Source organism: Paenibacillus lentus, from assembly GCF_042714055.1.
GTDB classification, from domain to species: Bacteria; Bacillota; Bacilli; order Paenibacillales; family Paenibacillaceae; genus Fontibacillus; species Fontibacillus lentus_A.
This window is the reverse complement of sequence record NZ_JBHGVC010000013.1, coordinates 1-57,671: the sequence shown is the minus strand read 5'-3', so window position 1 is coordinate 57,671 and position 57,671 is coordinate 1. Positions and strand designations below refer to the sequence as shown.

51 protein-coding genes, 1 rRNA gene, 2 pseudogenes and 1 riboswitch (1 of these 55 running past the window's edge) are annotated in these 57,671 nt (G+C 46.8%); of the genes and pseudogenes, 40 read left to right on the top strand and 14 right to left on the bottom strand.

The features are described 5' to 3' along the window. The 4 genes from queG to folE form a co-directional block, all read left to right on the top strand. Positions 1-1,153: the 3' portion of a tRNA epoxyqueuosine(34) reductase QueG gene (gene queG / locus ACE3MQ_RS22535; protein ID WP_379396950.1), read on the top strand. The gene continues 683 nt to the left of window position 1, outside the view; the window shows 1,153 of its 1,836 coding nt (coding positions 684-1,836); its start codon lies beyond the left edge, outside the window; it ends in the stop codon at positions 1,151-1,153. Positions 1,154-1,183: 30 nt separating this feature from the next. After that, the gene (locus ACE3MQ_RS22530; protein ID WP_379396948.1) at positions 1,184-2,221 is read left to right on the top strand and encodes an HD-GYP domain-containing protein; all 1,038 of its coding nucleotides are present in this window, start codon (positions 1,184-1,186) and stop codon (positions 2,219-2,221) included. Positions 2,222-2,338: 117 nt separating this feature from the next. Further along, entirely contained in the window at positions 2,339-2,572 is a 234-nt protein-coding gene (locus ACE3MQ_RS22525; protein ID WP_379396946.1) for a YneF family protein, read from the top strand. A 70-nt stretch (positions 2,573-2,642) separates the two neighbouring features. Then, the gene (gene folE / locus ACE3MQ_RS22520; protein ID WP_213595010.1) at positions 2,643-3,236 is read left to right on the top strand and encodes a GTP cyclohydrolase I FolE; all 594 of its coding nucleotides are present in this window, start codon (positions 2,643-2,645) and stop codon (positions 3,234-3,236) included. A 94-nt stretch (positions 3,237-3,330) separates the two neighbouring features. On the opposite strand, the gene ACE3MQ_RS22515 is transcribed toward folE, so the two are convergent. Both ACE3MQ_RS22515 and ACE3MQ_RS22510 read right to left on the bottom strand, forming a co-directional pair. Beyond that, positions 3,331-3,477: a hypothetical protein gene (locus tag ACE3MQ_RS22515; RefSeq protein ID WP_379397110.1), complete on the bottom strand. Its 147-nt coding sequence runs from the start codon at positions 3,475-3,477 to the stop codon at positions 3,331-3,333. 138 nt (positions 3,478-3,615) lie between these two features. Next, positions 3,616-3,930 carry an IS3 family transposase gene (locus ACE3MQ_RS22510; protein WP_379396943.1) on the bottom strand — a complete coding sequence of 105 codons (315 nt, stop codon included), beginning with the start codon at positions 3,928-3,930 and terminating at the stop codon, positions 3,616-3,618. An 820-nt stretch (positions 3,931-4,750) separates the two neighbouring features. Here ACE3MQ_RS22510 and ACE3MQ_RS22505 point away from each other — a divergent pair. Genes ACE3MQ_RS22505 through ACE3MQ_RS22490 form a run of 4 tightly spaced genes read left to right on the top strand, consistent with a single transcriptional unit; the run spans position 4,751 to position 7,451 of the window. Further along, positions 4,751-4,999 carry a hypothetical protein gene (locus ACE3MQ_RS22505; RefSeq protein ID WP_379396941.1) on the top strand — a complete coding sequence of 83 codons (249 nt, stop codon included), beginning with the start codon at positions 4,751-4,753 and terminating at the stop codon, positions 4,997-4,999. After that, the gene (locus tag ACE3MQ_RS22500; protein WP_379396939.1) at positions 4,986-5,543 is read left to right on the top strand and encodes a hypothetical protein; all 558 of its coding nucleotides are present in this window, start codon (positions 4,986-4,988) and stop codon (positions 5,541-5,543) included. The genes ACE3MQ_RS22505 and ACE3MQ_RS22500 overlap by 14 nt, the downstream gene beginning before the upstream one ends. After that, positions 5,533-5,772 (top strand): ABC-three component system middle component 6, encoded by a 240-nt coding sequence (locus ACE3MQ_RS22495; RefSeq protein WP_379396937.1) that lies wholly within the window; start codon positions 5,533-5,535, stop codon positions 5,770-5,772. The genes ACE3MQ_RS22500 and ACE3MQ_RS22495 overlap by 11 nt, the downstream gene beginning before the upstream one ends. After that, positions 5,763-7,451: a hypothetical protein gene (locus ACE3MQ_RS22490; RefSeq protein ID WP_379396935.1), complete on the top strand. Its 1,689-nt coding sequence runs from the start codon at positions 5,763-5,765 to the stop codon at positions 7,449-7,451. Before ACE3MQ_RS22495 ends, ACE3MQ_RS22490 begins: the two co-directional genes overlap by 10 nt. A 285-nt stretch (positions 7,452-7,736) precedes the next feature. Here ACE3MQ_RS22490 and ACE3MQ_RS22485 read toward each other — a convergent pair whose 3' ends face one another. From ACE3MQ_RS22485 to ACE3MQ_RS22475, 3 genes are all read right to left on the bottom strand, one after another. Further along, a complete protein-coding gene (locus ACE3MQ_RS22485) occupies positions 7,737-9,194 on the bottom strand; it encodes a sensor histidine kinase (RefSeq protein WP_379396933.1) in 1,458 nt (485 codons plus the stop codon). Then, positions 9,191-9,886 (bottom strand): response regulator transcription factor, encoded by a 696-nt coding sequence (locus ACE3MQ_RS22480; protein ID WP_379396931.1) that lies wholly within the window; start codon positions 9,884-9,886, stop codon positions 9,191-9,193. Before ACE3MQ_RS22480 ends, ACE3MQ_RS22485 begins: the two co-directional genes overlap by 4 nt. 539 nt (positions 9,887-10,425) lie before the next feature. Continuing rightward, the gene (locus tag ACE3MQ_RS22475) at positions 10,426-10,698 is read right to left on the bottom strand and encodes a hypothetical protein (protein ID WP_379396929.1); all 273 of its coding nucleotides are present in this window, start codon (positions 10,696-10,698) and stop codon (positions 10,426-10,428) included. Between the two features lie 241 nt (positions 10,699-10,939). Here ACE3MQ_RS22475 and ACE3MQ_RS22470 point away from each other — a divergent pair, with 241 nt between their 5' ends. Together ACE3MQ_RS22470 and ACE3MQ_RS22465 are read left to right on the top strand one after the other, a co-directional pair. Next, a complete protein-coding gene (locus tag ACE3MQ_RS22470) occupies positions 10,940-11,254 on the top strand; it encodes a DUF418 domain-containing protein (protein WP_379396927.1) in 315 nt (104 codons plus the stop codon). Between the two features lie 411 nt (positions 11,255-11,665). Further along, positions 11,666-12,736, top strand: coding sequence for a bifunctional 3-deoxy-7-phosphoheptulonate synthase/chorismate mutase (locus ACE3MQ_RS22465; RefSeq protein WP_379396925.1), 1,071 nt, complete (start codon positions 11,666-11,668; stop codon positions 12,734-12,736). 97 nt (positions 12,737-12,833) lie between these two features. On the opposite strand, the gene ACE3MQ_RS22460 is transcribed toward ACE3MQ_RS22465, so the two are convergent. Next, complete coding sequence (locus ACE3MQ_RS22460) at positions 12,834-14,084, bottom strand: Fe-Mn family superoxide dismutase (RefSeq protein WP_379396923.1); 1,251 nt, start codon at positions 14,082-14,084, stop codon at positions 12,834-12,836. A gap of 94 nt (positions 14,085-14,178) precedes the next feature. Then, on the bottom strand, positions 14,179-15,180 hold the full coding sequence (locus ACE3MQ_RS22455; protein WP_379396921.1) for an alpha/beta hydrolase: 1,002 nt from the start codon (positions 15,178-15,180) through the stop codon (positions 14,179-14,181). A 248-nt stretch (positions 15,181-15,428) separates the two neighbouring features. On the opposite strand from ACE3MQ_RS22455, the gene ACE3MQ_RS22450 reads away from it, so the two are divergent. Beyond that, positions 15,429-16,175: an IclR family transcriptional regulator gene (locus tag ACE3MQ_RS22450; protein ID WP_379396919.1), complete on the top strand. Its 747-nt coding sequence runs from the start codon at positions 15,429-15,431 to the stop codon at positions 16,173-16,175. 68 nt (positions 16,176-16,243) lie between these two features. On the opposite strand, the gene ACE3MQ_RS22445 is transcribed toward ACE3MQ_RS22450, so the two are convergent. The 3 genes from ACE3MQ_RS22445 to acnA form a co-directional block, all read right to left on the bottom strand. Then, on the bottom strand, positions 16,244-17,341 hold the full coding sequence (locus tag ACE3MQ_RS22445; RefSeq protein WP_379396917.1) for a DUF1648 domain-containing protein: 1,098 nt from the start codon (positions 17,339-17,341) through the stop codon (positions 16,244-16,246). Next, positions 17,341-17,745 carry a GntR family transcriptional regulator gene (locus tag ACE3MQ_RS22440; RefSeq protein WP_379396915.1) on the bottom strand — a complete coding sequence of 135 codons (405 nt, stop codon included), beginning with the start codon at positions 17,743-17,745 and terminating at the stop codon, positions 17,341-17,343. Before ACE3MQ_RS22440 ends, ACE3MQ_RS22445 begins: the two co-directional genes overlap by 1 nt. Positions 17,746-17,917: 172 nt before the next feature. After that, entirely contained in the window at positions 17,918-20,635 is a 2,718-nt protein-coding gene (gene acnA / locus ACE3MQ_RS22435) for an aconitate hydratase AcnA (RefSeq protein ID WP_379396913.1), read from the bottom strand. 209 nt (positions 20,636-20,844) lie between these two features. On the opposite strand from acnA, the gene ACE3MQ_RS22430 reads away from it, so the two are divergent. From ACE3MQ_RS22430 to ACE3MQ_RS22395, 8 genes are all read left to right on the top strand, one after another. After that, on the top strand, positions 20,845-21,855 hold the full coding sequence (locus tag ACE3MQ_RS22430; protein WP_379396911.1) for an amidase domain-containing protein: 1,011 nt from the start codon (positions 20,845-20,847) through the stop codon (positions 21,853-21,855). 170 nt (positions 21,856-22,025) lie between these two features. Next, positions 22,026-23,123 carry a D-alanine--D-alanine ligase gene (locus ACE3MQ_RS22425; RefSeq protein ID WP_379396909.1) on the top strand — a complete coding sequence of 366 codons (1,098 nt, stop codon included), beginning with the start codon at positions 22,026-22,028 and terminating at the stop codon, positions 23,121-23,123. A 77-nt stretch (positions 23,124-23,200) separates the two neighbouring features. Then, on the top strand, positions 23,201-23,524 hold the full coding sequence (locus ACE3MQ_RS22420) for a hypothetical protein (protein ID WP_379396907.1): 324 nt from the start codon (positions 23,201-23,203) through the stop codon (positions 23,522-23,524). After that, positions 23,521-24,522 (top strand): UV DNA damage repair endonuclease UvsE, encoded by a 1,002-nt coding sequence (gene uvsE, locus ACE3MQ_RS22415; RefSeq protein ID WP_379396905.1) that lies wholly within the window; start codon positions 23,521-23,523, stop codon positions 24,520-24,522. Before ACE3MQ_RS22420 ends, uvsE begins: the two co-directional genes overlap by 4 nt. 121 nt (positions 24,523-24,643) lie before the next feature. Further along, positions 24,644-25,414: an enoyl-ACP reductase FabI gene (gene fabI, locus ACE3MQ_RS22410; protein WP_379396903.1), complete on the top strand. Its 771-nt coding sequence runs from the start codon at positions 24,644-24,646 to the stop codon at positions 25,412-25,414. A gap of 211 nt (positions 25,415-25,625) precedes the next feature. Continuing rightward, positions 25,626-26,480 carry an inositol monophosphatase family protein gene (locus ACE3MQ_RS22405; protein ID WP_379396901.1) on the top strand — a complete coding sequence of 285 codons (855 nt, stop codon included), beginning with the start codon at positions 25,626-25,628 and terminating at the stop codon, positions 26,478-26,480. Between the two features lie 58 nt (positions 26,481-26,538). Beyond that, positions 26,539-26,790 (top strand): hypothetical protein, encoded by a 252-nt coding sequence (locus ACE3MQ_RS22400; RefSeq protein WP_379396899.1) that lies wholly within the window; start codon positions 26,539-26,541, stop codon positions 26,788-26,790. 89 nt (positions 26,791-26,879) lie between these two features. Next, a complete protein-coding gene (locus tag ACE3MQ_RS22395) occupies positions 26,880-28,181 on the top strand; it encodes a stalk domain-containing protein (protein WP_379396897.1) in 1,302 nt (433 codons plus the stop codon). A 101-nt stretch (positions 28,182-28,282) separates the two neighbouring features. On the opposite strand, the gene ACE3MQ_RS22390 is transcribed toward ACE3MQ_RS22395, so the two are convergent. Both ACE3MQ_RS22390 and ACE3MQ_RS22385 read right to left on the bottom strand, forming a co-directional pair. Beyond that, positions 28,283-29,596: a glutamate-1-semialdehyde 2,1-aminomutase gene (locus ACE3MQ_RS22390; RefSeq protein ID WP_379396895.1), complete on the bottom strand. Its 1,314-nt coding sequence runs from the start codon at positions 29,594-29,596 to the stop codon at positions 28,283-28,285. Positions 29,597-29,635: 39 nt separating this feature from the next. Then, positions 29,636-30,751 carry an LCP family protein gene (locus tag ACE3MQ_RS22385; protein WP_379396893.1) on the bottom strand — a complete coding sequence of 372 codons (1,116 nt, stop codon included), beginning with the start codon at positions 30,749-30,751 and terminating at the stop codon, positions 29,636-29,638. Positions 30,752-30,883: 132 nt separating this feature from the next. Here ACE3MQ_RS22385 and bcp point away from each other — a divergent pair, with 132 nt between their 5' ends. The 14 genes and pseudogenes from bcp to ACE3MQ_RS22315 form a co-directional block, all read left to right on the top strand. Beyond that, entirely contained in the window at positions 30,884-31,369 is a 486-nt protein-coding gene (bcp, locus tag ACE3MQ_RS22380) for a thioredoxin-dependent thiol peroxidase (protein ID WP_379396891.1), read from the top strand. Between the two features lie 92 nt (positions 31,370-31,461). Continuing rightward, on the top strand, positions 31,462-32,811 hold the full coding sequence (locus ACE3MQ_RS22375; protein WP_379396889.1) for a polysaccharide deacetylase: 1,350 nt from the start codon (positions 31,462-31,464) through the stop codon (positions 32,809-32,811). A gap of 131 nt (positions 32,812-32,942) precedes the next feature. Further along, entirely contained in the window at positions 32,943-33,911 is a 969-nt protein-coding gene (locus ACE3MQ_RS22370) for an AAA family ATPase (protein ID WP_379396887.1), read from the top strand. After that, positions 33,908-35,224, top strand: coding sequence for a DUF58 domain-containing protein (locus tag ACE3MQ_RS22365; protein WP_379396885.1), 1,317 nt, complete (start codon positions 33,908-33,910; stop codon positions 35,222-35,224). Before ACE3MQ_RS22370 ends, ACE3MQ_RS22365 begins: the two co-directional genes overlap by 4 nt. Further along, entirely contained in the window at positions 35,211-37,538 is a 2,328-nt protein-coding gene (locus ACE3MQ_RS22360; protein ID WP_379396882.1) for a transglutaminase-like domain-containing protein, read from the top strand. Before ACE3MQ_RS22365 ends, ACE3MQ_RS22360 begins: the two co-directional genes overlap by 14 nt. Positions 37,539-37,615: 77 nt before the next feature. Continuing rightward, complete coding sequence (gene guaA / locus ACE3MQ_RS22355) at positions 37,616-39,154, top strand: glutamine-hydrolyzing GMP synthase (protein WP_379396880.1); 1,539 nt, start codon at positions 37,616-37,618, stop codon at positions 39,152-39,154. Between the two features lie 316 nt (positions 39,155-39,470). After that, positions 39,471-39,749, top strand: a pseudogene (locus ACE3MQ_RS22350) (tyrosine-type recombinase/integrase); the annotation flags it as partial. Between the two features lie 284 nt (positions 39,750-40,033). Continuing rightward, the gene (locus ACE3MQ_RS22345) at positions 40,034-40,375 is read left to right on the top strand and encodes a Fic family protein (protein ID WP_379397108.1); all 342 of its coding nucleotides are present in this window, start codon (positions 40,034-40,036) and stop codon (positions 40,373-40,375) included. A 219-nt stretch (positions 40,376-40,594) separates the two neighbouring features. Next, entirely contained in the window at positions 40,595-41,203 is a 609-nt protein-coding gene (locus tag ACE3MQ_RS22340) for a hypothetical protein (protein ID WP_379396878.1), read from the top strand. A gap of 414 nt (positions 41,204-41,617) precedes the next feature. Then, positions 41,618-42,709 carry a DUF4062 domain-containing protein gene (locus ACE3MQ_RS22335; protein ID WP_379396876.1) on the top strand — a complete coding sequence of 364 codons (1,092 nt, stop codon included), beginning with the start codon at positions 41,618-41,620 and terminating at the stop codon, positions 42,707-42,709. Between the two features lie 202 nt (positions 42,710-42,911). Then, positions 42,912-43,109 carry a recombinase family protein gene (locus tag ACE3MQ_RS22330; RefSeq protein WP_379396874.1) on the top strand — a complete coding sequence of 66 codons (198 nt, stop codon included), beginning with the start codon at positions 42,912-42,914 and terminating at the stop codon, positions 43,107-43,109. Next, a complete protein-coding gene (locus ACE3MQ_RS22325; protein ID WP_379396871.1) occupies positions 43,054-43,374 on the top strand; it encodes a recombinase family protein in 321 nt (106 codons plus the stop codon). The genes ACE3MQ_RS22330 and ACE3MQ_RS22325 overlap by 56 nt, the downstream gene beginning before the upstream one ends. A gap of 204 nt (positions 43,375-43,578) precedes the next feature. Continuing rightward, positions 43,579-44,661, top strand: coding sequence for a phospholipase D-like domain-containing protein (locus ACE3MQ_RS22320; protein WP_379396869.1), 1,083 nt, complete (start codon positions 43,579-43,581; stop codon positions 44,659-44,661). Positions 44,662-45,635: 974 nt separating this feature from the next. Further along, positions 45,636-45,743: pseudogene (locus tag ACE3MQ_RS22315) on the top strand (GMP synthase (glutamine-hydrolyzing)); the annotation flags it as partial. A 126-nt stretch (positions 45,744-45,869) separates the two neighbouring features. Here the strand turns inward: ACE3MQ_RS22315 and ACE3MQ_RS22310 are convergent. Next, positions 45,870-47,108 (bottom strand): hypothetical protein, encoded by a 1,239-nt coding sequence (locus tag ACE3MQ_RS22310; RefSeq protein ID WP_379396867.1) that lies wholly within the window; start codon positions 47,106-47,108, stop codon positions 45,870-45,872. 266 nt (positions 47,109-47,374) lie between these two features. After that, positions 47,375-47,474, top strand: a riboswitch (purine riboswitch). Positions 47,475-47,673: 199 nt separating this feature from the next. On the opposite strand from ACE3MQ_RS22310, the gene ACE3MQ_RS22305 reads away from it, so the two are divergent. The 4 genes from ACE3MQ_RS22305 to ACE3MQ_RS22290 all read left to right on the top strand — a co-directional run bounded on the left by ACE3MQ_RS22305 (position 47,674) and on the right by ACE3MQ_RS22290 (position 54,770). Continuing rightward, complete coding sequence (locus tag ACE3MQ_RS22305) at positions 47,674-49,047, top strand: NCS2 family permease (RefSeq protein WP_379396865.1); 1,374 nt, start codon at positions 47,674-47,676, stop codon at positions 49,045-49,047. A 333-nt stretch (positions 49,048-49,380) separates the two neighbouring features. Next, complete coding sequence (locus ACE3MQ_RS22300; protein ID WP_379396863.1) at positions 49,381-53,271, top strand: phospholipid carrier-dependent glycosyltransferase; 3,891 nt, start codon at positions 49,381-49,383, stop codon at positions 53,269-53,271. Between the two features lie 52 nt (positions 53,272-53,323). Next, positions 53,324-54,334 (top strand): glycosyltransferase family 2 protein, encoded by a 1,011-nt coding sequence (locus ACE3MQ_RS22295; protein WP_379396861.1) that lies wholly within the window; start codon positions 53,324-53,326, stop codon positions 54,332-54,334. Beyond that, a complete protein-coding gene (locus tag ACE3MQ_RS22290) occupies positions 54,324-54,770 on the top strand; it encodes a GtrA family protein (protein WP_379396859.1) in 447 nt (148 codons plus the stop codon). Before ACE3MQ_RS22295 ends, ACE3MQ_RS22290 begins: the two co-directional genes overlap by 11 nt. A gap of 111 nt (positions 54,771-54,881) precedes the next feature. Here the strand turns inward: ACE3MQ_RS22290 and ACE3MQ_RS22285 are convergent, their stop codons facing one another. Continuing rightward, complete coding sequence (locus ACE3MQ_RS22285; protein ID WP_379396857.1) at positions 54,882-56,153, bottom strand: hypothetical protein; 1,272 nt, start codon at positions 56,151-56,153, stop codon at positions 54,882-54,884. On the opposite strand from ACE3MQ_RS22285, the gene ACE3MQ_RS22280 reads away from it, so the two are divergent. The 3 genes from ACE3MQ_RS22280 to ACE3MQ_RS22270 all read left to right on the top strand — a co-directional run. Beyond that, positions 56,128-56,364 (top strand): LPXTG cell wall anchor domain-containing protein, encoded by a 237-nt coding sequence (locus ACE3MQ_RS22280; protein ID WP_379396855.1) that lies wholly within the window; start codon positions 56,128-56,130, stop codon positions 56,362-56,364. The genes ACE3MQ_RS22285 and ACE3MQ_RS22280 overlap by 26 nt on opposite strands. Positions 56,365-56,449: 85 nt before the next feature. Continuing rightward, positions 56,450-57,151 (top strand): class D sortase, encoded by a 702-nt coding sequence (locus ACE3MQ_RS22275; RefSeq protein WP_379396853.1) that lies wholly within the window; start codon positions 56,450-56,452, stop codon positions 57,149-57,151. Between the two features lie 303 nt (positions 57,152-57,454). Continuing rightward, positions 57,455-57,671: ribosomal RNA gene (locus ACE3MQ_RS22270) — 16S ribosomal RNA — on the top strand; the annotation flags it as partial.

Below are 57,671 nucleotides of genomic sequence, written 5' to 3'. Positions count from 1 at the left end.
GTGCGTTTCTTTTCTCACTCAAACCAAGGGCTTCCTGGAGGACGAGCTCATGAGAAAGATCGGCAACCGTCTGTACGGCTGCGATACTTGCCAAATTGTGTGTCCGAAGAACAAAGGCAAGTCATGGAGTCATCGTCCCGAATTACAGCCTGATCCAGAGACGGTAAAACCGCTTCTTCTTCCGCTTCTTGAACTGAGCAACCGGGAATTCAAGGAGCGTTTCGGTTCGAGTGCGGCTGCCTGGAGAGGCAAGAAGCCTATCCAAAGAAATGCAGTTATTGCGTTGGGGAACTTCAAAGATAAGGCCGCTGTGCCGAAATTAATAGATATCATGCGAAATGATTCCAGACCGGTCTTAAGAGGGACGGCCGCTTGGGGTTTGAGCCGTATCGGCGGGGAGGAGGCGCTTCAGGCTGTAACAGAGGCTATCTCTGCCGAGAAGGACGAAGAGGTGCTTGAACGGTTGCATACCGCAAGGGGCAAGCTGCAGGGGGAAGAAGTGAAACTGGAGGCTAAGGCGGCGATTGAGATGAAAACGAATGCTGGTGTTAAGGCAGATACAAATTCCAAGACAGAGGCGAAGGCAAAACCTGGCGCAAAGGAAGCTGCATCAATCTCTGCAGAACCGGGTTGCCTGTATTACACGGAGATGGATTCGCCAATTGGTGTCCTCACGCTTTGCGCAAGCGACCGGGGGCTGTGCCATATTGAATTCGGCCCATTTGCGGATCGGGCTGCTTTTCTAGAAAAATGGGCTAAGCGTTATTATCCTGGAGCCCGGTATGTTCGTGCTGAGAAGCCGTTAGCTCCTGCCGTTTCGCAGCTTAGAGCTTATTTTGCCGGGGAGCGTCACAGCTTTGATCTGGCTTTGGATTTGCAGGGAACGGAGTTTCAGCGAAGAGTATGGGCCGCCTTGCTTGATATTCCCTATGGCGCAGCAGTTTCCTATAAGTCGATCGCCGAGAATATCGGTCAACCTAAGGCGGTTCGGGCTGTTGGCGGTGCCAACAACAAAAATCCGCTGCCGATTATCGTCCCTTGCCATCGCGTGATAGGCTCCGGCGGAGCGCTTGTCGGATATGGAGGAGGCTTGTCCATCAAAGAGAGCTTGCTTTCGTTGGAGGGATACAATCAGGGTAGGATATTGATATAAGGCGACATGATCGCCAAGGGGGATTAATTCATGAGATTCATGAGTGTTGAGGATATCGAACCGGGGCAGTACCTTGGCAAAACGGTGTATTCTTCTAATGGAACGGTGCTACTGTCGGCTGGAGTCCAGCTTACGGTCTACATGATTAATACGTTGAAGCGCATCGGTGTAACTATGCTCTACATCAAAGATCCTGACTTCGAGGACATTGAGATTGAAGAGGTGCTTAGTGATTCTACGAAAGACATGATCTTTAAAGACATGAGCCAGACGCTGGAAGCAGTAAGATCCGGCAAAGATTGGAGTACAAAAAAAGTAAGCGTAAGCATAGAGGCAATGCTGGAGGATGTGTTGAGCCACCGGGGCGTGCTGCTTCAGCTGACGGATATCCGTACGACCGACAATGACGATTATCTTCACGCGGTCAATGTATGTCTGCTCTCCTCGATGATCGGACTGAATATGGGGCTTAATTATTCCCAGCTCAAGGATTTGGCTATCGGCGCTTTGCTGCATGATATCGGCAAGGCGAATCCATTGCCGGAAGGGGCATCGGAGGACGAGCCGGATCATCATCACACCTGGAGAGGGTTCGAGGTGCTGAAGAATAAACGGGAATTTAATCTGCTGATCGCTCATACTGCTCTCCAGCATCATGAACGCTTGAACGGCAGCGGGCTGCCACGCGGGTTGGACAGCGAAAGCATTCATCTATTCCCTAAAATAGTAGCCGTTGCAAACAAATATGATAATCTGGTTGGCGGTGGCGGCGGCAATACCGGACGTCCGCTGCTTCCGCATGAAGCATGCGAACAACTGATGGCATCATCCGAGCATGAGCTCGATCATCAAGTGCTGATCGAGTTTACCCGAATCATTTCGGTATATCCGAACGGCACAGCCGTTCGCCTTTCGACAAAGGAGACAGGCGTCGTTGTTCGGCAGCACCGAGGCCTGCCTGGGCGTCCGGTGATTCGCATCATTCGCGGATCAGGAGATGAGCTGGATGTTAAGGAAGTTGATCTTGCCGTGGAAACGACGACTTTTATCGAAGCGGTATTGGCTTAAATTTTTAACAATTTAATTTGCTAGGAATGTTGCGGAAGTGATATTATAGCTTGAGGTGCTTATAGCACACCACAACAAGAATGAAACATTTGATTACTATACAGGGGTGGCTGAATTATGAACTATGTAATTCCTATTATTACACTGATCGTCGGCTTGGTCGGCGGTTTCTTCATTGGCGTATTTTACTTGCGCAAACAATTGATGAAGATGCAAAATGATCCGCAAATGCTTCAGAAGATGGCCAAGCAAATGGGCTACAATTTGAACGGGCAGCAAATGCAGCGCGCCCAGCAGATGATGAAGAAGCAGGGTGTGTCCCAGCCGCAAGGCCGGCGTAAGAAGAAATAATAGGCTTCATATTTAGCAAAACAACACACTCTGCTCCCTGAACAGGGAGAACAGGAAGGAGGAGGCGCGAGTGGCAGGCGTCAAAGATTATGTAAATACCCAGGTTGGAGCCAACCGGGAGAAGATTGAACACCATGTTCGCGAAATATTGAAGCTGATTGGTGAAGATGTCGAACGGGAAGGCCTTATTGATACACCGGCTCGGGTAGCCCGGATGTATGAAGAAATATACGGCGGCTACGAAGTAGATCCCCGCGACGTGCTCGGAGTTACGTTCGAAGAGAACCATGAAGAGCTTGTTATTGTGAAGGATATCGTGTACTACAGTCAATGCGAGCACCACACGGCCCCTTTCTTCGGCAAAGTGCACATCGGTTATATTCCGAGCGGCAGAATCGCCGGACTTAGCAAACTGGCCCGGTTGGTGGAAGCGGTCACCCGCCGATTGCAGGTACAGGAGCGCATTACGTCGCAAATCGCCGACATTATGGACGAGGTGCTTAAGCCGCAGGGCGTGATGGTGGTCGTGGAAGGCGAGCATCTATGCATGTGCGCCCGAGGCATCAAGAAGCCGGGAAGCAAGACGGTAACCTCGGCTGTACGGGGAACGTTCCGTTCCGATGCGGCTTCCAGAGCAGAGTTCCTGTCGCTGATTAAAGAATAGTGACTGAAGGAATGTTCTCTCTACGCTCAAAACGTTAATCAATTCCTTATTGCACCAAATTTTACAAAGGTTTTTTGGTTCAAGTTGGTTCAAATCAACTTGAACCTAATAAAGCACTTATCAGCTTTAAGGCATCGGCATCTTGCTGGTGCTTTTTTTCTGGCATTAATTCCAGATAATAATTCTGTGTGGTTTGAATATTTATATGTCCTAATCGTTTGGAAACATAAGCGATGTCTATATCTTGAGCAAATAAAAATGATGCATGCGTATCTCTTAGACCGTGAAAGTCGTTTTTTTAATGCCTAATTCCGTTAATAACTCGGCTAATTGTTCGGATTGTTTAAAGCCGCCAAAGCCGAAGATATAACCATTCTCTTTAACAGGAAATTTTAGGAATAAGCTTGTTATACTTGAGGTACGTAATGTCCGTTAACAGCACTTTTTCCGGTTCCCCTTGGTCAAACTGGCGCTGAAGCAGATTCGTGGATGTTTTATGTTCCTGGGTGGCCTGCGCCATTTTCCGATAAGGTTTAGCCTGACGCACCTTGGCGACGAGATTGTATTTGCGCTTAAGGCGGCGAATCTTTTTATGGTTCATCACCACGTTGTCCAAACGTTCGAGATTCATCATGATAACAAGAGCACCGTCCTTTTCATTTAGCCGATCAAAATGTACTTTTATGAGCGCCAAATCGTTTTCGTCTACTGCTTCCTTACATTGACGAATGTCTTCGGCCGAGAGCCATCTGTAATAGCCGCTGACACTTACTACAGCAAGTTTGCACAGGTGTCGAGTTAAACGCTTTATACCGTGTTGTCGAATGGTACGGTTAATCAATTCAAAGCGCGATGATGTACTTAACGTTTGTCCTGCTTCGCCTGCCTCTCTAGTACCTTCAACTTTTTCAGGAATTCGTTCTCAACCACTAGGAGTTTAATCTTAGCTTCAGCTCTTCTTAATTTCTCCTCTATGGAGAACTCTTTACTGGAGGGTCTTCCGGAGCTACCTTTACCTCGTCTCTCTTCGAGAAGACCTGCTTCACCGTGAGTGGCATAGGTAGCCCGCCAACGTTTCACTCTCTTTTGGCTTATGTGAACTGAACATATTTACGTCAAATCCCGCCTCAAGGAAGATCTCCATTGGTGTTTTTCCGGCATGATAAGCTTTAACTGCAGCAATCTTAAAAGACGGGTGAACGATATGTTCGTCTCTGAAACGCGTTGTACATTAGGATTTGCTTCTAACTGTTTGATTTGCGTTTCGGTATACCGCATGGCTCATTGCCCCCGTTTTCTATAGATAATTTTGATTATAAACGCAAAGAACCCGAGAGAGGGCACTTTTTTCAAAGTGTCCATCTCTCGGGTCACAGTTCAGTCTTCTTCTTTCGTACTGTCGTCCTCTTATCCATCCATAAAATCAATCTTCGTTTTATTTGTATTGTTCTCTAGGAAATAAGTACCTCTATTGTGATAGAATAATAGGTAAATTATGATGTTAGAGGTGGCTAATGGAAACTGTAAATATCGTATTAGGAATTATCGCTTCAATACTATCTATAGCTGGAATAATTTTTTCAAAAAAAGTATCTGATAAAAATAAAAAAATTGAACAATATCTGAAACAGGAATTAAATATTACATTAGATTCATCGAAAAAAGAGGTGTTAACTAGTAAAAAGGCGAAATCGGGTGACAATGGAACTAGTATAATAGGAAATAACAATAAAATTAGTGGAGGAAAAAATGGCGTTAAGTAATAGTGCTAGTAGTGGGAATAACGGAACTTCAATTGTCGGTGATAAGAATAATCTTACAACCATTAATTTAGGTAGCCGGACTCCAAAAATATTAAAGCGAAGTGCTATCTTTGAAGTTTGTAAAATAATTGCAGAGCTTGATATTGATTATGACGATGAATATTCTATCCAAAAAAATTCTGATTGGATGGAAAAGTTTGAGTACAATAAAGTTGACCTTTACATAGAAATTTTTGATAATTATTCAGACGGTTATGATGAAGTTTCTAAGGTTTTACACGGCTATTTAAAAAAGACATTAATGGTCAAAAAAATTCGGACGGTTTATTTAGAAGTTGAAAAAGTAAGAGAAAAAGAAGAGCTTGACGGCGATTATGTAATTAAACAAGTGTTCGATCGTCTCAAAGAAGAAGTTTGTTATAATGCGTTAATCAGTGAATCTGACTTATTAGATGAAGAAGTAGATGAAGCCATTTATCTAATAATGTTCTATGCATTTACTAAATGCAAACTTTTAAAGCCATTGCCTAAGGATGTTGAATAAGATGATAATTGACAGAGACTCAAATCCTAAAGATACCATATACTACACCTCTGCATGTATATTAGAAATTGTTTCCCTAGACAAGCATAACGTTGAGGGCTTATACGAAACTTTAAAGAAGCGATACAATGACTCACTTGATTATACTATCTATTTACTTTCATTGGATTTTCTTTTTCTTATCGATAAAATTTCAATTAGTAAGGAGGGATTTCTAAAGTGTTCCTAAAGCGCTTGACAATTAAAGAAACAATACATGCACAAGAAATCATCAGACAAATCCCTTTTACTATGGGGATGAATTTTATTGTTGATGCTGGGAAAGATCAGGAAAAGGGAAATAGTGTTGGGAAAACGACTATTTTAAAGTTGATAGATATATGTTTGGGAGCAAAAGACAGGAAGTTTATATATTATGATGATGAAACAAAGCAAACAAATGAGAGGTTAAAAAACTATATTATTGACAACAAAGTTAATGTTGATCTTATGGTTGTTGAGTCTTTCAACGAGGAAGATTCAAATGAACAACATATTCTTTCTGTGGATCTTTATCCTAGAGGTAAAAGATATATCAATGGTATAGAAGTGAATCAAAATGAATACTGGAAACAACTTAATGAGATTTTCTTTTCTAATTTCGCTAATTATCCTACTTTTAGACAGTTAATCAATATGTTTGTTAGAATAGATCAACGGGCAGACAATAATAAGTTCCTTAAATTTTTAGAAAGAACTAATGATGCAACCTATGAGAATATTTATTCGTATCTTTTTGAGATGCAAGATCAGGTAGTGAGTAACCATATTTTGGAATTGAGAAGAGAAATTGCAGAAAAAAATAAAGAAATAAAAAACTTTATGTCTATAAACAATTTTAAATCTATAGATAGTGTCAATCAAAAGGTAATTCTACTGGAGTCAACTATTGATGATTTAAATAATCAAATGAACATATTAGTGAATTCAAGGAAATTCAAAGAAAATGAAGAAAAGATATCTGAAATAAAAATTAAGTACGCTGATTATAATGATCGGATAGATGAACTTTTATTTAAAAGAAAGAGAATCACAGATATTCTTACGGATGCTAAGCAGGAAATAAAAAATACCATTGATAAAGAGGTTCTAAGAAATTTATATAATGAAACTTTAGAAGCAATGGGTGAATTACATAAGGAATTTGAAGACTTAGTAAAGTTTAATGATGAACTTATGAATAATAAAATAAGATATTTTAATTCCCAGTTAGAAAAGATAGAAGAAAAAATTGTTAGTCTTGAAGAAAATAAGAATCGATTATTTGAAAAGCATAAAAATGTAATTATGTTAATAGAAGAAAATAAAATTGATGAGTACACTTCGTTGCAAAATAAACTTGCAGAATATAACGAAGAACTGGGGAGTAATAAGAATATTAGATCAATTTATTATCATTTAGAGAGTCGGGTGGCGGAGCTTGATGAAGAATTAGAAAAGATTGAAGATGGAGCTGCCGTTAAGGAAGATTCGTTGTCTATCTTTAATAAATATTTTTCCCAATATAGCGAAAAGACTAATGGAGAACCTTTTATGCTCTATAATACAGAAAAAGGATTTCCTTTTGGTATCGATCACGTAAAAAGGGGATTAAGTACAGGTACGAGGAAATCCATTATTGCTGCATTTGATTTAGCCTATCAACAATTAGCTAAGGACTTGGGGAAAAAAGTTCCCAATTTTATAGTTCATGATGTAATAGAAACTATTGATCAGGTAGCTCTAAAGGCGATTATCAATATCGTGAACTCTATAGAATGTCAGTACATTGTAGCAGTTCTAAAAGAAAAAATTCAAGATAATGATTTAATACAAGAATCAAATATCGTAGTTACTCTCTCTGAAAATGATAGACCTTTTAGAAATTAAACGGTGAAACAAAACTTTTAGGAAACATATATTCAACTTTGGTTTAAATTGGCCCAAGCATTATCAAATTCAATACTTTTTCATCCATTTTTATCCGAATATGGTTTTGTAGATTATTGATATAAATGGATTTGGTATACCTAATATTTATATATTTCTCAAACCTTAAAAACAAAACACGCCTTCATGGCGTGTTTTGTTTTTACTCTTAAGTTTGTAATCAACCCATTAACGCTTGTCCAAGAATCTAATAGGTTGCTAGTAAGATCATTTAGTTTGGATAGCTTATGTGTCCTGAAGCGGGATGGTAAAGCTTACCGTCGCCCCGCAAGCTGGATTGTTCTCGGCGCAAATCTGTCCTCCATGATGCTGAATCAGTAGCTTGGCGATATATAACCCAAGCCCCGAGTGTCCTTTTTGCCTGGAGGATGAATGACTACCCTGATAAAACTGCTTGAATGCCTGTTGCAGATCCTGCGGCTGTGCAAACCCTGCTCCATTATCCGTGATAGACATCATCACCTGCTGCCCGGTAATTTCGATGCGCCATTGAATCCGTCCGGCTTCAGGTGTATACCGGATGCTGTTCGACACGAGGTTATCGAGAACCTGGATGATGCGATACGGATCGAAGATGATAGGATTTTTGACCGTTCGGTTATCGTTAAGCTCAGTATGGAAAGTTATATTCTTATCCTTGCATAAGGCAGCATATTCCACGGTTTTATTATCCGCAAATTCTTCAATATCCACGGGAAGCGGCTGGAGCCGAAATGACATCTTCTCAAGCTCCGCAATGGTGTTCATATCCTGCAGGAGTTTCGAAGCGCGGATGGTGTTGCGCCGGATGACTTGCAGATATTGTACCCTTTTGTCTGTATAAGCTTCTCCATCCATCTGTTCCATACCCTCGACATGCCCTTGAATAATCGTAAGCGGCGTACGCAGATCGTGGGCGAGCGCTGCAAACATGGTGCTTCTTTCTTTCTCCATTCTCCATTCCCGCTCAATGGAATGTTCCAGCTCCTGTCGCATGTCTTCAAAAGCATTCGTCAGACGGTTTACTTCCGTTATGGATGATGCCCCGGTAATGGAAAAGCGTAAATTTTTCGCTTTAATCATTTCAGCCCCTTGCAGAAGCCGCTGTAATGGAGCGTTGATCATCCGGCTGAACTTCCTTCCGAATATGAAGGTGAACAAGATGATATATAGAAATGGCGTTAGGAAAAAGGTCAGGAATCCGAAGGTTACCATGGGGTTAAGCGCTGGATTGGCTGCCGTCACTTTTAGGTGATATCCCAGCAGAAGTGCACCTATGAATTCTCCGTTCCGGGACATAACCGGTATATATTTAACGAACTGGTTGAGGCTGCTGTGCGTCTGGTTCAAGCGTGCCAGAAGCTTCTGCCGGGTAAGTGATTCTGTAATTTGAAGATCCCCATATAAGATTTCACCCGCAGGCGACACAACTAGGTAGTTTATGCCCTGTGAGGGGATCACTTTTTCCAGCTCGGCTTGTCCCTGCGTGCTCATGATAGAATCGCCTCGGGTTTCCGCGTACTCTAAAATGACGGGGATTTGCGCCTCGTAATGATTCGCCGGGAACAAATTGTCATGGTTGAAAAAGTAGCCGAGCAGCAGCACGAGAAATCCCCAGGTTATAAGTGTAGCCAGCAAGCTACAGGCTAGAATAGAGACGAAGTGTCGGGCGAACGTATTTTTTATGGAGCGTTGTTTGGTCATTTGGAATCCCACTTGTAGCCGATGCCCCAGACGGTTTGAATATAAGTACGGTCTTGTGCGTGGGCAGCCAGCTTGGCCCGAATTTTCTTGATATGTTCCGTGATCGTGGAATCGTCACCCTCTGCGTCAAATCCCCATAACTTCTCATAGATTTGTTCTCTAGAAAAAACCTGCCCCTGATGCATGGCTAACAATTCTACGATCCGATACTCTTTATTCGTGAGGGCAATGTTGTGTCCATTGCAGTTCACGGTATGTCCTTTGCAATCGATCGTCAGGGATGGAAATCGAAGGACGCTTTGTTCTTTTTGCATATGGATTCTCTGCTCTCTCCGCAGATGGGCATGGATTCTGGCTTTTAATTCAGCGAGGCTGAAGGGTTTGAGCAGATAATCATCCCCGCCCGCGGCCAGCCCCCTAATACGGTCCACTTCACTCTGACAGGCACTCAGAAACACAATGGGACATTGTGTCGTTTCCCTAAGCTGCTCGCATACTTCAATGCCGTTCATCTCAGGCATCATCACATCAAGTATGATCAGCGAGGGCTGCTGTTGGCTCTGGATTAAGGCATCCCGCCCGTTACCGGCAGTAAGTACGCGATAGCCTTCAAGCTCCAGCGCATCTTGTATAAAAGCAATGATTTCTTCTTCATCATCCACCAATAGGATCGTTTCGTTTGCCATATCCATTACATCCTCCAGAAAACCTAGTCATATTCATTTTGATAGTTTACCTGAAAATTATAAAGAAAGGGTAAAGAGTATCCATTTTAGAACTGTTTATCCTTTCTTTATAATTGTACCTTAACCTGAAGGCATAATGATAAGGAGGCACGAGGATGGCAATGAAATCACAATCAAGAATAGAACTGATAGACAGCTTAAGAGGATTTGCACTATTAGGAATAATTTTGGTCAACATCACCTTCTTCACAACGTCGCTTCGGACGATTTCATATGGGGTTGATTTATGGTCTGGCTGGTATAATGAGCTGGCAATGCTACTGCGCGGGATTGTCATTGACGGCAAATTTGTACTCATATTTTCTTTCTTGTTTGGTTTTGGCATGGTATTGCTGCAGGAGAGTAGTCAGGCCAAAGGAATAAGTTTCAACCGCATTTATATCCGAAGATTAACGGCTTTATTCTTGTTCGGTTTAATCCATGGAATCTTTATCTGGTATGGAGACATTCTGACCCATTATGCGCTTCTCGGCTTTCTCCTCATGCTATTTCAGCGCTGCAAGCCGAGAACGATGCTGATTTGGTCTCTGATCCTGCTGTTGATCGTTCCCGTCCTGGTGACGGGGGCTAGTCTGTTGAACGACTCTGCAAGCCAGGCCTTTCAGCCGATAAGCCAAGCGGATGCCCGTCAGATAGGGGTATATTATCAAGAGCGGGATACCGCCATTTACGGCGAGGGAACCGTTGCCCAGATTACCATTCAGCGGGTGAATGATTATATTAGCTCCATCTTTAATATGCTGCTCTTTTACCCGCAAATATTAGGCATGTTCTTGATGGGGGCCTACTTCTGCAAACGCCGAATATTGCAAAAGGTTCAGGAGAACCGGAAGAGAATCCTTCGGCTGGTCATCCTTGGCGGAAGCGCCGGTCTTGTGCTTCAGCTCATTCTAACGCTGGCGAAAGGGCTTCCGTTCTGGGGCGAGGGGGCAACTTTGTTCGTAGGGGCGCCGCTCTTAGCTCTGGCCTTTATCGGAATGTTTGCACTTTTATACCAAAATGATCTGGAAGAAGGTACTCCATTGGTTTTCCTACCCTGGAAAAATGGCCTTCACGAACTATCTGCTTCAATCGGTTCTTTGCGGATTGATCTTTTACAGCTACGGTCTGGGATGGTATGGAATGATCGGGCCGGCCTGGCAAATGTTGATTGCTGTCATCATTTTTGCGCTGCAAGCGGTATTTAGCCGGGTCTGGTTAAATTGGCTTCCGATCGGACCCCTCGAATATGTTTGGCGTCTGTTCACCTATTGGGGAAATCCGCTGAATCGAGGCGAGAGAGGGAATGTTGCTCCTGTTCATGAAGCACAATGATTTAAATCTTCACTGCATCAATGCACCTAAGCTTTAAATAAAAGCCTTGCAATTTTGATCCGGGGTGTAATACAATGCTTCTAAATTAACCAACACGATATGTTCAAAAAAGCGATGATGGAAAGAGTAAGCGAAAGAACGTTCCTGACAGGAAAGGGCTGCCACCGACTGAGAGCGCCCGGGCGAAGGTTTTCCGCTGAAGTTCATTCCGGAGCTGGTAGGCTGATAATCTGCATGCTTCGTGCAGATGGTAGGTTTACCCGTAACCCTTGCGTTAAGAGGTTCAAGTGAGATATGCTTGCTTTTTTCGGCATATCTAATAAGGGTGGTACCACGACTCCTCGTCCCTTTCCGGGCGGGGGTCTTTTTGTTTTTATAAACCAGAAAAAAAATGTGAGGGAGAGATTTCAGATGAGTCAAGGACGTTTGGAACAATTAAGATCGGAGCTCGATTCCGTTAATCTTCAGCTGTTGGAGCTGTTGTCGGAGCGGGCACGAATCGCCCAGGAGATCGGTCAGGAGAAGCAAAAGCAGGGAGTTCCTGATTTTGATCCGGTACGCGAGAAAAAAATGCTGGATGCTCTGGTGGAGCATAACCAGGGTCCTTTCGATAATGAAACAGTGCGTCACTTATTCAAACAGATTTTCCAGGCATCGTTGAAGCTGCAGCAGGTCGATCATAAGAAGCATTTGCTGGTCAGCCGGAAGAAGAAGCAGGAAGATACGCTGGTTCAAGTGGGCAGCACGGTGATCGGTGGCGGCACACCGGTGATGATTGCAGGGCCATGCTCGGTTGAAAGCTATGAACAAGTACGCCAGGTTGCAGCTGCCCTGAAGGAAGCGGGCATGACGGTAATGCGCGGCGGTGCGTTTAAACCGAGAACATCGCCTTATGATTTTCAGGGCTTGGGTATTGATGGCCTGAAAATTCTGAAGGAAGTGGCATCCGAGTTCGGGCTGAAGACGATTAGTGAAATCGTGGACCCAGCGCATATTGAGCTTGCGTGCGAATACATTGACGTCATTCAGATCGGCGCACGGAACATGCAAAACTTTGAGTTGTTAAAAGCGGCCGGCAACGTTAAGACGCCGGTGCTGTTGAAGCGTGGTCTCGCGGCTACGATCGATGAGTTCGTGCACGCTGCGGAATACATCGTTTCTCGCGGCAATACGCAGGTGATGCTGATTGAACGCGGCATACGGACGTACGAGAAGGCTACGAGAAACACCTTGGACATCTCGGCAGTGCCGATTCTGAAACAAGAAACGCATCTTCCGGTGCTGGTGGATGTGACGCATTCTACAGGGCGCAAAGACATCCTGGCCCCTTGTGCCAGAGCGGCTCTAGCTGCAGGCGCAGACGGTGTCATGGTTGAGGTGCATCCCGATCCGGCAACAGCACTCTCCGATGCGGCGCAGCAGCTTAATATTCCGGAATTCCATGATTTCCTGGCAAGCGTGAAGAAGTCGGGATTGCTTTAAAAATTGTAGTTTTCAAATGGTAAGATATAAAGGAATGAGGAAGGCTGCTTTTCGGAGAGGTTCCGAGAGGCAGCCCTTTTTGTTTGTGGATATTAATTTAAAACGGCTGCCATTTCAGCTTCCTCGCCTTTTCGAATCTTTCGGCTACCTCCGGCCAGTAGACGAGATGCCACCAGTCTGCGATGTATTTGGCACGTTCGCTCTGGTGCTTGAGATAATAGGAATGCTCCCAAACATCCAGCGCGAGCAGGGGAACAACGTCCCATTGCGATAAATTTTGATGCTTTTCTGCCGTCAAAATCTCCAAACGGTGAGCACGCGGGCTCCAGACGAGTATCGCCCAGCCTCCGCCCTCCACTTTATCGGCGGCATTGGTAAATTGATTCTTGAAAGCATCGTAGCTGCCGAAGTCTTTGCGGATTTGTTCGGCTAGTTCGCCTTGGGGTTTGCCTCCGCCTTTAGGATTCATCGTATCCCAATAAATGGTGTGGAGATAATGGCCCGCGCCATTAAAGGCCAACTCGCGCTCCCAATGCTTCACGAGGTCAAAGTTGCCGGATTTACGTGCTTCCTGAAGCTTCTTCTCGGCTTTATTCAAGTTATCGACGTAGCTCTTATGGTGGATGTCGTGGTGAATTCGTACTGTTTTCTCATCGATATGCGGCTCCAAAGCGTTGTAGGGATAGGGCAGAGGAGGCAGCGTGTGTCCGCCGATCGGTACGGGATCGTCTGATTTCCGGGAATCGTCACTAAGGTGTAGGGGGGCAGCATCTTCGAGGGAAGCCGATTCCCAATTGGCTTCCGTTGCAGTTACCGGTTCTGAAGAGACTTGCGGATCCATGCTAAACGGCTGATAAGGAGAAGCAGCAATTTGCTGCAAGTCAGCAACCTCAGGAAGCTCCTCGGTATTTCGTTTAATGGCTCCGGGGGAGTTCAGCGTTTCCAGCACGCCTAGGAAATACTCGGACTCGCGAATAATGTGGAGCAGCACGGTTTTCGCCAGCGGAACAGTTTTCACGGCTTCGCTGCAATCTAGGATGTAATAGAGCTGTCTTATGAATTCCTGAGACTGACGGAACGCCGTATCCAATAAACGCTCAGTCTGCTGGATCAATTGCGGTTCGCAAGCAGCTTCCTGAGAGGACATTGCATATTGCAGCAATTGATTGGCGACTTTTGTCGTCTCATCAAATACTTTTTTCCAATCATCCAGTAACTGGACGTAATAGGGTTCAAGTCCGGGAACGATCGCTTTGATTACATCGGTATGCTCGCTCTCCTGCTGCTTCCAGAAGCGGATTTCTTCCAGGATGCGGACAGGCAAATATGGCCCGTAAACTAATAGCATCGGGTTAGCCTCCTTCACGTTTAATCGCCATTAACAGCTTATGCGAATGAAGGCTTGGCTTATGCTATCCTTAATACGGGCCTGTCAAATCATATTATTTGCCGGTTTCGATCCGGCTTAGGAATTTGGACACCTTGCGCAAATATTCTTTCGGATGCTCCCGGAATATCATCTCATGATGGGAGCCTTCCACGATCCATACTTCGGAAGCATCGTTTGTTTGATTCTCGGCCAGTTTTTCGGCAATCGGATAAGGAGCCTTCTCGTCTTCCGTCCCATGAATAAACAAAGTCGGGAACGGGTAGTCCTTTGATTTGACCTCTGCATACGGAATTTGGCGCATGCTCGTACCGTTCAATACAGGCAGCAGCAGGCCTATGATTTCCAGAGAGGGCCGCCGAGGCAGGTCGATATGCTGGCGAATATTATGGTACATCGTATCCGGCTCCAACAGGAAGGTGCTGTCCAAGATCATGCCGTCGATATCCTCGCTCGTCAATGCGGCTTGCAGAGCCGTTCCTGCTCCCATAGAGAATCCCCATACGACGATTTTCTCCGCGCCCCGCTGCTTAGCTAGATTGATCGCTCCCTGCAGCTGCTCGGCTTCTTTATTCCCGCCTGTAGCTACCTCTTTGCTCTTCTGCGATGCAAATCCGTAGTCGAACATCAGGACATTATAGTTAAGCCGGTTGGCATAGTGAGCCAGATCGTACATAGGCACCCAGGGCTCCTCCCGGTTTGCGCCGTATCCATGGCTGAACACTATAGTCTTGCGGGAATCCTCGGCGGGAATGTACCATCCTTGCATCATGCGGCTGCCGTCCGCTGCCGGAAAGAGGACATCGTCATACGCGAGGTTCTTGGAAAGCTTTGGATTAGAATATAAAGGAGCCACGTTCGGATTGGATAATACCCAGGCAATATAGCCATGAAGAACAATGAAACAAAATAGCAGGAAAAATAGAGCGGACAACAGCAGGGCGACTAAAATATGCTTGAGGCTGACATGCCGTGCAGTCAACACATCGATCGATGGTGATGGAGTGTCTTTCAGTCCTGAATTCAAGGGAAGATCACTCCGGGTTGTTGGACTCATGTTCTTCCCCTCCTCATCGTATTAATACAATATATGCTCGGTAATACCCCAAGATCAGAGACTAGGCTGGAATAATAGTTTATGTCGAATCGGGGCGAATCTTATAGAAATATCGTAAGGCAATAGGTTTAGTAAAGTCAATGATAGTGTGATAAAGCACATACAGTGCATTGACGATTCATAAAGGATTACATATAATTTATGTAACCACGTTTCACGTAGTGAAACTTATGGAGAGGTGAGGTCGGATGGAAGACCGTAAATTAACCGTGCGCGCGGTCGAAAGAGCGCTTGATATATTAATGTGTTTTACGAAGGGAAATGAGCTGGGATTAACGGAGATAGCCAGCAGTATCGGACTGCATAAAAGCACAGTACATCGGCTGATGACGACGCTTGAGGAGAAGGGCTTCGTAATCCGTGATTCGGCAACGGAGAAATATCGACTCGGCCTAAAAATATGGGAGTTATCCGCGCATTTATCGCAAAGCGATGATCCCGCTGTATTGCTGCTTCCGCAAATGGAGCAGCTTCGCGATCGGCTTGGAGAGACGGTCAGCCTGTATTTGCGGGACGGCACAGACCGCTTGAGAATTCAAGCGGTTCAAAGCAACCAGGCTATCCGCAGGGTCGCAGCAGTCGGTGCGCGGCTGCCGCTGTATGTGGGCGCCTCTAGCAAGGTGCTGGTAGCCTATGCCGATAAATCGGTATTGCAAGCCGTGCTGGATAGTCCTGACTGGCCGACATCGGTAGATAAAGCACAATACGTCGCGCAGCTCCAAGATATCCGGAAGCTGGGATTTGCAACGAGCTATGAGGAGCGGGAGCCTGGTGCAGCTGCGGTATCGGCGCCGATTTTTGACCGAAACGGGAAGGTGGCCGCTGCTTTGTCCGTCTCCGGGCCGGTCAGCCGGCTGTCGCCGGACACATTGATTGAATTCGGCCCCGTGCTGGTTGAAGCGGCGCGGGATATGGGCATGATGATCCATGCCTAGCATTGTTAAGGGTATGTCAAAAGGAGAGGCCTTGAAGAAGGGCCTCTCCTTTTTTGCAGGTTGTAGATTTACCCGCCGAGGAAAATAGCAAGGGCAATGATGATGACAATAGCTAACAGAATAAACCAGACTGCAGGATGGGCGAAATTGATCGTCCAGCCGATGCCGAATCTCTTTTCCACGGAAAATGAAGGGTCGTTCGGATTATAGTAAATACTGCCCAGCTTCCAATAAGCGTCGTCGTTTGCCGGCTGTACTTGCGATCCAGTCTCGGGTCGCTGCACGCGGCTGCCTCCTTGGCCGGTCGTAAAGGAGAGAACGACAGCGAAGAGTACGACGAATATCGGAATCAGCAAGCTGACGAGCATTATGGTGCTGCTTTCGATCGGGTATATCATGTTTAGCTGAATAAACGAGAACAGGCTTACCATAGCCAGACCCGACAAGAAGGTGAACATCGACCAGCGGCGGCGGAAAATCGCATTTTGCTGGATGGAACGCTCCGGGTTTCCAGCGCTGATTTGCTGCTTGCTCCGCTGGATGCTGTAGTTCACAAAAATAAATATGGCAATTATAAGCAATTGCATTATATTGGGAAATAATACGGTTGCGTACGACTTTGCTGCACTGTTGATCACGTTGCCCTGCATATCAAATTTCAAGGTAATCTGCTCAGGAATTCTATCGTAGTATATGAGTGCCGCCGCAGTACTAATGAGTGTCAAACTAATGTGGATAATGTACCATTTGTTCGATAGAATAAGCTTTTGCCGGCGGAAGGAGGTATCGACAGCAAGGATTGTTTTTCCTTTAGCCGTCGCGGGTAGGGTTGCCTTCATTTTTTTCATCTTGAAGTGAAAGAGCAGATTAAGCGTGACTGAAGTCAGCACGATCAAGCCCATGAGGGCTCCGAGCAGGGCGCCCTGCAGCATCGCATTACTTAACATGGACACGTACAGCCCGACAAAAAGCACAGGAATGTAAATGATCAGGCTGATCGTCGCGTACCGTTTGCGCATTTGGCGAAGCGGCTCGCTGCGAAAGGTTTCCTCGCTGACCGAAATGCCGAAGCTCATGGTCTCTCTCGTTAAATAAGGCATGAAAGCGAGGGAGGCTACGATGGGAATAAACATGAGTACGAGCGTAAGTGTAAATAACAATGGCATTATGCATTCTCCTTTCCCTTATCGTTCTCTGTAATTTCCTTATGAAGCTGTTCAACCGTTTCAATCAACTGCTGCTTGCTCATCCCCCGGCATATCGCTTCTGCCACAATCGGCTTCAACTGGCTATGCTGCTTTGTGATGAACTCTTCAGTGACCGGAGGCATGCCGTCGGGATCGACTACAACGCCGCGTTGGCGGTGCACCTGAATATATCCATCCTGCTTTAGCAGGGTGTAGGCCTTGTTCACCGTATGAAGGTTAACACCGATATCCGAAGCTAGGCTGCGAACGGACGGGAGGGGCTCGCCGAGCTTCAGGCGACCGCTCGCAATGCCTTCGATAATTTGATTGACCAGTTGGGTGTAAATGGGCACCTCCGACTGCATATCAAGTTCTATAATCAAAATGGCACCTCCATATGATATGTGTTATACATCTACTATAACAGTTAAAACACATATTATCAATATTTTAATTGCCGATTTTAGTCAGAAAGCGGCAGAAAGAATTCCAAAAAAAAAGAAATGCCCCACTCGATAACGAGTAGGGCATTCCTTGTGAAGAGAATAATTAATATTAATTGCCTGCTTGGATCATTTGCCGCAAGACAGTTTGGAGAATACCACCGTTGTGGTAGTAATCCACATCGACCATGCTGTCGAGACGTGCAGTGACCATAAACTCAAACTGTGTGCCGTCTTGGCGGGTCGCCACAACAGTCAACTGTTGTCCAGGCTTCACGTCATTGCTAAGTCCGATAATATCGAACGTCTCTGTACCGTCGATCCCTAGCGTCTTCCAGCCATGACCTTCTTGGAATTGAAGCGGGAGAACGCCCATGCCAACCAGGTTGCTGCGGTGAATCCGCTCAAAGCTTTCTGCGATGACGGCTTTTACGCCAAGCAGATAGGTTCCTTTGGCAGCCCAGTCGCGGGAGCTTCCCGTACCGTATTCTTTACCGGCGATGACGACGAGATTTTGACCATTGGCTTGATAATTCATCGAAGCATCATAAATGGACATAAGCTCATCTGTAGGCAAGTACTTCGTTACGCCGCCTTCTGTTCCAGGAGCAACCTGGTTGCGAATCCGAATGTTGGCGAACGTGCCGCGCATCATGACTTCGTGGTTGCCGCGGCGGGAGCCGTAGGAGTTGAAGTCCTTGCGGGCTACGCCGTGATCGTTCAAGTAAGTGCCTGCCGGGCTCGTAGGTGAAATGTTACCCGCTGGAGAGATATGGTCAGTGGTTACCGAGTCTCCAAGCAGAGCCAGCACGCGGGCACTGCGGATGTCAGCGATGTCCTGCAGTCCGTCACCGATTCTCTCAAAGAATGGCGGGTTCTGAATGTAAGTGGATTTCTCATCCCACTCATACAATTCGCCTTCCGGAACCGGAATCGCATTCCAGCGCTCGTTTTGAGTAAATACGTTCTCATATTTGCTGCGGAACATTTCCGGTTTCACGGAAAGACCGATCGCTTCTTTGATTTCCGCCGAAGTTGGCCAGATATCCTTCAAATAAACCGGCTGATCGTTCTGGTCGTATCCGATCGGATCGTTTTGCAGATCGATATTTACCGTACCAGCCAGCGCGTAAGCGACAACAAGCGGTGGAGAAGCCAGGTAGTTGGCCTTGACCTGAGCGTGCACGCGGCCTTCAAAGTTCCGGTTGCCGGATAGTACCGCAGCTACCGTAAGGTCGTTGTCGGCGATTGCCGCGCTAACCTCATCCGGAAGCGGACCGGAGTTACCGATACAAGTTGCGCAGCCGTAGCCGGCAACGTGGAAACCAAGCGCTTCAAAGGAATCGATGAGTCCGGCTTTTTCCAGGTATTCGGTAACGACAAGGGATCCTGGAGTCAAGCTGCTCTTTACATAGCCTGGCTTCTTAAGACCGCGTTCGACCGCTTTTTTCGCCAGCAATCCGGCGCCGATCATAACGCTTGGGTTGGAAGTATTCGTACAGCTCGTAATTGCAGCAATAACGACAGCGCCCGTTCCGAGCTCGCTTGTGCTGCCATCCGGATGCTTTACGGCTACCTTTTGGTTTACTTTCTCATCGCTAAGTCCGTATCCGCCTTTATCGATCGGAGTACGGATAATGCCGTTGAAGTTCTCCTTCATATCCGTCAATTCAATCCGATCCTGCGGACGTTTCGGGCCTGCAAGGCTTGGTACGACAGAAGCCAGATCCAGCTCGATCAGATCGGTAAACTCAGGATCTACGGTGCTGCTTGTACGGAACATGCCTTGTGCTTTGTAATAAGCTTCAACGAGAGCGATTTGCTCCTCGGAACGGCCTGTGCTGCGCAGATAAGCCAGCGTCTCGTCGTCTACCGGGAAGTAGCCGACCGTGGCGCCGTATTCAGGTGCCATGTTAGCCACTGTTGCGCGGTCAGCAAGGCTGATGTTGGCAAGACCCGGGCCGTAGAACTCGACGAATTTGCCGACGACGCCTTTTTTACGCAGCATTTGCGTTACAGTAAGGGCGAGGTCGGTCGCCGTAGCGCCTTCCGTCAAGCTGCCAACCAGCTTAAAGCCAATAACTTCAGGTGCAACGAAATAGAGCGGTTGACCAAGCATGCCTGCTTCGGCCTCGATCCCGCCGACACCCCAACCAACCACGCCAAGGCCGTTGATCATCGTCGTATGGGAGTCGGTTCCGACGAGGGAATCCGGGAATACGACGGTTTCACCGTCGATGGTCTTGGTAGCGGCTACAGAAGCCAGATACTCCAGGTTGACCTGGTGAACGATTCCTGTAGCGGGCGGAACGGCGCGGAAGTTATTGAAGGCCGTCTGTGCCCAGCGCAGGAAGCGGTAGCGCTCCTCGTTGCGCTCGAACTCGACCTTCATGTTGTATTCCAGCGCTTCCGGCGTACCGAAGGCATCGACCATAACAGAGTGGTCAATAACGAGATCCACCGGCACGAGCGGATTGATTTGTTTCGGATCTCCGCCGGCTTTCTTAACGGTATCGCGCATCGCGGCAAGGTCAACAACGACAGGGACGCCTGTGAAATCCTGAAGAACGATACGGGCAGGAATAAACGGAATCTCTTTATTCTCGTCCCGGCCTTCGCTCCAGCCGGCGATTTGCTTCACATGCTCCTCCGTAATGGCTCTGCCGTCAAACTGTCGAACGGCTGCTTCAAGCAGCACTTTAATGGAGAACGGCAGCTTGGAAATCGGGCCTAGCCCTTGCTCTTCCAACAATTGCAAATCATAGTAACGGTAGTTCTTCCCGCCGACTTCAAGGCTGCGGGAGACAGAGAAAAAATCCTTTGTTGACATGAATGTACCTCCTTGTTTCACTAGATGAAACGGTATTTCAAAATTATCACTACATTAAGTATACCGTCCTCCTTGTTGCGAGTAAAGAACTTTTTGTTGGCAGATCGCTTGTTCTTATGGTATGAGGGCGCTTGCCCGGCGCTTTTTTCCGGCACATACTCGTTCCTGTTCTTTCATATAAATGGGAATGATGAGGAGGCGATTCCAAAGTGAGCGATGAATGGAGAAGAACACTATCCTTATATGTGAATCAGCACAACCAGGACGAGGTAGATTATCGTCCCAGACCTGAGGGAGCCGATGCTGTTGTGGCTGATTTGGAATATTTGCTGCACCGCGGCGAACGCAAACGGAGGCTCCAGGAATGGTACAAGGAACGCAGAGCCACCCCGCTTCGATGTGAGACTCGGGCTAAACTGCTGCGGGAGATCGAGAATCGCGCCGGCGAGATTGAAGTCGAACTGCAATTAGCTCGCAAGACGTATTATGAAAAAGGGGGCACCCGCCATCAAGAGGAGATTATTGACAGGCAGCGTCTGACGCTTGAACGGGAGGGGAGCGGATGGATTATTACGCGGATCGAGCAGCCCGTAGACGAGCGTCATGCTCCGTTCAGACTGCCATACGAGGCTGAACGTGAGGAGGGAAATGCTCCCGGAAAGCTGCCGGGTCCCTATCTCAACAAACAAGTGCTTGGTTCCCGAAGCTCGCGCAGCACTCCCTATCGCCGAGAGGATGCCGTTTTGTACGCCGATCGCTGGTGGGATGGCTTTAACCCGGAATTTGCCGCATTTGAAGTGGATTGCACCAATTATATATCCCAGAGTCTCTTTGCAGGAGGGGCTCCAATAAACTATACTGGAAAAAGAGAATCAGGCTGGTGGTATAAAGGATATATCAAGGGCCGGGAGGCATGGAGCTATAGTTGGTCTGTCTCCAATGCGCTGGAGCGCCTATTGACCTACAGCGGATCAGGACTCCAGGCGGAAGCCGTGGAGAGACCGGAACAGCTCCAATTGGGAGATGTCATCATTTATGATTGGGACGGAGACGGCAGCTATCAGCACAGCACGATTGTGACCGCGTTCGATGCCGGCGGCATGCCGCTGGTGAATGCCCATACGACCCCGAGCAAGCATCGTTACTGGGATTATCGGGATTCATATGCCTGGAGCGAGAACACCGTGTACCGTTTTTTTCGGATTGCGGATTATTTTTGAGATGATAGAATTATTAAGTTTTCAGCAGAGCTGAACAAATCTATAATCGCAAGAAAAACTACCGTTAAATGCGGTCTGGCTCTTGGAAAGTACGTCGATAGACGTTTTTCATGACATAGAACATCAAGATACGACGAATATTTATGACGATCAAAAGAAAGAGGTTACTCATGGGACAAGACAAACTCACCGTTGGACTTATTTACGGCGGTAAATCGGGAGAACACGAAGTATCGCTGCAAACGGCCCTGGCGGTCTCACAGGCATTTAACTACGAAAAATACGAGATACTGCCTTTTTATATTACGAAGCGCGGGGAATGGCGGGTTGGAAGCAAGCTCTCCGGCCCGTTCGGGGCTTTGGAACAACTGAAGCTGGAGGACGGGGCGAAGGATACGTCCGCTGCTATGAATATGCTGTTCGAGAAGCTATCGACAGGTGCCAGCACTATTGACGTAGTATTTCCTTTGCTTCATGGCACGTATGGCGAGGATGGCACGATTCAGGGCTTGTTCGAAATGGCAGACCTGCCGTACGTAGGTGCGGGCGTGTTGGCTTCAGCGGCGGGGATGGACAAAGTTGTCATGAAGAAGCTGTTCGCTGAAGCAGGGCTGGAACAGTGTGAATATTGCTACTTCACAGCTTCAGAGTGGAGTCGGGGCAGCCATGCGATCGTTCAGGGGATCGAAGAGAAGCTGGGGTATCCTTGCTTCGTAAAACCGGCCAATTTGGGCTCCAGCGTCGGTATATCCAAAGCCAGATCACGTGAAGAATTGTTGGCTTCCATAAGCACGGCTTTGCACTACGATATAAAAGTGATCGTCGAAGAATTCGTGGACGCCCGCGAGATCGAGGTTGGTGTGCTCGGAAATGATGAGCCGATGTCATCGGTTCCCGGGGAAATCGTATCTTCGAGCGAATATTATGACTACCAGGCCAAATATTTGGATGGCAAATCGCAAATGCTAATTCCGGCAGAACTGGATACGGAGCTTGCGGAGGAAATTCGGGATCTGGCCGTCAGAGCATTTAAAGCCATTTCTGGCAACGGGCTGTGCCGGGCGGACTTTTTTGTAAAAAAATCGGATCAGACGATATGGATCAACGAAGTAAACACCATGCCCGGATTTACACCGTACAGCATGTATCCGCTGCTTTGGCGGGAGACGGGGGTCTCTTACGAATCGCTGCTGGATCGGTTGATCAAGCTGGCTTTGGAGCGGTATGAGGCCAGACAAAACCTCAATTTCGAAAATGGCATACAATAAAAATGGCAATAATTCTAATATTCATTTTCATATATCCGAACATGTGGCTGGAATTATGATGGAAAGGAAGATCGATTATGGGCTTTCAAACCGAATTCAACTCCGTATGTAAATTCAAGAATGAGCAGGAGCTTTACGAGCTGCTGGAATATGGGCGCGGCAAAATGCTGAAGGAAGGGCTGCGCGTATATCCAACGGGGCAGAAGGTGATTGCTTATTCGCCGGAAAACAAGGCTGTAGCCATCGTCAAAATCACGGCCTGCGTATCTGAAATTAATTTTAACGGGAAAGAGGTCACGTCGGTGGAGCTTCAGCTTGTTCGTCAATTGACAGAGCAGGAAGCGGCCGTACAGACGGCGCTTGCGCATGAAATGTTCTTCGGGGACGTGGAGACCGCTTGATCGTTCGCTTCGGTTACGTAGCTATGTCGACGGTCGTTGGGAATGCCTCTCCATCTAAGACGATGACTTACAAGACGTTCAGCAGTCTGAACGACCGTGAGGCGGCGGTGCGCCGTCTGGAATCTATTGCGGCAGACAATTTGCATAACACGCTGCGGCTTTTGCGGCATAACGAGGCATACGATATTAAAGTATATCGCTTCTCCTCCAAGCTGCTGCCTTTAGCGACACATGATGCTCTAACCGATTGGAACCCCTATGAAGCGCTTAAGGAGCAATTTCAGGCTGTTGGGGATTTTGTGAAAAAACACGATATGCGCGTTTCATTTCATCCGGATCATTTTACGGTGTTAAGCACGCCGCGACCGGAAGTGCTGCATAACTCGATTCGCGACCTTCGCCATCATGTGGCGATGCTCGATGCCATGGGGCTGGACGGACGGGCGAAGAACAATATTCACGTTGGCGGTGCCTATGGAGACAAGCCGTCCGCAGCCGAGCGTTTTCGGGAGAATGTTTCCGCTCTTCCCGACAGCATCAAGCGGAGGCTTACGTTCGAGAACGACGATAAAACGTTTAATGCCCCCGAGACGCTGGAGCTATGCGAGGCGCTGGGCATTCCGATGGTGCTCGATATTCATCATCAATGGGTGAACAATGAAGGGGAGCAGCCTGCGGATTTGTGGCCGCGTATATGGCGTACATGGCAGTCGCCGTTTGCTCAGGCCGACTCCTTCAGTGCCGATCCGCTCCCGCCGAAAATTCACGCCTCCAGTCCAAAAAGCGCGAGCGACCCCAGGGGACATGCCGATCACGTCATCGCCCGGCCGCTGCTTGACTTCCTTCGCTCCATCGCCCCCTTAACCGAGCGGGTGGATGTAATGCTGGAAGCGAAGCTGAAGGACGGCGCGCTATTTGCGCTGATGGAGGATTTTCGCAAATATGAAGGAGACGGCGTCGAAATTCTTAATGAGGCAAGCGTTCGAATCATCCCTTAGAGCTTGAAAATAACACCGAAATAAGGTAAGTTGAACAAAAATAAACCAAAGTCAGATGATTTAACCAAATGAAGTAAAAGCTACACCAAAATTTAGCGTTTAGTTGGAGGTATGTTCTAATATGGGAGATCTACTCGCAGGAAAAAATATTATCGTTATGGGGGTGGCTAATGATCGCAGTATCGCATGGGCCATCGCTCAAAGCTTGGCGGAGCAGGGCGCGCGTTTGGCGTTTACATACGAGAGTGAACGGGTGGAAGGCCGGGTACGCAAGCTGGCAGAAACGATTCCTAACTCGCTGATTCTTCCTTGCAACGTAACGGTCGATGAAGATATCGACAGGCTGGCTGATAGCTTGAAGAGCGAGTTCGGTGTGCTGCATGGCGTAGTGCACAGCATCGCATTTGCGAAGGCGGAGGATTTGGCAGGAGAATTTGCGGATACGTCCCGCGAAGGCTTCGCGCTGGCGCACGACATTAGCGCATACTCGCTCGTAGCCGTATCGAAACGCCTGGCGCCATTAATGACAGAAGGCGGCAGCATCATGACGATGACTTATATGGGATCCGAGCGCGTCATGCGCAACTATAACGTCATGGGCGTTGCCAAGGCAGCCCTGGAAGCCTCTGTCCGCTATTTGGCGAATGATCTCGGGCCGAAGAACATCCGCGTCAATGCGATTTCGGCTGGGCCGATCCGCACGCTTGCAGCCAAAGGCATCAGTGATTTCAACTCGATTCTGAAGCAGGTTGAAGAGAAGGCTCCATTGCGTAAAACGACTGAAACGGCAGAAGTGGGCGACACTGCGATGTTCCTGATTAGTCATCTCTCCCGCGGTATTACAGGAGAGGTTATATTCGTAGACGGCGGTTACAATATCGTCGGCGCATAATGTCACTTAATGTTGAAGAAAGTTCGTTTCCGGAGCAGGTTCCGAACCTGCGCTGGTCACGGGCTTTTTCCATAAGGGAGGGCAAATTCGGTCAAGCCGCCCGAATATAGCCCGAACCGGGGTAAAAGGATGCAACTTTGCACTGCTCAGGGCGTATAGTTTTAAAAGGCAAAGAATTACAAGATTAAGATAGAAAGTAGAGTGAAATCTAGTGGAACCAAACGACAACGTGGTGGGCAGTAAAAGTCCGACAGCTGTAGCAATCAACTCCGCATCCAAAGCGGGTGAGTGGATTAAGAGCAGACTTGGCATGTTCAAACAATTAGATACAAAGCTATCGCCACAGGATTTGGTGACGGATGTCGATAAAGGTGCGGAGCTCATGATCCGCAAGCTGATACTTACTCATTTTCCGGATCACGATATTCTTGGGGAAGAAGGAGTACCGCCGGGTGCGGCTGCTTCAGAGGCAGCTTTAGCCAAGGCGAGCACTTCGGAGTATTTATGGATTGTCGATCCGGTGGATGGCACAACGAATTTCGTTCATGGCTTTCCGTTCTTTTGCGTATCGATTGCATTAGCCTATCGCGGCGAGGTCATTGTAGGCGTTATTTATGATCCGATCCGGGATGAGTTATTTGTAGCTGAGAAGGGGAAAGGGGCATATGTTCACGGTAATCCAACCCAGGTATCGGAGGATGCGGATTTATCCAGCAGCGTGTTGGCTGTGGGCTTCAACCCCGATCGCCAGTTCGCGCTGCCGGCAAATATGAAAGGCATTAATGCCCTGGCGCTGCAGACACGGAGCATCAGAGCGGGGGGCTCGGCCGCCCTGCATCTTGCTTATGTGGCAGCAGGCCGTTTGAGCGGGTATTATGAAATAGGGCTGAATGCTTGGGATGTAGCGGCAGGTGCTCTGCTTGTGAAAGAATCGGGAGGAATCGTAACGGACACGGCAGGGAATCCTTATCATCTCGGCGTGCGTCATCTAGTGGCGACAAACGGAAAAATTCACGACGAGCTGCTTCAATCCTTAAAAGCAGCGGATGCTACCGGCATTCAGTGACATGATTTTCTATTCTGTAATTCCTTAACGCATTTTGATGATGAAGGAGTGTATCAGGATGAGCGAAGATCGCGAGAAGTTGGAGAAGGAGCTTAGCGAATTGCTGAGCGAAGTCGAGGAGACCAGTGAGGAGGAACGGCTGGAAGAAACGCGAAAAAGGCTTCCGCATAAGTATGAAATCCGTATTCAGACGGAGCTGGATCCGATCGTGGAGGAAACGCTGAAATATCGCAGCATGGCGAAAGAAATTGATGGTCGGTATGATGAGTATTTAAAGAAACCTGCGCGTGGCGACAAAGGCCCTGAGTAATCAGGGGCCTTATTTCCGTTAGAACGACTTTAGAAGCTAAACCGTCCGAGCCTTACCAGGTTGCGCATAATGAGGAGTGAAATAGTATATTGTTTGCAAAAAGATGGAGTATTCGATGTGCGGCAGCTAGCCTGATTATGTTTGCAGTGCTGTTGTCTTTTCCGGTAAACTGCCTGACTGCCGCCTCTCGGTCTATAAACGAAGACAAAGCCCTTCAGCAGGCTATGACGATTCGAATGGAGCAGCAAGCCTACCATATTGTGGCTCTAGGCGATTCGATCAGTGCGGGCTATGAGCCGGGCATGAACGAGCAAAGCGTTCCCTACGGCTATGTTGAACGGCTGCGGGAGCAAGGCTTGTATCACGGTCGGACAAAGGTTTACAATTACGGGATTCTAGGGCTGACGAGCAGCGGACTTAAAAATTACGTCTCGGCTATTCAAAGCGGCGGAGTTATCAAGCCCGAAATGATTCAGCGAGGCGTGCCGGATCCGCGCATCTCCGCCTTCGCGGCAGGGATTGCCGATGCTAGAGCAGCTATAGAGCAGGCTGACCTGATTACCATTACGATCGGCGGAAACGACTTGTACAGTCTGCTCACGGATATAGAGACCTACAGCGCGACCGAGATCGAGGCTAAAGGGCGAGAGCTATTGAATGCTTATACGCTCAACGTGCAGGAGGTCATCGATGATTTGACGGAGATCAATCCTCATGCCCAAATCATCCTGATGGATCAATACCAGCCGGTGCCCAAGATGATCGTCGGTTCAGCCTATAACTACTTGCAGAGTGCGGCAGATACGTTCACGGCGGCGGTTGAAGGGCTTGCCGGCGAGTATGCAGGACAAGGCAAGCTCATAAAGGCTGCGCATGTTGCGAAGGCGTTCAAGGGGCGGGAAATTGCGTTGACGCATATTTTTCCGTCAGGGGATATTCACCCGAATCAAGCGGGATACGAAGCGATCGCCAAGGTTGTTGCCGAGGAGGTATGGGGAAGCTACCGGGAGCCTGCTGCTTTGAAGGAAGGCGTGCCGGTTCATGTCGTGGTCAAAGGCGAGAAGCTGCAGACCCCATATGCCCCGGTGCTTCGGGACAATCAGACCTTTCTGGCGCTGAAGGACATTACGGAGGCGATCGGCGCTTCAGCTGCATGGGATAGCCGCAGCAGCACGGCTGAAGTAACGTACAATGGCCGGACGGTTATCATCCCGATCGGCTCTAGCGAGATCATCGCTAACGGGGTGTCAGTTGCTACGAATAGCCCGGCTTTTCTGAATAAAATCGGGCAGGAATCCAAAACCTATGTTCCTTTAGCGCTCCTTGCCCAAGGGTTAGGCTTAGATGTTCAGTATGCAGAGAAGAGCAAGACCGTATTTATAAATTTATAACTTATAGCTGCAGCGATCCTAAATAGAAGAGAGGGCGGCCCGCAAGATCATGCGGGCCGCCCTTTGTGCACGTTATATATTTTACTTTAGGATTCTCTATTCTAGCGGCCGCTGATTTCACGGAAGGAGGCGTCTGCCGCATCGAGCGTGAAATCAATATCTTCTTCCGTATGGGCTGTGGTGAGGAACCAGGCCTCATACTTGGAAGGAGCCAGGTTTACGCCTCGATTCAGCATGGCCCGGAAGAAGGCCGCGAACATGTTGCTGTCGGTATTCTGCGCTTCATCATAGTTGGTTACCGGACGGTCGCAGAAATGCGTGGAGAAAGCTCCGGCAATACGGTTGATCGTCAGTGGAATACCATAGCGCTGCGCGGAATTCGCCAGCCCGTTCGTCAGCTTGACGGCGAGGCGTTCCATTTCCGGATAGACACCCTCCTCCTGCAATACTTCCAGACAGGCGATTCCGGCGGAAATGGAGGCCGGGTTGCCGGCCATTGTTCCGGCCTGATATGCCGGGCCGAGCGGCGCGACCTGCTCCATGACTTCCTTGCTGCCGCCGTAAGCGCCGATTGGCAACCCGCCGCCGATGATTTTGCCTAACGCGGTCAAATCCGGCTGAATTGCATCATGGTTGGCCAGACCGCTAAACGTCTGGGCTGAGCCGTAATGGAAGCGGAAGGCGGTGATCACCTCGTCGTAGATGACAAGCGCCCCGTACTGCCGGGCGAGTCTGCACAAGTCTTCGAGGAAGCCTTCCTTCGGCATGACCATACCGAAGTTGCCGACAATCGGCTCGACCATTACCGCGGCTACATCGTCGCCCCATTTGTCCAGGGCAGCCTGCAGCGCTTCAGCGTCATTAAACGGCACAGTAATCACCTCATGGGCGATGCTGGTCGGGATACCGGCACTGTCCGGAATGCCCAGCGTGGAGGGCCCTGAACCCGCGGCAACCAGCACGAGGTCGGAATGGCCGTGGTAGCAGCCGGCAAATTTAATGATTTTATTGCGCTTCGTATAGGCGCGGGCTACGCGAATGGTCGTCATGACCGCTTCCGTCCCGGAATTGACAAAACGGACCTTGTCCATGGAGGGAATCGCGTTCTTCAGCATTTTTGCCAGCGTGATTTCCAGCTCGGTGGGAGTCCCGTATAAGGTGCCGTTCGCGGCCGCTTCCTGAATGGCGCGGATTACATGCGGGTGCGCATGGCCGGTAATGATCGGGCCGTAAGCCCCTAGATAATCGACATAGCGGTTGCCGTCTACGTCCCAGAAATGGGAGCCTGCCGCTTTGTTCATAAAAACGGGCGCCCCGCCCCCAACCGCTTTGAAAGAGCGGGAGGGGCTGTTGACGCCGCCGACGATATGCTTGAGAGCTTCTTCGTATAAATATTCTGATTGAATCCGGTTCATGAGGACCAACTTCCTTTCGATAATGTTTAGCGCTTCAGGTTAATTCTGGAGTGCATCCGAAGCAGGGGGAGACCCGGAACTGGAGCCTGTGCTTCTGCTGGTTCCGGGTTCGGCGCTAGTCCCAGCACTCGTCTCCTTGCTTGCATCTTCGGCACCTGCCGGATCGCTGTCACTATCGGTTCCATCGTCCTGCTCCACCGGCGCGCTAAACACATCCTGTACAAATTGCTTTAACTCCTCATCGCTTCGAATACCTATCACATCGGAGCCGCCCACATTCTTCTCCACGACCAGCTTCATCGGAGGAATTTGCTCGCTTCCTGCCATTTTGCTATCATAGGCGACGGTAGCAAGCTTCCACATGTCGTTGATCGTCAAATTCGTATCGATGTAAGGATTCACTTTCTCCAGAATCGACGGGAGCTTCATGATTGATGTCGTCGATATCATTTTCTCGGCAACGGCTTTAAGGAAATTGCGCTGGCGCTCGGTTCGCGTATAGTCGGACAGGGCGTCGTGACGGAAACGAACATACTGAAGAGCTGAATTGCCATCCAGATGCTGCTGCCCTTTTTTCAAATTAATATCGTATTCATGTTTGTCTGCCTTACTGGTGTAACGCATATCCTTCTCGACGTAGAAGTCAACGCCCCCGATGGCGTCAACAAGCTCGATAAAGCCCTGGAAGTCGGTATAGACGTAATATTGAATCGGGATGCCAAGCAGCTCAGAGACCGTCTCCATCGCCTTGTTGGGGCCGAAGGTAATGGCCGCATTGATGCGATCCGAGCCGTGGCCTGGTATTTTTATATAAGTATCACGCATAATAGAGAACAGATAGGCCTTCTTCTCTACGGGATCGACGGAGGCTACCATCATTGTGTCGGATCGAGGGATTTCTCCCTTCTTGAGTCCGCGGGCGTCCACGCCCATCAGCAAAATATTGACCCGCTCGGTGCCTTCCCATTTCGGGGGCTGGGCTTCCTTCTTGGTCTCAACCGGCTGCACATTGTAGAAGGGCGAATCCTCGCCTTTCTTCTGGAATTTATCAACTTGGTTGTAAATGGCGATAAAATAATAAGCCGCGACGGCGGCAATGGCGACCAGAACTCCGGTGATGGACCAGATGATCGTCCGTTTTGTGCGTTTCGTCATATTGTTCGTTCCTTTCGATGGATAACGATGAGAACCGTTGTATTGGATGTTTCACATACCCATACATTATAATTTCTTTTGTAGGTACAATCAATTTTCGTATTTGTGAATGCAGAGAGGAGTTTTAATAACATGGTGGATGTTCAAGTGCAGGTAGGTCAGCTTGTTCCAGATTTCCAGCTTCCCGCCAGCGGGGGAGAGGAGATCTCATTAAGCCAATTCCGAGGCCGCAAGGTCATTATATATTTTTATCCGAGAGATATGACACCGGCTTGCACGAAGCAGGCCTGCGATTTTCGGGATCAGAGCGAAGTGTTGATGAAGCATGGGGCCGTTGTGCTCGGCATTAGCGGGGACTCCGTCAAGGCGCATGATAAATTCATAGCCAAGCACGGGCTGTCTTTTCCGCTGCTTGCCGATGAAGATCATCGCGTTTGCCGTATGTTCGGCGTATGGCAATTGAAGAAATTGTATGGCCGCGAGTATGAAGGAATCGTTCGCTCCACCTTTCTGATCGATGAAGAAGGCCGGCTGCTGCAGGAATGGAGAGGCGTCAGAGTAGCCGGACATGTCGAAAAAGTACTGGAAGCTTTGCAGGAGCATACAAGCTCGAAATAAGGATAGCGCCATGTAGTCTTTTTTTCATTATTCGTTCATATAATCTACCAGAAACCCAATGAATTGATATAATCGGCGGAGGTAGATTCAATATGAATAAAAAATGGCTGGCTGGACTTCTATTGTTTCGCATGGTTACCGTAGTTATGGTTATTATTCTAATCGTAAGCGTGAATCCTCATTTCAAAACCCGGAATGTGATGCCGGAGGCTGCCGCCCAGTCTTCTGTGAATACGGCGGCTGCCTTCATGGCACGAACTGCTGTATCATCCACTTCCTCAGAACCCTCTGAAACAATAAATACTTCAGTCGCAGCGGCTGACAGAAAGGTCACGCCAGCTCCGTCCCCTAAATCCACATCCGGCTCAAACACCAAGGAACCAAACAAAGTAGTATACCTTACCTTCGATGACGGTCCGAGCAAATGGACTGACGACGTTTTGGACATATTGAAAAATGCTGACGTACCGGCTACCTTCTTTCTGCTTGGAGAGCAGGCGAAGCGGTTCCCGGAGATCGTCAACCGAATCGACGAGGCCGGACATGCGATCGGAAATCATACATACAACCATAAATACGATGAACTGTACAGCAGCTTTGGGAAGTTCTGGTTCCAGATCAAGGAGACGGAGGAAGTGCTTAGAAATATTACGGGGACGCGCACTCCGCTTGTCAGAGCTCCTGGCGGGACGTACGGCCATTTCGATGCAAACTATTTCAAGCTGCTGGAGCAAGGCGGCTATAAAGTATTCGACTGGAATCTCGATAGCGGCGACTCCAAGCGAAAAGGGGTACCCGCCTCGGAAATTATAAAGAACGTCACTTCTGCCAAGCAGGGCAGCTCCATGAACGTACTGATGCATGATGGTGGCGGTCATGAGGAGACCGTTAAAGCTCTGCCAAAAATTATAGAATTCTATAAATCGCTCGGGTATGAATTCCGCGCAATTACTCCTGGGGACACTCCCGTTCAATTTGCCATTGCCCCCAAGATGAAAAACAACAAGCGTCCGCTGCCCTCAAGCGTATGGGTGGAGGCCCATGTCGTCCCTAATGCCGCGCTGTTTGGCCCTGGCGCACCGCTTTATGTCGAAGCCGGAGGAGTAGAGACAAGGCTTGCAGCAGGGGAATATGAGCTGAAGAACGGACAATATCGGGTTCCGCTTCGGACGGTCATGGAGCGGCTGGGAGCTGAGGTGCGCTGGAATGATAGAGAACAGACCGCGGTGATTTCCTGGAGGGATACAAGCATAACCGTTAATTCGGCAAAAGAAACGATGATCGTTGAAGCTGAGGGAGGGGGTATAGCAGAATATTCCGTTGCCATCGACAGGAAAAACGGATTAATCTGGCTGCCGCTGCGTACGCTGCTTGAGGTAGCCGGACATGACATTCTCTCCGTCACCTCCAGTTCGGAGGAGCGAAGAGTGCGGGCATCATGACCGATTCCTGTCTTGAAGGCAAGCCGTGCCGCAATCCAATTGCGATAGTATCTCTCACCTATGTCTATTTTCGGTAGGTTCTGGCCACAATGGTTGGTAGAATAGCGACCGGAAATGGAGGTAGCCAGGTCATGATCGATGATTATTCAGCAGATCTGCTCGGCAAACTAGTAAATCGAGTAAATAGCGTAATTATAGGAAAAAGAAAGGAAATCGAGCTGGCCATCGTCAGTATGCTGTACGGGGGACACATCCTGCTCGAGGATGTACCCGGTGTTGGCAAGACGCTGCTGGTGCGTACGCTCGCGGCCTGTCTCGGCGGCACATTTGGCCGAATTCAGTTCACCTCGGATTTGATGCCCTCTGACGTGACCGGTGTGTCGGTATACCATCCCCAGACAGGCCAGTTCGAATTCCGTCCAGGGGCGATCATGGCTCATGTCGTGCTTGCGGACGAGATTAATCGTGCGGCTCCACGAACTCAATCCGCCTTGCTGGAGGCGATGGAGGAGCGCAAAGTGACGGTGGATGGGGTGACCCACCCGCTGCCAAAGCCTTTTTTACTGCTGGCTACTCAGAATCCGTTGGATTATGAGGGAACCCACAGATTGCCGGAGGCGCAGCTTGATCGGTTTTTAATGCGTATTGCCCTCGGTTATCCGCAGCCTGAGCAGGAGGTTGCAATGCTTGACCGCATGCAGGAGAGGCTGTCTTTAGAGGAGATTCGCCCCGTGCTCCTGCTCGAAGAAATGGTGCAAATGCAGCGACAGGTTAGGAAAGTGCTCGTCGATGAACGGATCAAGCAGTATTTAGTCGCGATAGCCCATGCATCCCGCCGTCATTCCCAGCTTGCGCTCGGAATCAGTCCTCGCGGAACATTGGCCTGGATGGGGGCCGCACAGGCCATGGCCTATTATAAGGGCCGTTCCTACGTGATTCCTGATGATGTTAAGGCAGTAGCGGCAGCGGTTCTGTCCCACCGGATCATGCTGAAGCCTGAGGCGAAATTATCGGGATTGCGCGGAGAGGATCTTGTTGAAGATCTATTGTCCCAGGGCAAGGTGCCGGTATCTCATCCGCACCGGGGAGTATCATCATGATGGGCAAAAGCCTGCGGCCGTGGATTGCAGCTGCGCCAGTCATTGCTCTGCTCGGTGCCGTTTACGCTGTGAAAGGAGGAACCTCTTCGTTATTTCTTTTCCTGTTGGCGTGCTCCATTGCACTAGTGGGGGGCTTTACCCAGCTATCCGGGCCGAGAAAAGTCGAAATACAACGCACTTGGTCGCCTCTATCCCCTCTTGACGGGGAGGACGTGGAGGTTACGGTTCATGTGCGATTAATAGGAGGAATCCCTCCTCTCTGGGTGCAGGTGGAGGATTGTTTGGCGGGTGACGAGCAGGAAAGCGGCAAGCTGCTGTTCAGCGGATTCAGACGCAACTATAGTGGTACCTATCGTTTGGATGGAGTCCCGCGTGGCGTATACACGGAAGGGACTACCAGAATTGCCTGGGGCGATGTCTTTGGTTGGTTTAAACGCAGCCTTTATCATCAGGGAAGCGATAAGCTTCTCGTCCAACCGCTTCCCCTGCGTATGTTTTCGTCTGATGGTTTAAAGGGGCGGGATGAGGATGGCAGTGGTGAACTGTCGGCGGAATCAACAGGCCTTGCCTCGTTTTGGGACAGCCGCTTAAGAGGGTATGAAGCCGGGGATCCGCTTAAATTCATTCATTGGAAAAGCTCCGCTCGCCGTGGCGAGCTTATTTCCCGCGTACCGGAGGAAATTTCCGAGCCCCCCTCCTGCTTGCTTCTTGATACGGACAGAAAGTCTTATTCCGCTGAAGGGCAGTATAGCCAAGATGAGCAGGCTCGGCAGGAGATATTTGAAATTGCCATCTCGGCTGCAGCGGCATGGCTGCACCGGGAGAGCAGAGGAGCAGAAGGGTTTCAGCTATGCTTATGGCCAGGGAACCGCCATCTTCAGCTTAGCGGCAAAGAAGGGCTTTATAAGGGGCTAGAGGTTTTGGCACATGCTCAGCTTGGGGCTGACCATTTCGATCCTTCACTTCGCGCTGCGGAGCTGGGGAATAATCCGGCTCACGGGCAGCGAATTACAGTAATAACCGGATATTTGACGTCTTCCCTCGTGGCAAGACTGCTGCAAATGGCCGACGCTGGAGCCGTGCTGGATTTGTGGTGCGCCGGTGAACTAAGCATGCCCATGAAGGATGGTATTGCCCATGAACGATCTAGCTCGTTCAGTGACAAATCCAGCTTTGGCAGCTTTTCAGGGGATGGCCCAGGCCAACTGTCTGCCCAGCTTAGAAAGCATGGCATTCATATAGTACCGCTATTGAACTATACGTCCACCGGGATGAAGCTGGAGACGGGGGGTGGAGAGCATGGCATCGCCTAACCTGGATCATTCGCCCCTTAATACGCCCGTTCGATTTACCAAACGGGAAGCTGCACGGTTGTGGCTGCACAGAAGTCTAGTATCGCTGCTTCTGTTTGCCCTCTTTGGGGAGAGCCTATATCCGCTTTATTCTATTGTGGTAGAAGACGAGAAGAGAGTTATTGATGTCTTCTTATGCCTAACAGGCGCCCTTTTGCTGGCGGGTTCCCTGCGGCTGGCGTCATGGCTGCAAGCTGCGCTGTCCCTGATATTAATCGGAGGCGCTTTGTTCTATTTGTTTGCAATGAACGAAGGAATGTCCTGGATGAATGGATATGGGGAAATCGTGGCTCAGGATATAGCTTCGATATTTCAATCGGGTAGACTAAGCGAGGCGAGCTCGGAGTCAAGAATGCTTCTCTTGCTGATCGGGTGGAGCTTGTTGGTCGTTTCTGTCCAGATGCTGGCGGTAGGCCGGCAAACGATTCTGCTCTTCCTGTCAGTTACGGTGATTTATTTGCTGACGATCGAGATGATATTTGATGTGCCCGTATTCTACAATCTGGTGCGTGCAGCGGGAATTGGCCTTTGGATACAGTGTTACACGTTTGCAATGCAGACGAGGGAAAATGGTTACGTCAACCAAGAACCCTCGAGTCCGGCCAGGAAAAATCAAAGCGGCCAAGCCTACAAAATCTCTGCTCCCCTTACGGTTGCGGGGCTGGTTCTTGCCGCTGGCGTACTATGCTTCTTGCTCCCGGCCCAGCCGAATCAGCAGCAGCCCTTGCAGGCTTTGATGAAAAGTCTGCAAAGCTGGTATGAGAGGGAGAGCTTGGGCAAAGCGAGCGTGACGACTTCCAGTGTATCCGGCTACGGGCACGATGATAGTGAGCTGGGAGCACCGCTGGAGCTTCGCTGGAATACTTATTTTACAGCGAAATCGCCTGTGCCCGTCTATTGGCGCGGAGAGAGCAAGAGCGTGTATACGGGCCGCGGCTGGCTGCAGCCCATAACCGTGGAGAAAGGAACGGAGAGCGGGAACTGGTCAAGCATGCTGCCGCAGGAGGATGACATCGCCAGTCGCCCTAAGCTCAGACAAACGATTGAGTTTCAAAAACCGGTCTCCGGCAAGCTGCCGCTCCTTAGCGGAGGCATTCCCATTCAAGTCGATCGCGTATTTGCCCAGGATAACCGCAGCGTCTCATTCAATGCCAGCTTAAACCCTGCTACCGGCGCGATTTATCTGGATAACGCAGGAAATACTGATCAGACATTCCCCTTAAAAAGGATTCGGGGCTATGAACTGACTGTCAGCCAGCTGCCGACCGCCGGCGGGCATTTGCGACAACTGCAAAGCGATGACCCGGAATCCATAAAGGAGCAATACCTTCAGCTCCCGGAGAGCTTGCCTGTACGTGTCCGCGAGCTGGGCAAATCTCTGGTTCAAGAGACGAATAATCGCTATGATGCGGCGATGGAGATTGCCAGGCATTTGAAGCAGAATTATTCTTATAGCTTGAATTCGGCTGTTCCTCCGGCGGATGAGGATTTTGTGGATCGATTTCTGTTTGTTGACCGTCACGGCTACTGCGATCATTTCTCTACGGCAATGGTCGTTTTGCTGCGCAGCAACGAGATCCCAGCTCGCTGGGTCAAAGGATTTACTCCAGGAGAGCGCAGCAAAGAAGCGCCTGATTCGTACACGATATCGTATGCGGACGCGCATGCGTGGGTGGAGGTTTATTTTCCGGGAAAAGGCTGGGTTCCGTTCGATCCGACGCCTGGATATGAGTCCGTCATGTTTGCTTCCCCAGCAGGCTACCGGCAGCTTCTGCCGCCATGGTTTTGGAACTTAATGCAGACTACGGAAGGATTGCCTAAAGCGATAAAGGTTATTGCTGATCATGGGTTATCTATCTTGAGAGAATCGGCAGCTCAAGCGCCGATCCTATGGACTGCGGCTCTGCTTGCGGTTTGGCCTGTGATTTGGTTCGCCATGTGGATCAGCAGAAATATCGTTGTGTGGTACAATTTAATATTGTTATGGCAGCTCATTGTCTCGCCTAAAGCCGCTTTTCCGGATCAGAGGGTGCTGCTGCATGCTGCAGACAGAGTCTGGCAGCAGCTGTATCGGACTTATGGGTACAAGCCGGAGGCGATGACAGCTCGCGAATATGTGGAGTCGCTTGCTGCAAAACCAATAGAGAATTTCAACAAATTGGAGGAGTTTGTCCGGGATTGGGAAACATTATATTATGGAGGATTAAGGCCGGATCGGACAAATAGCCGAAATTTTCTGGAGTTATGCCGAAATTTGGCTTTGCGCCGTGGATAAGATGTCTTCCGAACTTTCTTGACGACTTCTTTTGTCGTTTCGTATAATTAGTTTCATGAATTGAGGGAGGCTCGGTAATGAATAAGCCAAATGAATTGATTGTGGTTCTTGATTTCGGAGGGCAGTACAATCAGCTGATAGCAAGAAGAATTCGCGATCTAGGAGTGTATAGCGAATTATTGCCATATAATACTTCGGCAGAGCGGCTGCGGGAATTGGCCCCTAAAGGCATTGTATTCTCCGGCGGCCCTTCCAGTGTGTATGCGGAGAATGCGCCTCACATTGACCCTGCCGTGTATGATATCGGTGTGCCGATTTTTGGGATTTGCTATGGAATGCAATTGATGGCCCATCAGCTTGGCGGTAAGGTAGAACGTGCGGCTAAACGCGAATACGGGAAGGCGGACGTGAACTTTGCGGAGAATTCTGCGCTGACTAAAGGCTTGGAATCGAAGCAAACGGTATGGATGAGTCATGGCGATCATGTGGTGGAGCTGCCGAAAGGCTTTGTCATTGATGCGTCGACGGAACATGCTCCGATCGCTGGCTTCGCGAATAAGGAGCGTCAATTGTATGGCGTTCAGTTCCATCCAGAGGTACGCCACTCCGTGCATGGGAATGAAATGCTCCGTAATTTCCTGTACGAAATTTGCGGATGCGAAGGCAACTGGAGTATGGAGACGTTCATCGAGGATGCGATTCAGGATATCCGGACACAGGTCGGCGACAAGAAAGTGCTGTGCGCGCTGAGCGGCGGCGTTGATTCCTCCGTGGTAGCGATGCTTATCCACAAGGCGGTAGGCGATCAACTGACCTGCATGTTCATTGATCACGGGCTGCTGCGTAAAGGCGAAGCCGAGAGCGTAATGGAGACGTTTGTTGGCAAGTTCGATATGAAGGTCGTCAAAATCGATGCGCGCGAACGCTTCCTGTCCAAGCTGGCAGGCGTCGATGATCCGGAGCAAAAACGGAAAATCATCGGTAATGAGTTTATTTATGTGTTTGAGGAAGAGTCCAAACAGTTTGACGATTTCGCATTTTTAGCGCAAGGTACGCTGTATACCGATATCGTGGAGAGCGGAACGGCGACTGCTCAAACTATCAAATCTCACCACAACGTTGGCGGACTGCCGGAAGATATGAAATTCGAATTGGTAGAGCCGCTGAAGGCGCTGTTCAAGGATGAGGTTCGTAAAGTCGGCGAGGAATGCGGCCTGCCTGCAGAAATCGTCTGGAGACAACCATTCCCTGGTCCAGGACTGGCGATCCGCGTATTGGGCGAAGTCACGGAGGACAAGCTCAAGATCGTTCGCGATTCCGACTACATTCTGCGCGAAGAGATTGCCAAAGCAGGGCTTGACCGTGAAATTTGGCAGTACTTCACTGCGCTCCCTAACATGAAGAGCGTCGGAGTGATGGGTGATGCCCGGACTTACTCCTACACTGTAGGCATCCGCGCGGTCACTTCCATCGACGGCATGACCGCTGACTGGGCGCGCATTCCTTGGGATGTGCTGGAAAAGATTTCGGTGCGTATCGTAAATGAAGTCGATAACGTAAACCGCATCGTTTACGATATCACTTCTAAGCCGCCTGCTACGATTGAGTGGGAATAGGTTGAGATTATTGATATTGTAATATGCCCGAAAACCCTTGCACATAAGGGTGTGGCTTTTACATCAGAGGTGTCTCAGCTAGACCTTTAACAATTGAGTGTCTAAAATTACTCTCTTTTATTTGCGTTATTTGCGAATAGAAGGGAGTTTTTTTATACTAAATTTTTAGGTTGAGTCAAGAAATTTTGGCAAGAAAGAAGGATTACATTGACGTTTGTATGTACCGTTTGTACAAGTGGGAAGGTTATAACCACAAAAGAGTTAAGTTTAACTGAAGCTGGGGATGTGAAGGCTATGCTGCCCCCGATTATCCTGTTCACGGATCAACAAGATTTTGAAGGAGTATTGTACCAATGCGGGGGTAAGAAAGGAGGTTAGATGCTCACCTTACGATTGTCGTCATTATTTTGCACAAAAACAGTTACGGAATGGAATTGATATATACAGTCTAAGCCGATTATTGGGGCATTTCGATACTAAGATAACTTCAAAGTATTTGAGAGGTCTAGAACAAGGCGACTTTCTTGAGATAGTACACATCCATAGTTCATTAAAACTTTTGAAAATAAAGCAAACAGTGAATAAGGATACATAGATTCGCTCTTCTACTCAAGGGTCGGTTACAGTTACGGAAAGAAGCAACAAAGAAACATTGAAGCAGCAGCTTTTCATGAACTTGCAGGACAAGCATTTTGAGAAGAACTTACGGGCGAATCAGACCTCTACCTTAAAATTATCCGTTTGATAAAAGATAAACCGCAAGAACACTTCAATAGAATTGAGATGCGGCAGTAAATCATTTCACCTTAGAGTTTATTAAAGATTTTTTTGATGATGAAGGTAAGAATGATTGGATAAAGCTCGTTCAGTTCAGCTGAGATAGGCGAAGATACGATTAAGAATATTCACTATCTGGTTATGAAGGGCATCGACAAGGAGTTCGCTGGGAGATACAGACTCAATAACGTGGTCATCTCAGGTAGCAAACATGTTCCTCTAAGTTACATTCAAGTTACTTCTGAGATGGAGAAGATGCTTGCATGGTATGATGATGTTAAGGAGAAGCTGCATCCAATAGAGCTGGCAGCATTGTTCCACTTTAAATTTGTATACATTCATCCTTTTAGAGATGGCAATGGACGTACAGCTCGACTACTGATGAACTTGATTCTGATGCAACATGGGTATTCACCAGCAATTGTAAAAGAAGTGATAGAGTGACGTATATGAAAGAATTAGAGAATGCAAGCTCTCATGGTGATGCTGAGAAAATTTACTTCAGTTGATTATTAAGTGTGTAGAGCAGAGTTTCAAAAAATATCTCTTTATGATTGGTTTAGATGATTCAGTAAGCGACCTTAACCATTTCAATATAAAGGTTAAGATCCAGTAAGGTGATAGTAGAATTGATCGACCATTAATTCAGGGGGCGGTGTGTGAATGAGGCTGTTTTCAAAATGTATTATTTGTTTATTGATCTTTCTCATTGGTTACACGTTGGGAGTGATTGGACCAGAAAATATTATTAATCTACTAGTAATAGAATTAAAAGGGTTGAATCTGATTTCCACAATTAGTTTTATTTCGTCGATATCAACATTAATTTTATTTATTGCTTATATTTTTGGAAGATTATACATGATAAAGAAGGTTCAGTTCACCTTGCCAGTCAATATTGACCTATCATATCAAGGAGAGATAGAAGGTCTAAAAGTGGTTAATGAGTATGATTTAGGAGCTAATAATTCCGAAACTATTTACTTATATTCTTCAGAGCCACTAAGATGGATTAAAATCTATGAATATGATTATGAAAATAGTGAAAATGGAACATTGGTGATTCAACACGATCTATTAAAAGATGGATATGCAATTAAGATTAATACTTATTTACCATGTGGGGTTCCAAATTATATTTTAGAATATCAACGGTTTGATTATATACAAGGTCAAATGCTAATTGGTGAAAACGGTAAGAATGGAGTTTTGGAAGAACATCTATCAACTAAATATACACTTAGGAGTTATTTTTATTATTTGGTTAAGTAATTGAGTTTGAAAGGTGTTTGTAAAGTGCTGTACTAACACTGATGAAGAAGAACGTACATATTGCTCACTAGACAGTTCATACCATTATTACAGGACTTGTGAGCGAATTAGAAGATCTACAGGTGATTTAGAGTCTAAGCACTCATAGTTCAGCAGATTATGTTTCTGCGTAGCAGTAAGCATAGTGATAAAGAAAAGCAGAATGCGGTTAAACGCTTATACAAGGAATAGCCACTCTTATGGATGGGTGGCTTTTGTTATAGAGGGGAGGTACTTATGGGATATTTACCATAACGAGAAAGTATGTAGCACATCAAGACTGCGATTGAGGGAGAATTTAGAAGAAGGTTGATGGTTATTGTTGGTTCATATGATAGAATATAACTAGTGAAAAATACTTTGGGGGGTGCAGCTGTGAGAAAGAAATTACAAGTTTTTGTTTCTTCTACTTACGAAGATTTAAAAAAAGAAAGACAAGCTGCCGTTCAAGCAATCTTAACATCGGGTCACATTCCTGCTGGAATGGAGTTATTTTCGGCAGGAGATGAAACTCAAAAAGAAATCATTAAAAAGTGGATTGATGAATCAGACGTTTATCTACTTATACTCGGTGGTAGATATGGCTCGATAGACAACTCAACGGGCATAAGTTACACCCATTGGGAGTATCAATACGCAGGAGATATAAGCAAGCCTAGATTTGCAGTAGTAATTTCTGAAGATGCGTTAGAGGGTAAGATTAGAAACGAAGGAACTCAAATGATGGAGAAAGCCAATCCTCAATTATATCAAGAGTTTCGAAAAGAAGTTCTGGGTAAGATATGTAAAATTTTTGATGATGAGCGAGATATTGAGCTTGCGGTTTTTCAAAAGATGGGTGAGTACATTTCACGTGATGACTTGACAGGATGGATACGGGGGAGTGAGGTTCCAGAGGTTTTGGATATCATTAAAGAGCATTATAAACTTGCTTCTGATAATGCAGCCTTAAGAAAAGAGATTACTGCCCTTAATAAGCAGTTAGAACAAAAACAAGCAATCAAAACATTCGATGGATTTACTTTTGAAGAGTTACGAAAAACATTATCGCAGATAAAAATAGAATTGCCAAAAAAATTAAAACCAACAGCAAGTAGTAGACCAAGTAAAAGCATTCTTGAATTGTTTTATGTTTTAAAGGATAGTTTTGCAACGGGGATTACTAATCAAGTTGGCATTAGTGAAGAGGAGAGTTTTGTTTATTATTCGATTGCACCCCGATTGATGACATTCAAACTCTTAGAGAAAGTCAAAGTGACAGGTGCAAGATATGAAAAAATGCAGATGTCAAAACTCGGCTTCGAATTTTTAAAGATGCTTGAAATACACATGGTATCTAAGAAAACATCGGAAGATTCTCCTAAAAAGGATGGAAAAGATCGTTTAGAAATATATGAAAATTCAGGCGGGCCATCAGCACCAAAGAAGACAACGAGGAAATCAAGAAAGGCTGCAGTTGTAAAATAAATGATTACGCATAAAGAGGGACTAAATAAAAAGAGAAGTTTTATCGACCAAAGGCATCATCCTTCGATGATGCTTTTCTTCTGCCATGAGAGCTTGAATGTATCCTGTATTATTACATAGAGTTTGTATTATACTCAAATGACAGCTAAAACATTAACTTACATACGTGTTTCAGCTGAATTCAGACAGACAGCTAAATGAAATGACGATGCAACCTGGAATTAATGAGCGTGTCATATTCATCGATAAGAAAAATGGTAAGGACTTCGACAGACCACACTATCAGGTGTTGAAGCAATGCTTACGTCAAGGAGGTTTGCTGTACATAAAATCTATCGACCGATTTGGACGTAACAGCAAAGAAATTAAGAGGGAATGGGAATATCACTCAAGAGGTTAAAGAAGATATAAAGGTTGTTGATATGCCTTTACTAGATACAACAAAGCATAAGGACATGTTAGGGACATTTGTGAGTGATTTGGTATTACAAGTGCTTTCTTTTGTTGCCGATCGGGAGCGAGAGAATATTAGACAGCGACAGTCAGAAGGGATAGCGGTAGCAAAAAAACAAGGTAAGCATCTTGGACGACCGCAGGTAAACTTGGATTCACTGTCGAAAGAACAGAAATCAATACTGGAGGTTAAATTATTTAAAATGGATTGAAAAAGAGATACAGCAGGGGAATTACATTCTATAAGATTATGAAAGAGTATAGGAGAGGTTTGGAAGAAAATAACTAATAAATGCATCAGTTAGATTCTGCTTCTGCTGGAAGATATCTAAACAAACTGGATGGACATTCAAGTATTTTGCATTATAAAATAAGGTAATGGGTCATTACAATTTGAAATAAAGAATGGTGAGGAAATGCAAAGAGAACTGGATACAATTTATAAAAAAATTATAGACAATTATAAAAAAGTATCTGATAAAGAGTTAACAAGACTTGTTGAGTTAGTCAATTCAAGATTTTCTGGTCATGACATAATCTTATCCTCCTTATCTCAAAGACAAATATTTCAAATCTTTGACCATATTACACGGGCAACATATGAATTGACAAAGCCTGGTTATTCACGTTCCAAACACTATATTCTATCTAATTTATGCAAAGCGCGATATGCATTTGAATCAGGATCCAGAAAAGATATTTTTAAAAAACATAGTATGCTAATTGAAGACGAGTTTGAGTGCATGAACTGTTATGTTAGTTTTAAGTTCTTCTATGATGGGGAGAATCCAATTTTATTATTTAAACACAATTATGGATTTGGCAGTATTACTAACTGGGTAGAGGAATTTGTAAAGCATATTAATGAGAAATATCTAGAGGATATAGGGGTAGAGGTTATAAAAGATAGTGTTTCTATATATTATCGTGAAGCTGTGATTGAGAATGTTCCTATTTCATATGATAAAGTTGAATTTACTAATGAAATAAAAAATCCTATATGGAAAAGTGTAGAAGAGGAATGGTTTGAAGATTTATGGAATCAACATTGTCTAGTTGAAAGCTACGAAGATAACTCTATATTTTTCGAAGGTAATACTTCATATACAGCCAACAAAAAATTAAGAGAAATTTTGCTTTTAAGTAAGAAGAACATATCAATTATCGATCCTTATGTTGATTCCAGTTTGTTAAACTTACTTGAAATTGTTGATAGAAATGTTCACATTAGAGTAGTCTCGGATGTTTTACAAGGAGATTTTGAAGACGTCTATAAACTCTTTAAAAAAGAACGTGGAAAAATTGATGTTATTGTTCATAAAAAAAAGATTCATGATAGATTTATAATTATTGATGATAGACATTATTATCTGCTAGGCTCTTCTATTAATTCTTTTGGTGATAAAGCGACTACATTAATTCAAATCAAGGAGCCGAAACTCAAAGAAGACATTCAAAATTTCTTTAAAAATATGTGGTCTGGGAAAGAATCCCTATAATATAGGGGAGGTACATTGTATTTGTAACTAAGTTTCTCTACTCTTGGAGCTTAGATGTTTTACTTAACGAAAGAACAGTATCAAGTATGAAATGATTATAATACGATTAACTATATTCAAAGTCAAAAAGTAGATCAGGGTATTTATCAAAACCTTGATCTTTTTTAATACATGTTTTTATAAACCAACTTTAAATATGCATAAATAAAACAAATGTAAGCCTTGGCATTAAGTCTTTATGAATAAGTAGCGGTTAACCATGAATTATATTGTTTTCTATTGATATCATTCGTAATGAATATAGTAGAATGTTCTTCATGGAAAATAGCAGGACAGTTTAGAATCAGAAATGATATTCAATGGAAATGGGGTGAAGTAAATTGAATTTCATTGAAAAATGGCTGTATATTATTTGTGATTGTTCATTTGATAATACATAAGAATCAATTACTTGTAAGGTAATTCGTTATTATTGGGAGCAGACAGTCTTTTTTGATTTACAACAAAGTAGTAATCCAGTTAAACCGCCAGTAATAATGACTATTGTTAAGGAACTTATATCGACGTATCAAATCCACATAAAGAATGTTTTCTATGTGGTTTGAAGATCGAGAATGAAACTCCTGCAATTGATCATGTAATTCCTTGGTCGTATTTGTATTCAGATGATTTGTGAAACTTTGTATTTGCCAATCAGTCGTGTAATGGTAGTAAGTCAAATATGATACCTAGCGAGAAAATGATAAACCAATTAGAAATAAGAAATATGAGAATGCTTCAAATATTGAATGATCAAGGTCAGAAAAATAAACATATCTCAGAACGTAAAATGGTAATAGAAAATAACTTAGTGCGTAAGTTTTGGATATCATGTCAGGGATAACATCACTCATTAAGGGGTTGTAATCGTGATTACATACAATAAACTTTTATGTGATAAAATTCTACAAATTATTGAATTAAGTGGTAAGAGGGATGTGCTGGAGAAGATTTCGGTGCGGATCGTAAATGAAGTCGATAACGTAAACCGCATCGTTTACGATATCACTTCTAAGCCGCCTGCTACGATTGAGTGGGAATAGAACAAAAAAGCATTAGAGTGAAAAAATACTCTCTTTTATCTGCGTTGTTAGCAAATAGAAGAGAGTATTTTTTATGGCTGCATTTGGAATACGCTCCTTCAACATAAAAAATGTGCCAGACCAGATTCAGGAACCGTACTCTATCGACAGGCTCTTATTTGTGTTGTCCCATATGGTTTTCGCGCCAAGTATGGCGGGAATCTCCCTGGCTTTGATGTAGGATGAGCCTGAAAGTATTTTGAACTCCTTGATAGTAGTTCCATTAATCGTCGGTGCTTTCTTGGAGCTGTCATAGCCGACTTCAACCCCTAGTAAATCACTGGTAGATCGCAATGGCACATAGACGCTCCCATCGATCATACGTCCCGATTTTGCGACCTTGCCATTAACGGCCACAGGAATCTCTTTGTACAAGCTTTCCCTTTGAGAAGGGGGGATGTATGTTACGGTGACATAGCCTTGTGTCTGGACGTTCAATTCTGGATCCGTTTTGGAAAGAACCGAAATGTCATGCCTTCCGGTCACGGAACCAAGCGTAGCTGTAACCGAAGCAGTTCCCAATGCAAAGGTCTGAACGCTTCCGTGCCGAACCGTCAAAATTTGTGTGTCCGTAGATTGCCACGTCGCCAATTCGGTGACATAGGCCGTGTCGCCATTATCGAAATTGGCCAAGGCATTCAATTCCATGCCGCTATCTACGCTAACCTTAAATGGATCTGCAGTGGGCGGAAGAGTCCCCCTGACGATATCAATGCTTTTCGGAATACCGACGAGGATATCCGCAGATGTTGCGGCAAAGTTCTGAATTATGTTTCCTGTATGATCCTCCAATAGGGCAGATTGAATTTTTATGGAGGTATTTTGACTTGAGACGCCTTCCTTTACTGTAAGAAAAAATGATACAAAGGCTTCGTCAGAGGTGGAACGAATAGGTCTACCATTTTTGGCTGATACGGATACGATCACTTCTTGCCTGCCATCCGCAGGATCGATATCCATGGGATATGGAGTCTCGATATTATAATCATTATTGCTGAAATGTTCAGAAGGAATGAAAAAGGTGTCACCTCTCCATATATCCTTTCCAAGGGTTTCGTCAAAACGTATGTTGCCATCCGTCGTAAAAATACTTTCGTCATAGCTTAAAGTGATTTTGGCCGCCCGGAGTCCCTTGTCATCGGCAAGCTCGGCATTGGAGATTCTGACACTCACCATGACACTTTGGCCGGGAATTAGACTCGTATAGTTGCTTGTGACGTCCAGGGATACCTTCTTTGAATCTGCTGCTGCGGCAATACTTGCAAAACATCCAGCCAACATGAGAAGTGTAAGCAGTGCCGTTATTTTTTTGTTGATCGCGTACATCTCTTAACCTCCACAATTGATTTAACGATATATTTGTAATATCGGCAGCATTGTATCTTTACATAAGAACAGGCCCTGACCTTCTATATGACGTTGATTTTGTCGAATTATGCATAATTGTGTCGAAGGTATTTTCAACAAATCACGAACAATTTTAGAGGTTGGTTTAAAAAACATTCGCTTTTTCTGTTGACAATCTGAGTCTTCAAGCCTAGAATAAGTCATGTAATAAGTCTTTGAATCAAGACTTGTACGGGAATATTCGACAATTTAAGATAGATGCTTTTCGTATAATTCCGGGGATTGGCCCGGAAGTCTCTACGAGGTCACCGTAATGATCTGGCTACGAAAAGAAGAGCATTGGAACATGCTTGCGATTGGAATGGCTGCGGATTGTTGACGTTCAATGAAGGTTGACGGATGCAGATAGCTAACTTAACTGTTAACCGAATTCCAGTTGAAAGTATGGCTCCGATATCTTCTGCTCAGCACGGGACCCGGGGATGGTATAGTCGCTCCGGGCTTTTTGTCGTTCCCGACTCATACTAAGGAGGAATCATTAACCATGGATCGGTTCTTTAAGCTTAAGGAACACGGCACAAATGTAAGAACGGAAATTATTGCAGGTATTACGACATTCATGACGATGGCTTACATCCTGTTCGTGAACAATCTGTTCTTGGGCCCGGGCGGTGCGGGTATCCCTTCAGACGGTGTGTTTTTTGCCACTGCGGTCGGCGCGGGTCTGGTTACGATCATTATGGGATTGTTCGTTAACATTCCAATTGCGCTTGCCCCGGGTATGGGTCTGAATGCGTACTTCATGACTGTTGTTCTCAGCTCGAACGGAGCAATTACATGGCAAGCGGCTCTAGGTGCTGTTTTCATCTCAGGTATTATCTTCCTGATCCTTACGGTGACGAAAATTCGTCAAATGCTCCTTGTGGCAGTACCGGAAAGCATTAAGTCTGCCATTACAGTCGGTATCGGTCTTTTCGTAGCCATTATCGGATTCAAAATGAGCGACCTTATCGGCATTAATTTGAACGGGCCTGTTGAAGACTTTACGCAACAGGTGCCAGGAAGCTTTTTTAACCTTGGACTTGGTGATTTCGTGCACAACTCGGGTGTGCAATTAACGTTAATCGGTCTTATTCTGATCGCCATTCTTATGGCGCTTCGCGTCAAAGGCGCATTGCTAATCGGCATCGTGGCAACGACGTTGATCGGTATTCCGATGGGCGTGACCGATGTCAGCGGATTGTCTGGTGCAAGCTGGTTCCCGAACGTAAATGAGCTGGCTGTCGGCAAGCTCGATATTATGGGCGCGCTCAAGCTGGGATTGTTTGAAATCGTATTAGTGTTCACCTTCGTTGAACTGTTCGACACGTTTGGAACACTGGTGGGAACAGCAACACGTGCCGGATTGATGAAGAATAAAGAAGAAGGCGAGAAGAAGATCGGTAAAGCGATGCTGGTTGACGCGGCTGGTGTTAGTGCCGGTGCGGTTCTCGGTACGAGCACGATCACTTCTTTCGTTGAAAGTACGGCTGGCGTAGCCGAAGGCGGTCGTACCGGACTTACAGCCGTAACGACAGGCATTCTGTTCTTGCTTGCATTGTTCATCGCTCCTCTTGCAGGCGTGGTACCTTCCGCAGCAACGGCGCCAGCACTGATCATTGTTGGCGTGCTGATGATGGGACAAGTCCGCAATATCGATTGGGATGATTTCCTGCATGCTTTCCCTGCGTTCTTGACGATTGTGCTTATGCCGTTTACTGGCGGTATCGCTAACGGTATCTCGGCGGGTATTATCTCGTACGTTGTTCTTGGCGCTTGCAGCAACATCTTTACGGACAAGAAGGTTAAAGTTCACTGGTTAATGTGGGTGCTCGCCGTTCTTGTGCTTTGCCGCTATATTTTCTTGGGCGCTGAGTAAACTCGCATATAGATTCAATCAAAATAGCATTTAAGGAAGGCTGGCCGCGTATGCGGCTGGCCTTTTTTTGTTGTTCAAGAGACTCATCCGCATGGTCTTTCCCGGAAAGCTAAGCCTGCAAAGTGCAGGCTTTTTCTCATGAAAAATGTTCGTTGAGCCATTGATTCAAATCATATCTTTTTCTTAGTAATAGAAGCCCGATTTCATAGAATCATGCATAATCTTTGATTCTGCACGTATATTTGTACAAACATATGATTTCTTTGCTAGGAAAAGAGAACAACGATCAGTCACCGATTGGCTCAATCAATCGCGTATGGGGTGGAATAGGACATGCCAAGTATTGTTAGGCGAAAAGCGATGCTGCTCGCAATTGGTTTATTAGCGTTATTTTTGCAGCTTCGGCCAGGAATGGTTCACGCATTGGAAGACAACCTTGTGCAAAATCCCGGATTTGAGCTGGGTGATGCGGCCAGCCCGGAATTTTGGGAGGCGGATCGCTGGTCCGGGGAAGAGGAGACAAGTCAATTTGGGGTGATTGAGGGGGATGCTCGCAGTGGGAGCCAGGCAGCTTTTATTGAGAACTCGCAGCCGGATCATGCTAAATGGGTTCAGAGTATTTCAGTAGAGCCACGCTCCAACTATTTGATTTCTGCCTGGATAAAAGTGCTCAGTATCGGAGACGGCGAAATTGGTGCGAATATTTTTCCGCTGGGCGTAGGCGGGGTCTTTCCGCATATCAATGAGGTGTCCCCTGAATGGAAGAAAGTGGAGTTCTATGGGGTGACAGGGGCGGACCAGAGAGAGTTCAAAGTAGCTGCAGCCATCGGCGGTTACGGGAGATTGAATACGGGCAAGGCCCTGTTCGATGATGTTAGCGTCGAGAAGATAGATCAACTGCCGAATGGAGCGGCTGCGCTCCCGCTTGACGCGGATAATCTGAATGACGCAAATGCTGGAGACGAACAAGCCCTCAATGGCGCCGCAGGGGAGGGGGCAGAAAATCCAAATAGTGTAACGGCAACGCATGTTTCAGTATTACCGATTATGCTATGGTCCGCGCTGTTTTGTGTCCTGTTTGCCTGGCTGTATCAAAGGATGATTTCGCAGAGCCATCCCTTAGATCAACGGAGAGGTTCTTATCAAGGATGGATGGGGATCGCCTTAATCGTCGGCTTGCTTCTTCGGATTTGGATGGGTCTTACGGTGCGCGGATTTGAGACGGACATGAATACCTTTATGAGCTGGGCCCGTCATGCGGTTGAACAGGGCTTGGGGGGATTTTACAGCGAAGGAATCTTTGCGGACTATCCGCCGGGATATATCTACATCCTGTACCTTTTAGGCATAATTCGGGAATGGCTTGGACTGGATTACGCCGCTGCCGGAACGATGCTGCTATTCAAGCTGCCCTCGATTGTTGCGGACATCATTGCTGGATATCTTATTTATCGTGCCGGTCGGAGCAAATTTGGCGGAAGGCTTGGGTGGGCTTTATCGGTCATGTATTTATTCAATCCTGCTGTGCTCATCAATTCCGCAGGCTGGGGACAAGCAGATGCGTTCTACGTCCTGTTCCTTATCAGCTCATTAACGGCTTTAAGCGAGCGGCGCTTGGAAAAATCGGCGGTATGGCTGGCGATTGCAGCCATCATTAAACCGCAGACTTTTATTTTTACCCCCGTTTGGCTTCTTGCTCTTCTATACTACCGATCATGGAGACGAATTACCGTTAGTGTGTTGTTGGGGGCTGTTACATTTGCATTGCTGGCCCTTCCGTTTTTCTGGAATAATGGGGGACTGCCGGCTCTGATTGATTTATATAAGACGACTTTAGCCTCTTATCCATATGCTTCGGTCAATGCATTTAATCTGTATGCACTTTTCGGCTATAACTGGGCTCCTCTCGATGAGCGATGGCTGCTGCTTCCCTTCCGGATTTGGGGGCTGCTGTTTATCCTGGCAGCGGTAGCTTATGCCGTCTATATTTCCCTTCGCAGACGGGGTCGTGACTTGTCAAAATCTTTCTTCATTGCTTTGGCGCTCATCGTCATCGTGTTCGTATTAGGCACTAAAATGCATGAACGCTACATGTTCCCGGCCCTGCTGCTATGTCTGTTCAGCTTCATTCATACCCGGGATCGCCGTTTGCTCTATTTATACCTCGGTTTTAGTCTGACGCAATATGTGAATGTCGCTTATGTTCTGGGGTACCTGAACCTTGGCACAAGTCCCGGCTACGATGGGATTGTCCTGCTGTGCTCGCTCGCCAATATGGGCTTGTTGGTATATATGCTGGCACTCGGTTATCGAATTTATGTGCAAAAAAAACGTCTGCCGATCAAGCATCAAGCCGAGGCAGGGCGTGAAGCCTGCGATGAATTGCTATTGCAGGAGCTTGCCTCTAAAGGGAAAGGAAAAGGGCTAGCCCTATACAAAATTCGCTTCCAAAGAAAGGATTGGCTCTGGATCGGGCTCATTACAGCGCTGTACACGGCACTTGCTCTATATCAATTAGGGTCGGCCAAGGCACCGATTACCGCATGGAAGCCGACGAAGGCAACCAGCTTCTATGTGGATTTCGGGGAAGCCAAAACCATCGAACGTGTAAATTATTTCGGCGGTGCTTCTACGGGCGAGTTTACATTGGAATTCGGTAACACTCCTGCACGATGGGAGAAAACCATAAACATCCCGGAGGATATTGGAGCTGTTCTAGCCTGGAAGAGCGAGTCTGTCGGCACAGAGGCAAGATACGCTCGAGTTACGGTGGATGAACCGGGCATATCTTTGCACGAGATGGTATTTTTTGAAGCCGGTCATGATCATTCCCCCATCCATATTGAAGGAATCTATGGGACGGATGGCGCAGCGGGCAGCGACATAAGTGCTTTGTTATTTGATGAAGCGTCAACGGCGGTATACCAGCCCAGTTTTTTGAATGGAACTTATTTCGATGAAATATATCATGCCAGAACGGCATATGAATATTGGCATCATTTGCCTCCATACGAAACAACGCATCCGCCGCTTGGCAAGCTGCTAATCGGAATGGGAATAGAGCTGTTCGGCTTAAGTCCTTTGGGCTGGCGCATCGTGGGGACTTTGTTTGGAGCAGCAATGCTGCCGCTGATTTACCGGTTTGCCCTTCAATTATTCGGACAGCGGAAATTTGCAGTCATGTCTATGGTGCTCCTTGCGGCTGAGTTTATGCACTTTGCACAGACTCGTATTGCGACGATTGATGTATACGCCGTATTTTTCATCCTATTGATGTTTTATGGCATGAATCGTTATGTCAACATGAGCTTCCACAAGCAATCGCTGGGTAAAACGTTGGTTCCCCTGTTCTGGGCAGGGTTATTCTTCGGCATCGGCATTTCTACAAAATGGATCGTTTTATACGGCGGTGCCGGTCTTGCAGTTATGCTGTTTCTATCCTTGCATGCCCGTTACAGGGAATATGCAGCAGCCAAGCGCAGGCTGAAAGCAGCCAGTGAGGATGAACTGCCAGAGCATCACGAGCTATATCGCCGCATCGAGCAGGGGTTTTGGAGAAAAACGATCATTACATTGGGAGCTTGCTGTATCTTTTTTATCCTGATACCTGCTTTGGTTTACAGCGTAAGCTACATTCCTGCTCTTGCTGCCACTGAGGGTGGTTTTCAACTAGGCAATCTAATTCAGGCGCAAAAGGATATGTTCGATTACCACAGCAGACTTGTGGGAAGTCATCCGTTTGCCTCGCCTTGGTGGGAATGGCCCCTGATGAAGAGGCCGGTATGGTTCTACAGTGCGCAGGGTGAAGCAGGAGGCTTAGCCGCGGGGATGGTATCCAGCATCGTCACGATGGGGAATCCTCTGATTTGGTGGGCCGGAATCATTGCAATGGCTGCAGCATTCTGGCTGACATTGAAGCGCAGGGAATATGGAAGATACGTCATTTGGATCGCGTTTCTCTCTCAATACGTTCCTTGGATGCTTGTTACGCGCGAGACATTCCTATATCACTATTTTGCTATGGTGCCGTTTGTGATTGTGGCGATTGTATATGTGACCAGTATTGCTGAGCAAAAATGGCCTCGGTTCAGGTATGTAAGGTATGCGCTTCTGAGCATTGCTGTGCTGCTGTTCGTAATGTTCTACCCCGTGCTTTCAGGGATGGAGGTGAATTCGGGGTACGTTGAGCATGTTCTAAGATGGTTTCCGTCATGGATATTTTGATATGCCGTTTTGTGCATTTGATTTATGAGCTTAAGGAGAAGGAGGGGCTGTTATGGAAGTTTGCTGCAGCGTTGTTGTGCCGATGTTCAACGAGGAGGAAGTGATCGAGCATACGTACCATCGTTTGAAGCAGGTCATGGATTGCGTGGAGGAAGGTTATGAGATTATTTTCGTTAACGATGGGAGCAGGGATGGAACCGTCCAGATCGTTGAAGGGATTTGCCAAAAAGACCCCAATGTCAAGCTGATCCAATTTTCTCGGAACTTTGGTCACCAGGTAGCGATCAGCGCGGGGATGGACTTTGCATCAGGCAGCTGCGTCGTCATTATCGATGCGGACTTGCAGGATCCTCCCGAGCTCATTCTGGAAATGCTGAGCAAATGGAGGGAGGGTTATGAGGTTGTCTACGGCAAGCGTATTAAGCGTAAAGGCGAAAGCATGTTTAAAAAAACAACGGCCTTGCTCTTTTATCGCCTGCTGGGCAGTATGACGCAAGTGGATATTCCGCTGGATACCGGAGACTTTCGCTTGATTGATCGGAAGGTATGCAATGTCATGAAAAGTTTAAAGGAAAAAAATCGTTTTGTCCGCGGATTGGTTGGCTGGGCGGGCTTTCGGCAAACGAGCGTCGAGTATGTGCGTGATAAACGCTTTGCGGGCGTCACGAAGTACCCTTTGCGAAAAATGCTTTCATTTGCCGCGGACGGAATCACCTCTTTTTCGCATAAGCCTCTAAAGATTGCTTCCTATATTGGGGTCGTGTTGTCGTTTTCCAGCTTCATTTACCTGTTCGTCGTATTGTTTCAAAAATGGTTCGAGCTGGGCACCGTTCCCGGATGGGCCTCAATCGTGGCGATCAACCTGTTCTTCAACGGGATTGTCCTTATGCTGCTCGGTGTAATGGGGGAATACATTGGCCGAATCTATGATGAGTCCAAGGATAGACCGCTCTATATCGTTCGGGATACTATCGGTTTTCAGCCCCAGAGTGGAAATCCGGTTGTCCAGCCTTCCTACGGATCGGAGGGTGTAAGGGAACAGGTGGAGGAGTATGCCGGATAAGAGGAGAAGACAGGTTATTGTGCAATTTTTGAAATTCAATGCCGTGGGATTGATAAATACAGCCGTAGATTTTGCGTTGTTTACTTTGCTGCTATTTTGGGGGATGGGAAGTTTTGGAGCACAGGCCGTCTCTTATGCTGCCGGAACGATGAACAGTTACATCATGAACAAGAAAATCACGTTTTCCGAACAGGTAAGCGCTCAGGAGCAAAGGAGCAATTTTAATATCAGTCAATTTATTCGGTTTGCAGCTTTGAATGCAGCAGTTCTTGCGTTATCTTTAGCAATGCTCTTTGTATTGATTTCCATAGCCGGATTGCATTCGCTGGCATCAAAGCTCATAGTAACGACCGTCACCGTAATGGTGAATTTTCTTGGAAGCCGTAAATGGGTATTTGTTAAAAAAGCTTATGCACATGAGGACATGAGGGGGTAGAAGCAGGGTTCAATTATTGGATGATTATTTATTATAGAAGATATTTTTTCATTTGACAGGCATAAGTGCAAAGGAAACCCAATAAAATTGGATTGAGGAAGTGTGAATTTATTATCGTATTGGAGTGGGGCTAATGAGGAGCAAGACCAAAACAGTTATTGCCGCTACGCTTGCTGCAGGATTGACGATGGGCGCGGCGAATACGGCTTTTGCAACGACAGACGGACTACATGAGAATTCAATTGAACCGGAGGTCGAAATATCCGGATGGTGCCCGACCCCAACGCCGACACCTAAGCCAACGAAGACGCCGAAGCCAACGCCAACGCCAACGCCGACCCCGACGAAGACGCCGAAGCCAACGCCAACGCCGACCCCGACGAAGACGCCGAAGCCAACGCCAACGCCGACCCCGACGAAGACGCCGAAGCCAACACCGACACCAACTCCGACGAAGACACCAAAGCCAACACCGACACCGACACCGACGAAGACACCAAAGCCAACACCGACACCAACTCCGACGAAGACACCAAAGCCAACACCGACACCAACACCAACACCGACACCAACACCGACACCAACACCAACACCGACACCAACACCAACGCCAGAACCAACACCAACGCCAACACCAACACCAACACCAACACCAACACCAACACCAACACCAACACCAACACCAACACCAACACCAACACCAACGCCAACACCAACACCAACACCAACACCAACACCAACACCAACACCAACACCAACACCAACACCAACGCCAACACCAACGCCAGAACCAACACCAACGCCAACACCAACACCAACACCAACACCAACACCAACACCAACACCAACGCCAGAACCAACACCAACACCAACACCAACACCAACACCAACACCAACACCAACACCAACACCAACACCAACACCAACACCAACACCGACACCGACACCAACACCAACACCAACACCAACACCAACACCAACACCAACACCAACACCAACACCAACACCAACGCCAGAACCAACACCAACGCCAACACCAACACCAACGCCAACACCAACGCCAGAACCAACACCAACACCAACACCAACACCAACACCAACACCAACGCCGACACCAACACCAACGCCAGAACCAACACCAGAGCCAACGCCAACACCAACACCAACGCCAGAACCAACACCAACACCAACATCAACACCAACACCAGAGCCAACATCAACACCAACGCCGAGACCTACATCTACTCCGTCATCAGGCTCGGGTGGATATGTTTGGACTCCAACACCAACGCCAACACCAACACCGACCCCAACGCCATCACCATCACCATCACCAAGTCCTAGCCCGACTCCAACTATGATTCCGACACCAACTCCAACCATAACGCCAATTACGGAGGAATTATTACCGGATACGGAGCCTGAGGATCAGCCGCCTACAGCTAAGCCTGACGTTACCGAAAAAATAGATCAAGTATCTTTAGATACACTGCCTAAAACCGGAGAATCCAGTTCCTTGCCGTACTATATTGCTGGTCTAGCCACTGCAATTGTTGGGTTTGTCTTTAGAAGAAAAAGCAAAAAATCCAGCTAACTAAAATTTAAAGAAGTAAGGAGGTTCCCCTCTTTACTTCTTTATTTTAAGTAATTGAAGAACCTTTTAATGAAGGAGATTAACTATGATGATGAGAAGAATACTTGCCTATACCTTAATTGTGCTTGGGTTACTTATCATGCTATACCCCAAGGCTAATGAGTATTATGAAAATGTTCAGACTGAAGAGCTTCTTCAAGCTATCGAGAATAATGTCGATTTTGAAGTTAGTAATGCAGCAATCGACCAAAACCTTTTACTCGAGTATCAAATTGCATCTCAAGTATTGGAAGAGCCGATAACTGAGATCGAAGCGAATAATGACCTTTCTAATGAAGAGGTTCCGCAGCAGAAGAAAGCATCTCTTGACACCGAAGCAAAACATTCAAAAGCTACAGCTGTCATTAAGATTGCAAAAATAAAGCTTAATTTACCTGTTTTAGATGGAGCTACGAAGGCCAATATGAAATATGCTGCAGCCCATTTGAAAGAAACGGATGCTCTAGGAGAGCAAGGCAATGCTGCGATTGCTGCACATCGGGCTAAGACGAAAGGAAGGCTTTTTAATCGACTCAATGAAATAGAGGTCGGTGATGAGATCGTCGTCGAAGTTGGAAATCAAACTTATGTGTATGAGACTGACAAAATTTCGATAGTCAAGCCTACGGATGTTTCTGTTTTAAAAAGAGGTGCAGGCGATGAAGCAATGCTTACACTGATCACATGCGAGCCAATAGTGAACCCCACTCATCGACTAATTGTTAGGGCTAAGCTGAAGGAAGCATAACTCGACAAATATCCACAATTTTTCAATTGTTTTTAGGATAAATCTCTGATATATTAATTAATACCGTTTCAAAGCGGTGCATCTGAATAGAAAGTATAATTTAATAAAAAAAGTTCTTGACTATTCAGGAAGTAACGTGTTATATTATAAGAGTTGCCGCTGAAACAACGGTAACACACAAAAATGAAGTTGATCTTTGAAAACTGAACAACGAGTGAGCGGGTTTCACGAGAGTGAAATCTAAAAAATAGAGTCAGATGCAAATCTGATCTCGTCAGATTCAAAATGAGCAAGTCAAACACTTTATTGGAGAGTTTGATCCTGGCTCAGGACGAACGCTGGCGGCGTGCCTAATACATGCAAGTCGAGCGGAGTTATTTTGGAAGCTTGCTTCTGAAATAACTTAGCGGCGGACGGGTGAGTAATACGTAGGCAACCTGCCCCTCAGCCTGGGATAACTAGCGGAAACGTTAGCTAATACCGGATAATTTGCTTTTTCGCATGAAGAAGCAATGAAAGG

What these genes read in the sequence shown, in the direction of transcription:
- ACE3MQ_RS22500 (WP_379396939.1), top strand. Translation starts at nt 4,986, where the DNA reads ATGGCGTTAAGTAATAGTGCTAGTAGTGGGAATAACGGAACTTCAATT.
- ACE3MQ_RS22285 (WP_379396857.1), bottom strand. Translation starts at nt 56,153, where the DNA reads ATGGTTGGAGTTGGTGTCGGAATCATAGTTGGAGTCGGGCTAGGACTT.
- ACE3MQ_RS22525 (WP_379396946.1), top strand. Translation starts at nt 2,339, where the DNA reads ATGAACTATGTAATTCCTATTATTACACTGATCGTCGGCTTGGTCGGC.
- ACE3MQ_RS22305 (WP_379396865.1), top strand. Translation starts at nt 47,674, where the DNA reads ATGGATCGGTTCTTTAAGCTTAAGGAACACGGCACAAATGTAAGAACG.
- ACE3MQ_RS22280 (WP_379396855.1), top strand. Translation starts at nt 56,128, where the DNA reads ATGATTCCGACACCAACTCCAACCATAACGCCAATTACGGAGGAATTA.
- acnA (WP_379396913.1), bottom strand. Translation starts at nt 20,635, where the DNA reads ATGTCAACAAAGGATTTTTTCTCTGTCTCCCGCAGCCTTGAAGTCGGC.
- fabI (WP_379396903.1), top strand. Translation starts at nt 24,644, where the DNA reads ATGGGAGATCTACTCGCAGGAAAAAATATTATCGTTATGGGGGTGGCT.
- ACE3MQ_RS22495 (WP_379396937.1), top strand. Translation starts at nt 5,533, where the DNA reads ATGTTGAATAAGATGATAATTGACAGAGACTCAAATCCTAAAGATACC.
- ACE3MQ_RS22460 (WP_379396923.1), bottom strand. Translation starts at nt 14,084, where the DNA reads ATGCTATTAGTTTACGGGCCATATTTGCCTGTCCGCATCCTGGAAGAA.
- ACE3MQ_RS22330 (WP_379396874.1), top strand. Translation starts at nt 42,912, where the DNA reads ATGACGATGCAACCTGGAATTAATGAGCGTGTCATATTCATCGATAAG.
- ACE3MQ_RS22420 (WP_379396907.1), top strand. Translation starts at nt 23,201, where the DNA reads ATGGGCTTTCAAACCGAATTCAACTCCGTATGTAAATTCAAGAATGAG.
- ACE3MQ_RS22465 (WP_379396925.1), top strand. Translation starts at nt 11,666, where the DNA reads ATGAGTCAAGGACGTTTGGAACAATTAAGATCGGAGCTCGATTCCGTT.
- ACE3MQ_RS22450 (WP_379396919.1), top strand. Translation starts at nt 15,429, where the DNA reads ATGGAAGACCGTAAATTAACCGTGCGCGCGGTCGAAAGAGCGCTTGAT.
- bcp (WP_379396891.1), top strand. Translation starts at nt 30,884, where the DNA reads ATGGTGGATGTTCAAGTGCAGGTAGGTCAGCTTGTTCCAGATTTCCAG.
- ACE3MQ_RS22320 (WP_379396869.1), top strand. Translation starts at nt 43,579, where the DNA reads ATGCAAAGAGAACTGGATACAATTTATAAAAAAATTATAGACAATTAT.
- ACE3MQ_RS22300 (WP_379396863.1), top strand. Translation starts at nt 49,381, where the DNA reads ATGCCAAGTATTGTTAGGCGAAAAGCGATGCTGCTCGCAATTGGTTTA.
- ACE3MQ_RS22480 (WP_379396931.1), bottom strand. Translation starts at nt 9,886, where the DNA reads ATGGATATGGCAAACGAAACGATCCTATTGGTGGATGATGAAGAAGAA.
- ACE3MQ_RS22385 (WP_379396893.1), bottom strand. Translation starts at nt 30,751, where the DNA reads ATGACGAAACGCACAAAACGGACGATCATCTGGTCCATCACCGGAGTT.
- ACE3MQ_RS22445 (WP_379396917.1), bottom strand. Translation starts at nt 17,341, where the DNA reads ATGCCATTGTTATTTACACTTACGCTCGTACTCATGTTTATTCCCATC.
- ACE3MQ_RS22505 (WP_379396941.1), top strand. Translation starts at nt 4,751, where the DNA reads ATGGAAACTGTAAATATCGTATTAGGAATTATCGCTTCAATACTATCT.
- ACE3MQ_RS22530 (WP_379396948.1), top strand. Translation starts at nt 1,184, where the DNA reads ATGAGATTCATGAGTGTTGAGGATATCGAACCGGGGCAGTACCTTGGC.
- ACE3MQ_RS22290 (WP_379396859.1), top strand. Translation starts at nt 54,324, where the DNA reads ATGCCGGATAAGAGGAGAAGACAGGTTATTGTGCAATTTTTGAAATTC.
- ACE3MQ_RS22425 (WP_379396909.1), top strand. Translation starts at nt 22,026, where the DNA reads ATGGGACAAGACAAACTCACCGTTGGACTTATTTACGGCGGTAAATCG.
- ACE3MQ_RS22470 (WP_379396927.1), top strand. Translation starts at nt 10,940, where the DNA reads ATGATCTGGAAGAAGGTACTCCATTGGTTTTCCTACCCTGGAAAAATG.
- ACE3MQ_RS22310 (WP_379396867.1), bottom strand. Translation starts at nt 47,108, where the DNA reads ATGTACGCGATCAACAAAAAAATAACGGCACTGCTTACACTTCTCATG.
- ACE3MQ_RS22390 (WP_379396895.1), bottom strand. Translation starts at nt 29,596, where the DNA reads ATGAACCGGATTCAATCAGAATATTTATACGAAGAAGCTCTCAAGCAT.
- ACE3MQ_RS22370 (WP_379396887.1), top strand. Translation starts at nt 32,943, where the DNA reads ATGATCGATGATTATTCAGCAGATCTGCTCGGCAAACTAGTAAATCGA.
- ACE3MQ_RS22275 (WP_379396853.1), top strand. Translation starts at nt 56,450, where the DNA reads ATGATGATGAGAAGAATACTTGCCTATACCTTAATTGTGCTTGGGTTA.
- ACE3MQ_RS22340 (WP_379396878.1), top strand. Translation starts at nt 40,595, where the DNA reads ATGAGGCTGTTTTCAAAATGTATTATTTGTTTATTGATCTTTCTCATT.
- guaA (WP_379396880.1), top strand. Translation starts at nt 37,616, where the DNA reads ATGAATAAGCCAAATGAATTGATTGTGGTTCTTGATTTCGGAGGGCAG.
- ACE3MQ_RS22455 (WP_379396921.1), bottom strand. Translation starts at nt 15,180, where the DNA reads ATGAGTCCAACAACCCGGAGTGATCTTCCCTTGAATTCAGGACTGAAA.
- ACE3MQ_RS22360 (WP_379396882.1), top strand. Translation starts at nt 35,211, where the DNA reads ATGGCATCGCCTAACCTGGATCATTCGCCCCTTAATACGCCCGTTCGA.
- ACE3MQ_RS22485 (WP_379396933.1), bottom strand. Translation starts at nt 9,194, where the DNA reads ATGACCAAACAACGCTCCATAAAAAATACGTTCGCCCGACACTTCGTC.
- ACE3MQ_RS22375 (WP_379396889.1), top strand. Translation starts at nt 31,462, where the DNA reads ATGAATAAAAAATGGCTGGCTGGACTTCTATTGTTTCGCATGGTTACC.
- ACE3MQ_RS22295 (WP_379396861.1), top strand. Translation starts at nt 53,324, where the DNA reads ATGGAAGTTTGCTGCAGCGTTGTTGTGCCGATGTTCAACGAGGAGGAA.
- ACE3MQ_RS22365 (WP_379396885.1), top strand. Translation starts at nt 33,908, where the DNA reads ATGATGGGCAAAAGCCTGCGGCCGTGGATTGCAGCTGCGCCAGTCATT.
- ACE3MQ_RS22400 (WP_379396899.1), top strand. Translation starts at nt 26,539, where the DNA reads ATGAGCGAAGATCGCGAGAAGTTGGAGAAGGAGCTTAGCGAATTGCTG.